We start from the raw sequence: 56,518 nt of genomic DNA, 5'->3' as shown, positions 1-56,518 counted from the left end.
CGACGGGGTGCCCGCCCTGGCCGGGGTGCTGGCCAGCACCCGCCGGGCGCCCATCGAGATCATCGTCGAGTGGGAGGCGCGCATGTGCGCCCCGCTCTCCCCGTCCTCCCCGGTGGCCGTCCTGTCCGGCGGCGACGTCTGGGAGGTCCCCCCGCGCCTGGTCGGCGCCGTGGACGACCCCGTCCCCGCCACCGCCCACAGCGCCCGTGTGGGCCTCGCGGCGGTCGCCGGCGCTCCGGGGCGGGTCGACGCCCGCACGCCCGCCTGCCTGTGGCTGGACGCCGCGGGGGAGCCCGTCCTGCTCGGCCTGGGCCCGGTCCTGGTCACCTCCGACGAGCCGATCGCGGACTGGGAGGCGGCCGTGGAGGTCGAGGGCACCGAGCGCGGGCGCGCCGTGCTGGACCCCGGGGACCCCTGGCTGTCCCGGGAGGCGGGCCGGGTGAACGCCCTGCTGCCGGTGGACGCCGGTCCGCTGGCCGAGGGCGACGAGGTGTTCGTGGACCTGGGCGAGCTGGGCTCCTACGAGGTCAGGGTCGGCTCCCGGGTCTGAACCGGCACGCACCGTCGGGGGCCCGCCCTAGGGCGTGTACTCCCAGTGCCAGGGCTCGAAGCCGCCGCGCGCCCAGGGCGGGTTGTCCCAGCCGAACCCCGGGGCCCGGTCGAGCATCCATTCGTGCTCGGGGCTGCCCGGGACGTTCACGCCCCCGCACAGGTCGACGGCCAGCCCCATCCCGTGCGTGCTGGTCCCCGGCCGGGCCGCCATGCCGGGCAGCATCTGCTCGAACAGCGACACCTGCTCGTGGTAGGGGCGGTAGGAGTCGGTCACGCACATCGCGCGCCCGAACCTCTCGCGGTAGGCGGCGTCCAGGTCGATGAAGGCCGCGGCGGCGTCGGCGCGCAGCCGCTCCCCGGGCTGGGGGAGCGGGCACAGCAGCGAGTCGGGGATGCGCCCGTTGGAGTGCGCCGACACGTCGCCCCCGGCGCAGGCGGGGGCGTCCTCCACAGGACCGGTCCCGGCGCCCGGCTCGGGTCCGGGCAGGGCACCGGACGCCGGGGCGTCCCTCGCCTCGCGCGGCGCGCCGCCCCCGGCCTCCCGGCGGGCCTCCAGCCGGGTCTGCTCGGCGATCAGCCCGGCGAGGGCCTCCTCCTGGACCCGGATCGCCTCCTCGGCCTCCTCGCGCGCCTCGTCGGCCCGCTCGGTCGCCTCCTCCTGTTCGCGCTCGGCCTCCCGCGCCGTCTCGGAGTGCGTGTCCGCTGCGACCCCGGCCGCGCGGGCCCGGCCCAGCTCCGCGGAGCGGTGGTCGCCGATCAGCGACAGGTCGGCGGCCAGGTCCAGCATCCCCGCCGGCCCCTGGGCCCCGAACAGGGCGCGGGCGGGCGACAGGTCGGCGCCCTTGTAGACGGCGGCGGCCTGGCGGGCGACGGCCAGCCGGGAGGCCTCCCCGCGCGCCCGGGTCTCGGCGACGCGCTCCCGGGCGGACTCCCCCTCCTCGGCGAGCTCCTCCAGGAGCTCGCGTTCGGCGATGTACTCCTCGATCCGCTCCCCGGCCTCGGCGCGCAATCCCTCCAGTTCGGCGCGCAGTGTCGCCAGCTCGACCACGGGGTCTTCGGCGGCGGCGGGGGAGGGGCAGGAGAACGCCGCGAGCACGGCGAGGCCCACGGGAAATGCGAACCTGACCGAAAATGCGGGCCCGGCGGAGCGGACCCGCGTTGGGCTGCCCGAACGTTCCGCTTTTCGGTCATTACCCAGTGTGTTCGACGATGGACGCAATACCGCGCACATGCCCGCTTCCTCCCCCGGACCTGCGTGTACGTATTGTCACGATGTCATGTCGAGGTGGTCTTGATGGGGAAGCCGATGGTGTGTCCAAAAAGTTACCCGAACGCCCGGTCGGGTTTCGGTCCCCATGGCTGACCAGGGAGATTGGTAATAATGCCGACAATGACGGCATTATGGGGCCCGGTGAGCGAAGTGATCTTGCTCTGTGGGCCCCGAACGCCCGCAGCGATCCCTTCGCCCCCATTGGTACGCTATCCACCGCACGCGCACCCGCTGGAACTCTTTGGTCGGGTGGGCGGCTCCTCTCCTCCCAGGCGAGTCCGGCGGACAGTCTTCACATCTCCCCACATTCCCCACCGCTTACCGGTTCGGTGGCCACCAGTGGTCCATGCCGATGTGCCCGAGTGCTGCTCGGGTCGGAGCGGTCGGCCCTGGGTACCGACAGCCGTTCACGGCGGTGACACGAAAGGTTGCGAGGGTCCGTGTCGACACGAGCGACGAAAAACGGGGCCGGCGCGCAGAGCGAGGCAGCGCAGGCCGAACAAGCCGATGCCGCGCCCCAGCGCAGTCCCGATTGGTGGAGGCCACGTAACTGGCGGGTGCGTTCCCGTCTGGTGGCCCTCATCGTCATCCCCACCGCCGTGGCTCTCGCCCTCGGTGGTCTGCGGGTCTACGAGGCCGCGGTCTCCACGGTCACCCACGCGCACATCGAGGACCGCGCCGAGGTCGGCGTCCTGATCGTGCAGCTGGCCAACCAGCTCGGCCGCGAACGCAGCGCCAGCGCGGTCTACATCTCCGACGACCCGGACCCGGCGCGCCGCTCCGAAGACAAGCGCCAGGCCCTGGAGGAGGAGCGCGCCGCCACCCTCGACCTCCAGCAGACGCTCAACGCGCGGCTGGAGGACATCGGCGAGGTCGACGGCAGCCTCGCCAACACGCGCCTCAACAACATGCGCACCCAGCTCACCACGCTGGACTCGCTGCGCGACGAGGTCGACGACACCCGCATCACGGTGCTGCCGGTCGTCACCAAGTACCGCACCATCACGCGCTCGCTCACCGAGTTCAACCAGACGATCGCCGACGAGACCGGCGACACCGAACTGCGTGAGAGCGTCCGCACGCTGACGGCCCTGTCGAACGCCCGCGACCAGCTGTCGTACGAGACCGCCCTGATGGGCCACTCGCTCTACCGCAACTCGATGACCGGCGGTATCGCCGAGGCGATCGACTCCAGCCGCGCGCGCTACGACAACGAGATCTCCAACTTCGTCCAGGCGGCCTCGCCCACCCAGCGCGACATCTTCGACGAGAACTTCACCGGCCTCCAGGTCAGCCAGGTCTCGACGATGCGCATGCGCGTCATGTACCGCGCCGAGCGCAACGCGCCGCTGAGCGGCGTCACCTCCAACGACGGCCCCGACGACTACATCGAGATCGCCGGCGTCGCCCTGGGCAAGCTCCAGGACGTCGAGGAGCAGGTCGCCGAGGGCATCCAGAACGACGCCGCCCAGCTGCGCGCCACCGCGCTCACCCGCGCCCTGATCGACCTCGTCGTCGTCGCGGGCGTGCTCCTGGCCGTGTTCATCCTCACCTCCCTGGTGGTCCGCTCCCTGGTGCGCCCGCTGCGCACCCTGGAGGACGGCGCCCGCCGGGTCGCCGAGCGCGACCTGCCGGACGCGATCAACCGGATGCAGGAGGCCGGGGCGGTCCCCGAGAACGTCAAGGTCACCCCGATCGAGGTCGACACGCACGACGAGATCGGCGAGGTGGCCCGGGCCTTCGACGACGTCCACCGCGTGGCCCTGACACTGGCCTCCGACGAGGCCGCCCTGCGCAGCAACGTCAACGCGATGTTCGTCAACCTGTCCCGCCGCAGCCAGACCCTGGTGGAACGGCAGCTGCGACTGATCGACGGCCTGGAGCAGTCCGAGCAGGACTCCGACCGCCTGTCCGACCTGTTCCAGCTCGACCACCTCGCGACGCGCATGCGCCGTAACAACGAGAACCTCCTGGTCCTCTCCGGGCAGGACAACACGCGCAAGTGGGCCCAGCCGGTCCCGCTGGTCGACGTGCTGCGCGGCGCGGTCTCCGAGGTCGAGCAGTACGAGCGCGTCAACGTCCGCGCCCCCTCCCACATCTCGGTGCTGGGCCGCCCGGTCAACGACGTCATCCACCTCGTCGCCGAGCTGGTGGAGAACGCGACCTCGTTCTCCCCGCACGACACCGAGGTCCTGGTCAGCGCCAAGACCCTCGACAACGGCGGCGTCCAGGTCGACGTCACCGACAGCGGTATCGGCATGGCCGCCGAGGACCTGGCGGCGATCAACGCCCGCCTGGCCTCCCCGCCGGTCATCGACGTCGCGGTCTCGCGCCGCATGGGCCTCTTCGTGGTCTCGCGCCTGGCCCACCGCCACGGCATCCGCATGAACCTCAAGGAGGCGCACGGCGGCGGCACCACCGCGGTCGTCGTCCTCCCGCCGGACCTGCTCATCACCCCGGTCGAGGGCCAGCACGCCCTGGGCGGCGCCGACAGCCGCCTGGAGCTCTCCGCGGCGGCCCCCGACACCTACGCCGACGCCGAGGCGGCCTTCGCCTCCGGCCCGGCCGCGCCCGAGCCGACCGACACCTGGCAGACCCAGGGCGCCGGCACCGACCTGGGCGCCGGACTGCCCAAGCGCCAGCCCGGCACGTCCTCGCGCGCCGACGAGCACCCGCCCAGCGGCCAGGACCTGTGGAACTCCGGCTCCTCCGCCGGGACCGAGAGCACCGGCTCCGACGTCTGGGGGACCAGCGGCTCCGGCGCGATCTCCGGCGAGACCGGTTCCCAGCGCCGTGTCGTGGACCCCTACGACACCCCGGAGGAGACCGCGCCGGCGCCCGAGAGCACCGGCCACAGCCTCTTCGACCCGGCGCCGCGCGAGGAGACCGGCGGATCGCTCTTCGAGCGCCCCGTGGACCGCTCCACCGACACCGGCTCGTTCAGCCGGCCCGCCGACACCGGGGCCTTCAACCGCCCCTCCGAGACCGGCGCGTTCGACCGCCCCGCGGACACCGGCGCCTTCCGCCGCCCGTCCGACACCGGTGCGTTCCGCCGCCCCGAGCCCGAGAGCTACGACGCCTTCGGCGGCGGACGCTCCGAGCGCCCCTCGTCCGACGCCCTCTCGGGCAACGGCTCCTCGGCCGACGCCGGCCGCCGCCGGGACGAGTCCGACACCGAGACCTTCCCGGCCGTCTCCGCCTCGTCCGCCCCGGCGGCCCCGTCCTCCACGGACTGGACCACCGGCGGGCAGCGGCCCCCGGCCGCGAACGAGACCGGTTCCTGGCGCTCGGGCAACGGCGCGGGGGAGAACCGCGAGGGCTACGGCTCCACGGCCTACCTGTCCCGCCGCTACGGCGCGGCCCAGGGCCCGGCCGGCAACACGGTCGTCCCGCCCACGCCGGGCGGCGAGGAGAACGACTCCCTGCCGATCTTCGACGCCATCGAGTCCAACTGGTTCCGCCGCCGCACCGGCGGCGGCCCCACGGTGGACGCGACGGAGACCGGCCCCATCCGCCAGGTTCCGGCGGCGCCCGCCGCCCCGGCGGCCCCCTCCGCGACCGCGGCGCCGCAGTCCGCCCGGACCGCCGAACCGGAGACCCGCTCCGAGCAGGAGTGGAACTCCGCGGCCGACCGCGGCTGGAAGGCCGCCCGGTCGGCGGCCGAGCCCATCGCGGGCGGCCTGACCACCTCGGGGTTGCCAAAACGGGTTCCCAAGGCAAACCTTGTCCCTGGGACCGCCCCCAAGCCGGAGAACTTCAAGCAGATGCCGACCCGCAGCGCCGATCGCGTCCGCAACCGGTTCTCGGGCTTCCAGAAGGGCGTCCGCGATGGCCGCAGCCGCCTGGGCGACGGGCAGTCGGAGGGGTGACCGGAGTGGACAACGGCGGGGCAGGGTCCCTCTTATTCAGGGAAGCCGGATGCAATAGCATCTACCGAGCTTCTCGGACGCGTCACACCCGTCGCTCGAAGAGAATCGAACACCAGGCTCCCGACCACCCCCACGGGAGGGTCCGGGCAGTTGCAGAGGCAGTGCTGTCACATGCCGTGCCGGCGGTAGCAGTGCCGAAGAGACCAGCCGGCGAACTTGGACAGGAGATCAGATGAGTCGACAGGTGAATGAACTCAACTGGTTGATCACTGACTTTGCCGACCGGGTGCCCGATGTCGCCCACGCGATCGTCGTCTCGTCCGACGGTCTGCCGCTGGCGTCGTCCGCGGGCTTCCCGGCCGACCGCGCGGACCAGCTGGCGGCGATCGCCTCCGGCCTGTCCAGCCTGACCCAGGGCGCGGCCAGGGTGTTCGAGGGTGGTGCGGTCGCCCAGACCGTCGTGGAGATGGAGCGGGGGCTGATGCTCATCATGGCCATCAGCGACGGCTCCTGCCTGGCGGTACTGGCCTCCGCGGAGAGCGACCTCGGTCTGGTCGCGTACGAGATGACCCTGCTCGTCGAGCGGGCGGGGCGGGCGCTGACACCAGCGGCGCGCACCTCGGGAATCCACTGATCCACCACCGACAGGAGGAAGTGGTGGCACCTCACAGTAGAGATGCCGGGAGCGCCTCGTGGTTCGGACAACAGCCGAGCGGTCCCCCCACAGGGGGGATCCCGGCGGTTCCGGGCGGCGGAGATGTTCCTCGACCTATCCAACAACCGTACGATCAACGATCCGCTGCGGGAAGCGCGCCCAGTTCTCTGGTCCGCCCCTACGCGGTGACCAAGGGCCGTACCAAGCCGAAGTCGCAGCTTCCCCTCGAAGCTCTGATCTCGACGACGACGACGGCCCTCAACGAGTCGGGCACGCTGACGCCCGAATGGCAGGCGATCAGCGACCTGTGCCGGGAGTGGCGCTCCGTGGCGGAGATCTCCGCGCTGTTGCGGATGCCGCTCGGCGTGGCGCGGGTGCTTGTGGCGGACATGTCCGAGCAGGGACTGGTCCAGATCAGGTCTTCGCTCAACAACGACGCCCGCCCGAACACCAACCTGCTTGAAAGGGTGCTCAGTGGACTTCGCAAGCTCTAGCCCGGCCGAGGAAGGCGGTGCTGGGGGGAACGCGATGACGTCGGTCAAGATCGTCGTCGCCGGGGGCTTCGGTGTCGGGAAGACGACATTCGTGGGCTCCGTCTCCGAAATCGTGCCGCTGACCACCGAAGCGGTCATGACCAGCGCCAGCGTCGGGGTCGACGACCTCGCCAAGACGCCGGACAAGCAGACCACGACCGTCGCCATGGACTTCGGCCGTGTGTCTCTCGATTCGGACCTGATCCTGTACCTGTTCGGCACGCCCGGACAGCACCGGTTCTGGTTCATGTGGGACGACCTGGTCAAGGGCGCCATCGGCGCCGTGGTCCTGGTGGACACCCGCCGCCTCGCGGACTGCTTCCCCGCGATCGACTACTTCGAAGAGGCGCGCCTGCCCTTCATCGTGGCGATCAACGGGTTCGACGGGTACTACCCCCATGCCGCGGACGAGGTCCGGGACGCGCTCACGCTCAGCCCGGAGATCCCGATCGTCCAGGTGGACGCCCGCGACCGGGCCTCCACCAAGTCGACGCTCATCACCCTCGTCGAGCACGCCATCACGGTGGGGGACCCCGAGGGCGCCGCAGGACAGCCCACCTCCACCGGCGGCCAGAACTCCTGGCGCTAGCGGAGGCCGATTCGGGCCGGGGTCCCGCACAGTGCACGGCCCGGTTCCCGCCAGACGGGAACCGGGCGTCCGTGCTGCCTGGCATCATGTCCGGATGAGCTCTTCCTCCCATCCCGAGCCGGGGATGACCGGCCGCTTCCGCGAGGTCGCCGAGCGCGTGCTCGACGCCCTCCTCGACGAGGACCCGGAGTGGGCCCTGGACCTGGGCGACCCGCGCGGCGCGGACCGCCTCACCGACCGCTCCGAGGAGGCCGACACACGGCGGGCGCGCCTTTTCACCGACGCCCTGGGCTCCCTCGACGACATCGACGACGACCTGCTCTCCCCGGGCGACCGGGTCGACCTGGAGGTCCTGCGCGCCCGGATCGGCTCCGAACTGTGGCACACCGCCGAGCTGCGCCCGCTCTCCCACGACCCCCTGGAGCACTCCCCGGGCGACGCCGTGTACGCGCTGGTGGAGCGCGAGCGGCTCCCCGTGGCCGACCGGCTGGCGGCCCTGGCCGCGCGCTGCTCCGCCCTGCCCGGCCACCTGGCCGTGGCCCGCGAGCGCCTGGGGTCCGGCCCCGGCATGTCCCGGGTACATGTGGAGACCGCCCTGGCACAGCTGGAGGGCACCCGCACGCTCCTCTCCGACGGCGTGGCCGCCCTGGCGGCCCGGGAGCCCGACGCCGCCCCCGCCGACCTGGAGAACGCCCTGGAGGCCGCCCTCGGGGCGGTGGAGGAGTACGGGGAGTGGCTGAGCGGACGGCTGGAGTCCGCCACCGCCGACCCGCGCCTGGGCGAGCGGGTCTACGCCGCCCGGCTCTGGTACACCCTCGACTCCGAACTGTCCCCCGAGGCGCTGCTGGTCCGCGCCCAGAGCGATCTCATCGCCACCGAGGAGGCCCTGGCCGAGGCCTCGTCCGCCTACCTCGGACGCCCGCCCGCCCCCGGGCTGGCCGCCGAGGCGCTGGCCCGGGTGGCCGCGGAGAACGCCACCGGCCCGGACACCGTGCGGCCCCTGTGCGAGGACGCCCTGGCGCACCTGGACCGCCGGGTGCGCGAACTGGACCTGGTCACCGTGTACGACGACCCCGTCCGCGTCATCCCCATGCCGGAGTCGCGGCGCGGGATCGCCGTCGCCTACTGCGACCCGCCCGGCCCGCTGGACCCCCGGGCCGCGCAGAGCCCCACGCTCGTCGCGGTCTCCCCGCCCCCGAGGGACTGGCCCGCCGCCCGCCGGGAGTCGTTCTTCCGCGAGTACAACGCCGGGCTGCTGCGCAACCTCATGGTCCACGAGGCGGTGCCCGGCCACGCCCTCCAGCTCGCCCACGCCTCCCGCCACCGCGGCGGCACGCGGGTGGGCCGGGTGCTGTGGAGCGGCCCCTTCGTCGAGGGCTGGGCGGTCTACGCCGAGGAGCTGCTGGCCCGCCACGGCTGGTCCGACGACCCCGCGGACAACGCGGTGCTGCGGCTGGTGCAGCTCAAGATGCGGCTGCGGATGATCCTCAACGCCATCCTGGACGTGCGCCTGCACACCGGCGACCTCACCGAGGCCGAGGCGATGTCGCTGCTCGTCGGGCGGGGGCACCAGGAGGAGGGCGAGGCCGCCGGGAAGTGGCGCCGGGCCCTGCTCACCAGCGCCCAGCTGTCCACCTACTACGTGGGCCAGGCCGAGGTCGCGGACATCGCCCGCGACCTGGCCGCCGTCCACCCCGGCCGGTCCGACCGCGAGCGGCACGACATGATGCTGGCGCACGGCTCCCCGCCGCCCCGGCACCTGCGCACCCTGCTCGGCCTCTGAACGCCCCGCCCGGGGCCTGGCCGGAACCGGACCGTCCGGAGCCGGTCAGGCCCCGGGGGAGGCCGCCGCGTGCGTGGCAGGGTGACGGCATGAGCATCCCGCGGCGACCCACCGCACGCCTGCGCCTCCCGTCCCCCTTCCCCGCGGCCGCCGAACGCGCCCTGAAGGCCCTGCGGGCGGCCGACCCCTCCTGGGCCCGCTCCCTCGGTGACCCGGCGGCCCCCGGGTGGTTCTTCGACGACCGGAGCCCGGAAGGGGACGGGCGGCGCACCGCCCTGTACCGGCGCGCCCTGCACGAGGCGGAAGGGGCCGCCCCGGCCCGCGCGACGCCCGACGAGGCGGTCGACCGGGACGTCTTGCGCGCCCGCGCCGCCGCCCTGCTGTGGCGCACCGCGGACCTGCGCCCCCAGACCTGGAACCCGGTCGCCCACGACCCCGCCGCGGCCCTGGCCGGACTCCTGGACGACGTCCGGCTGCCGGAGGCGGAGTACCGCGACGCCGTCCTCGCCGCGGCCCTGGAGATCCCCGGGCACACCGGCGCACTCCTGGCCCGGCTGGAGAAGGGCCCCGGCGTCCCGCCCGCGCACCTCACCGCCGCGATGCGCGTCGGAGAGCACCTGGAGACCGAGCTCGAATCCCGGGTCCGCGTGGTGCTCTCACCCGCCTCGGCGGCCCCCGGCGAGCGGACCACGGCCCTGATGGCCTGCCACCGGGTCGCCTCCGCCGCACGCGGCCACATCCTGTTCGCCGCCCACGGCCTGGCGCAGCGCCGGGCCGCGGGCCCCCGCGTCCCCGAACACCGCCTGGGCGGCTCCTACACCGACCTGCTGCGGCACACCCTGGACACCGGCCCCGACGCGGTGGAGGCGCCGACGGACGCGGAGAAGGCCCTGGAACAGGCCGAGGAGGAGGTCGCGGACGCCGCCGCCCGCCTGTGCGACCGCGCCCCGCACGCCGGCCAGGTGGAGGAGGCCCTGGCCGGCCTGGCCGCCGACCCCGTGGAATGGGGGAGCGCCCACGGGGAGACCCGGCGCGCCCTCGACCACGCGCACGCCCGGCTCGCCGAGCTGGGCCTCGTCCCCGCCGGCCCGCCCCCGGACCTGGTCCCCCCGCGCGGCGAGCACCCGTCGCCGCTCCGGCTGGACCCGCCCCGCCCCCTCGCGGAGGACGCCGGCGCCCGGCGCCCCCTCCTCGTGTCCGGCACCCCGCCCGCCCCCGACGCCGACCCGGTGGCCCGCCTGGACCACCGCGCCCGCCACCACCGCCACGACCTGCGGCTGCGCGTCACCCGGCTGGTGGCGCGGGCCCAGGCGCTGACCTGCGCTCCCTCCCCCGCCGACGGGGCGCCGCCGGTGCGCGCCCTGCTGCCCGCGCCGCTGTTCGTCCTGGGCTGGGAGGCGCACGCGGCCGACGAGCTGGCCCGCCGGGGCTGGTCCGGCGGCGGCCCGGGCGACGCCGAGGGGGTCCGCGCCGACCGGGCCCTGCGCCTGCTGGCAGCCCTGGACCGGCTGCGCGACGCCCTGGCCGCCGTCGTCGAGGTCCGCCTGCACACCGGCGACCTCACCGAGCCCGAGGCGATCGGCATGCTCACCGTGCGCGGTCACCACGACGTCGAGGAGGCCGACCGGATCTGGCAGGGGGTGCGCACAGCCGTGTTCCCCGCGGCCGCCCGGTACATCGCCCGCCGGGAGACCGCCGCGCTGCTCGCGGACCTGTCCCGGGCCCGACCCGGGGCGGGGCCCCGGGCCCTGCTCGCCCACGGCCCGCTCGCCCCCCGGCACCTGCGCACCCTGCTCGGCCTCTGAACGCCCCGCCGGGGAGGTCCGCGGCCCGTGGCCGCCGCCACCTCCCCGGCGCTTCTATGCTGGGTCCGCGACAGGGCACGACGGCGCGGAGGGGTCGGCGATGACGGACGGCAGCGGCTACGAGGAGCGGGGCGGCGCCCCCGGCGCGGGCGCGGGGGAGCCCGACGGCTGGGAACGGCTGTGGACCCCGCACCGGATGGCCTACATCAAGGGCGAGAACAAGCCCTCCGGCCCGCGCCCCGAGGACGGCTGCCCCTTCTGCCGGGCCCCCGGCCTGAGCGACCCCGAGGGCCTGGTGGTGCACCGCGGCAAGAGCGCCTACGTCGTCCTCAACCTGTACCCCTACAACAGCGGCCACCTGCTGGTGTGCCCCTACCGCCACGTGTCGGAGTACACCGCCCTCAACGAGCAGGAGACCGCCGAGGTCGCCACCCTCACCCAGGAGGGGATCCGGGCCCTCACCGCCGCCTACCGCCCCCAGGCGTTCAACGTGGGCATGAACCTGGGGTCGGCGGCCGGGGCCGGCATCGCCGCCCACCTGCACCAGCACATCGTCCCCCGGTGGGGCGGCGACACCAACTTCATGCCGGTCATCGGCCACACCAAGGTGCTCCCCGAGCTCCTGGAGCAGACCCGGGAACGGCTCGCCGGACACTGGCCCTCGGACTGATCCCGGCGGACCGGGGTAGGGGCCGTGGAACCCGGCGGACACGAGATTCGTTCGTCCGGTGCGGGGACGCGCCGTTCGCGGCGTATCGCCGCGGCCGACTGTTAGGATCATCGCCGTGCGCGCCCCGTGCGCGCACGCGCGGTACCTCCCAGAACCCCAGACATCCGGGCCGGTGCCGTCCCGGCTGGCGTCGATCGCGCACGGACCGCAGGCCCGTCGGCCGGCGGGGCGTCGCGTGCGCCAGGAAATCCCCGGCACACGCCGGTGGAGGTGCACTAGACGACATGCTGAGAATCCTTCGCCCCTTGGTCTCCAGGGTCACCGCTCCGCTCGGCCGGAGCCTGGCCCGGATCGGCCTGACCCCCAACATCGTCACGATCATCGGTGCCGCCGGCGTCGTGGCCGGTGCCCTCTACTTCTATCCGCGCGGCCAGCTGTACGCGGGCTCGGTGGTCATCACCGTGTTCGTGCTCTTCGACATGCTCGACGGCGCCGTCGCCCGGGCCAAGGACTCCGAGAGCGCCTTCGGCGCGTTCCTCGACTCCAGCCTCGACCGCATCGCGGACGCGGCCATCCTGGCGGGCCTGCTGTGGTGGTTCATCGCCGGCGGGGACGACCCCCTGCTCGCCGGACTCACCCTGTTCTGCCTGATCAGCGGGTTCATGGTGTCCTACATCAAGGCCCGCGCCGAAGGCCTGGGCGTCAACTGCGACGTCGGCGTGGCCGAGCGCACCGAACGCCTCATCGTCATCCTGGTGTCGGTGGCCCTCAGCGAGTTCGGCGTCCCCTACGTCCTGGCGGGCGGCCTGTGGGTGCTGGCCGGCATGAGCCTGCTGACCATCCTCCAGCGCCTGCTGGAGACCCGGGCGCGGCTCAACGAGATCGACGCCCGGGACAGGGAGCGGGAGCAGGAGGACGCCGCCGGCGCGGAGCCCGCGGAGGGGACCGCCCCGGACCTCCTCGACGACACCGACGAGGGCGCCGAACCGGCACCCGGCAACCAGCGCTAGACACCGGAAGGGGCACGACGTGGACGAACGGGTGGCCGCAGCCGCCTACGCGGCGGCATGGGCGGCCGTGGGCCGCGCCCCCGAGGGCGCGGGGCGGGCGGTGTTCCGCCACCTGGCCGACCGCTCCTGGCGGACCCACGACGAGGGCACCCGCGGCCTGGAGCGCAACCTGCGCCGCCTGGTCGGCCCCGGCGCCACCGACGCCCAGCTGCGCGCCCTGTCCCGGGCCGGGATGCGCTCCTACATGCGCTACTTCTACGAGATGTTCCGGCTGTCGGCGATGACGCCCGAGCGCATCCTCGGCGACACGCGCGCCACCGGCGTCGAGACCCTGGAGAAGGCCATCGCCGACGGCCGCGGAGCCGTCGTCGCCCTGCCCCACATGGGCAACTGGGACCACGCCGGGGCGTGGATCACGCTGCGCGGCATCCCCCTCACCACCGTCGCCCAGCGGGTGCGGCCGGAGAGCCTGTACCGGCGCTTCACCGCCCACCGCGAGTCCCTGGGCATGGAGGTGCTGCCGCTTACCGGCGGGGCCGTCGGCACCGTGGGCACCCTCACCCGCCGGCTGCGCGACGGCGGCCTGGTGTGCCTGCTCGCCGACCGCGACATCAGCGGCACCGGCGTGGAGGTCGAGCTGTTCGGGGAGGCCGCCCGCGTCCCCACCGGCCCGGCCGCCCTGGCGATGAACACCGGGGCCGCCCTGCTGCCCGTCTCCCTGTGGTACGACGGTCCCCACTGGTGCATCCGCATCCACGACGAGGTCCCCGTCGCGGAGGGCGCCACCCGCTCCGAGCGGATCCGGCGCACCAGCCAGGACCTGGTCCGGGTGTTCGAGGGCGCCATCGCCGAGCACCCCGAGGACTGGCACATGCTCCAGCCGGTCTTCGTGAGCGACCTGGACGCGGACCGCGCCCTCCGGGCCCGCCGGGAGGCCGGGGCCGCGCCGGAGGCCCCGACGCGCGCGGGCGGGCGGGCCGGGTAGGCCATGGGCATGCGGATCGGCCTGGTCTGCCCCTACTCCTGGGACGTCCCAGGAGGGGTGCAGCAGCACGTCGGCGACCTCGCCGACGCCCTCATCGCCCGCGGCCACGAGGTCTCGATCCTGGCCCCGGTCGGCGACGGCGCCGCCGACCTGCCCGACCACCTCGTCCCGGCCGGGCGCCCCGTGCCCGTGCCCTACAACGGGTCCGTGGCCCGGCTGAGCTTCGGGCCGCGCACGGCGGCCCGGGTCCACCGGTGGATCGCCCGGGGCGGGTTCGACGTCCTGCACATCCACGAGCCCGCCGCCCCCAGCGTCTCCCTGCTGGCCTGCTGGGCCGCAGAGGGCCCCCTGGTGGGGACCTTCCACACCGCCAACCCGCGCTCGCGGGCGATGGCCGCCGGCTCCCACGCGCTGCGTTCGGCCCTGGAGAAGGTCCACGCCCGCATCGCGGTCTCCGAGGCCGCCCGCCGCACCCTGGTCGAACACCTCGGCGGCGACGCCGTGCTCATCCCCAACGGGGTGGCCGTCCGCCGGTTCGCCGACGCCCGGCCGCTGCCCGGGTTCCCGGGGGAGGGCGGGTCCATCGGCTTCCTGGGCCGCCTGGACGAACCCCGCAAGGGGCTGGCCGTGCTGCTGGAGGCGTTCACCCGGCTCGCCCCGCACCGGCCCGGGCTGCGCCTGCTGGTCGCCGGCCCCGGGGACCCCGGTCCGGCGCTGGCCGCCGTGCCCGACCGGCTGCGCGAGCGGATCGTCCTCACCGGCCGCCTCGACGACGGGGACAAGGTCCGCGCCTACCACTCCGCCGACCTGTTCTGCGCCCCCAACCTGGGAGGGGAGAGCTTCGGCATCGTCCTGACCGAGGCCATGGCCGCCGGGGCCGCGCTCCTGGCCAGCGACATCCCCGCCTTCTCCGCCGTCCTGGGCGGCGGCAGGGCCGGCGAGCTGTTCGCCGTCGGCGACGCCGCGGACCTGGCCCGCCGGGCCGACGCCCTGCTCGACGACCCCGACCGCCGGGCCGCCCTGTCCCGCGCCGCCCGGGAGGCCGTCCGGGCCTACGACTGGGACACCGTCGCCGCCGACATCGTGTCCGTCTACGAGACCGTTCTGGCGGGGGAGCGTGTCCGCACCCACTGACGCGGCCCCGGTCCGTAACCTGGGAACGAGGGGGTGCGCACCGTGAGCGAGCAGGCCCTGGCGGTTCTCGTGGTCGTCGGCGCCCTCGTCGCCGTGATCGCCTGCGCCCTCTACCTGTCCTGGCGCGCCACCCGGCTGCACCGGCTCCACCAGCGCGTGGACCTGTCCCGGGCCGGGCTGCGCACCGCCCTGGACCGGCGCAGGGAGACCGCCCTCCGCCTGGCCCGCGTGCTGGGCCCCGTCCACGCCGCCGCCCTGCTCCCGGCCGCCGACGCCGCCGACGGCGGCGAACCCGCCGAGAGCGCCCTGTCCCACTCCCTGCGCCGGACCCTGGCCGACCCCGCCGCGCTGCGCGCCGCCGACGCCGCCGGGCTGCTGCCCGCCACGGCCTCCGCCGCCAGGGGCGTCCACCTGGCCCGGGTGTTCTACAACGCCGCCGTCGCCGACACCCGCCGGGCGCGCCGCTCCCGGGTCGTCCGGCTGTTCCGCCTGGCCGGCGGGGCACCGCTGCCCGACTTCTTCGAGATCGACGACCGGCCGCCGGAGCTCCCGGCCCCGGTGGCCGCACCCGACACCCTGTAAGGCCGGGGCCCCGGAAAACGCCTATCTGGCCAAAGCCCCCCGGAAGGGGAGGAACTACCATGGTGGTCCGGGAGACCCGGGGTGCGCGGCGCCGAGGCGTCCGCGCGCCCCCAACGCGCGAACGCCGGCCGCCGTCCGGGCGCGCCCATTCCCCTGGAAACACCTGATGGGACGGGAGTCCACCACCGTGGCTGACAACGCAGCGACCACCCCCGACGGCGCAGTCGGTACCCAGCGCGTCAAGCGGGGCATGGCCGAGCAGCTCAAGAACGGCGTCATCATGGACGTCGTCACGCCGGACCAGGCCAAGATCGCCGAGGACGCCGGCGCCGTCGCGGTCATGGCCCTGGAGCGCGTCCCCGCCGACATCCGCAAGGACGGCGGGGTGGCCCGCATGTCCGACCCCGACATGATCGACGGGATCATCGAGGCCGTCTCGATCCCGGTCATGGCCAAGGTCCGCATCGGCCACTTCGTCGAGGCGCAGGTCCTCCAGAGCCTGGGCGTCGACTTCATCGACGAGTCCGAGGTCCTGACCCCCGCCGACGAGGCCCACCACATCGACAAGTGGGCGTTCACCGTGCCGTTCGTCTGCGGCGCCACCGAGCTGGGCGAGGCCCTGCGCCGCATCGCCGAGGGCGCGGCCATGATCCGCTCCAAGGGCGAGGCCGGCACCGGCAACGTCGTCGAGGCCACCCGCCACATGCGGTCCATCCGCGCGGCGATCAAGCGCCTGGGCACCCTGGACGAGGCCGAGCTGTTCGGCGCCGCCAAGGAGCTGCGCGCCCCCTACGACATCGTCAAGGAGGTGGCCGAGCTGGGCAGGCTCCCCGTTCCGCTGTTCTCCGCGGGCGGTGTGGCCACCCCCGCCGACGCCGCGCTCATGCGCCAGCTCGGCGCGGAGAGCGTGTTCGTCGGCTCGGGCATCTTCAAGTCCGGCGACCCGGCCAAGCGCGCCGACGCCATCGTGCAGGCCACCCTCCACTACGAGGACCCCGCCGTCATCGCGCGCGTCTCGCGTGGCCTGGGCGAGGCCATGGTCGGCATCAACCTGGACGAGCTGTCCGACTCCCAGCGGTACGCCGGGCGCGGCTGGTAGCGGCCCCGGGCCCGGGCGGACGCCCGGGCCCGTCCCCCCGTTCAGGCAGTACAGAGTGAGGACGTACGTGACCCACAGACCCACCATCGGCGTCCTGGCCCTCCAGGGGGACGTCGCCGAGCACCAGCGCGTTCTCGACACCCTCGACGTGCACACCGTCAAGGTCCTCTCGCCCGAGCACCTCGACACCGTGGACGGACTGGTGATCCCCGGCGGCGAGTCCACCACGATGTCCAAGCTGGCCGTGCGGTACGGGCTGCTCGAACCGCTGCGCAAGCGCGTCCGCGCCGGGATGCCCGCCTACGGGACGTGTGCCGGGATGATCATGCTCGCCGACCGTATCCTGGGGGGCACCGCGGACCAGGAGACGGTCGGCGGCATCGACATGACGGTGCGCCGCAACGCGTTCGGCCGCCAGACCGAGTCCTTCGAGACCGGTGTCCGTATCGACGCGCTGGACGGCGGACCGTTCGACGCGGTGTTCATCCGGGCGCCCTGGGTGGAGGAGGTCGGCCCGGACGTCACCGTGCTCGGCACCGTCCCCGGCCCCGACGAGGCCGGTAGGATCGTCGCCGTACGACAGGGCGGCCTGATGGCCACGTCCTTCCATCCCGAACTGACCGGCGACGCGCGTATCCACCGCCTCTTCGTCGACATCGTGAAAGGACTCGCATGAGCGGCCACTCCAAGTGGGCCACCACCAAGCACAAGAAAGCCGTCATCGATGCCAAGCGGGGCAAGCTCTTCGCCAAGCTGATCAAGAACATCGAGGTGGCCGCGCGCACCGGTGGCGGTGACCCCGACGGGAACCCGACGCTCTACGACGCGATCCAGAAGGCCCGCAAGAACTCGGTCCCCCTCGACAACATCGAGCGCGCCCGCAAGCGCGGCTCCGGTGAAGAGGCCGGCGGCGCCGAGTGGCAGACCATCATGTACGAGGGCTACGCCCCCGGCGGCGTCGCCCTGCTCGTGGAGTGCCTCACCGACAACCGCAACCGCGCCGCCTCCGAGGTGCGCGTGGCGGTCACCCGCAACGGCGGCAACATGGCCGACGCCGGATCGGTGTCGTACCTGTTCAACCGCAAGGGCGTCGTGATCGTGCCCAAGGAGGGCACCACCGAGGACGACGTCACCCTCGCGGTGCTGGACGCCGGCGCGGAGGAGGTCGAGGACATCGGCGAGGCCTTCGAGATCGTCTGCGAGGCCACCGACCTGGTCCAGGTGCGCACGGCGCTCCAGGAGGCGGGCATCGACTACGAGTCGGCGGAGTCCAGCTTCCTGCCGACCATGGAGGTCCCGGTGGACGCCGAGACCGCCAAGAAGGTCCTGCGCGTGGTGGACGTCCTGGAGGACTCCGACGACGTGCAGAACGTCTTCACCAACGCCGACATCCCCGACGAGGTCATGGCCGAGCTCGGCTGACCGACCCGTCACGACGCCGGTGGCCGCACCCCCGCCCGGGAGTGCGGCCACCGGCGTCCGGGGGCGGCTCAGTCCGCCATGTCGAACCCGGCGACGACCCTGGTCGGGCGGATGCGCACGACCAGCTCCCCCGGCACGCCGTTGCGGCGGCCGTACTCCTCCGCCCTGTCCTCGCCCATGTAGCGGGCGGCGATCGCGGTGGCGGTGCGCAGGAGTTCGCCGGGGTCCTGCGAGACGCTCGCCTCGCCCTGGACCTGCACGAACCCGTACGGGGGCTCCTCCAGGTCCACGCACAGCGCCACCCGCGGGTCGCGGCCGACCGCCCGGCCCTTGGCCGTGGACGCGCCGGTGTTGAACACGATCTCCCCGTCCTCGACGATGAACCACACCGGCACCACCAGCGGCCTGCCGTCGGAGGCGGTGTAGGCCAGCTTGCCGGTACGGGTGCCGGCGCTCAGGAATTCGCGGACCCGGGGATCGCCGAGTGAAGTCGTCATACCGCGAGCCTAGGCCGGGGGCCCGGGCCCCGCGGTGAACGGCACGGCCCTGTTCCCGCCCCTCGGACCGGGAAGGGGTGCTATCGGGTGACCCGGGGCAATCGGAACAAAAGGGTCATCGGTACCATCCTCGTGCCGTCCCACCCCCAGGGCGGCCGGACGCGAGGAACGAGGTGCCATGGGCGAGGTCGTGCCCGACGGGACGTGGCGGATCGGCGAGCGCGAGGGCGTCGCCCTCTCGGGCCGCTGGTGGAAGTGGGTGTGGTCGGCCCCCGAGGGGCGCGACCCCGTGCAGGACCCCACCGGCGCCCACGCCGCGGTCAACCAGCCCGACGGCCTGTGGTTCCTGGCCGGCACCTACGGCGGCCGGGTGGTGCGCCGCTGCGAGGTGCCCGCCGGGTGCCCGGTGTTCTTCCCGGTGCTGAACATGTACCACGACTCCACGTACTCCCGCAGGCCCCGGTCGATGCCGGTCGAGCGGGCGGCGGCACACCTCAACGGTGTGCCGCTGCCCCTCCAGGAGTTCGCCGGGACGTTCCGCGCCCCGCTGTGGACCCGGTGGTGCACGTGGGGCCTGTGGGGCGGGATCGCCGGGCTCAGCCCGGGCGGCTACGTCCTGGAGATCAAGGCCGACACCGGCGACGGCTTCTGGGTGGACACCACCTACCACCTCACCGCCGTCTGAGGGCGCCCCGGCGTCAGCGCAGGGGATCGAGCGCGGCCAGCGCCGACGGGGCGCGCCCGGTGGCGATCCGCTCGGCGAGGAGGCGGCCGGTGACCGGGCCGTGGGTGAGCCCCCACATGCCGTGGCCCGTGGCGGTGTACACGCCCGGCACCCGGGTGGCGCCGACCAGCGGCACACCGTCCGGGGTGACCGGGCGCGGGCCGACCCACACGTCGCTCCGCTCCGACCAGCGGACCCCCCTCAGGAAGGGGCGGGCCGAGCGCACGATGGCCTCGACCCGGCGGGGACGCAGGGCGTCGTCCGGCCCCCGGAACTCCATGGTCCCCGCCACCCGCAGCGCCCCGCGGTAGGGCGTGCACGCCACCCGCGCCTCGGGCAGGTAGACCGGGCCCGGGACCGGTTCCTCGACGGGCACTGTGAAGGAGTACCCGCGGCCCGCCCGCACCGGGAGCCGCACCCCCAGGGGCCGCAGCAGGCGGTCGGCCCAGGCCCCGGTGCACACCGCCGCGGCGTCGGCGCGCAGCGGTTCACCGGTCCCGGAGACCACCGTGATCGTCGAACCCGAGCGGTGCACGGCGGCCGCCTCGAAGCCGTCGCGGACGACGCCGCCGCGTTCGCGTACGGACGCGGCCAGGTTGCGGACCAGGGTCCCGGGGTCGACGTGGCGCTGGCCCGCCAGCCGGACGGCGGCGCGGATCGACCCCGCCGCCTGCGGCACGAGGGCGTGCGCGTCGTCCTCCGCCAGCGCGGCGCGCTCCACCTCCAGGCCCAGAGAGTCGAGCTCGTGCAGCAGGACGAGCGCCGCCTTGGGGGAGCGGAACAGCGCCGTGACCGGGGCGGAGACCGCGGTGGTCGCCACCCCCGCCTTCTCCAGTTCGTCGAACGCCTCCAGGCAGGCGGTGTTCAGCGGCAGGTTCGCGCGGACCGCGCGCTCCCAGGACGGCCACCGGCAGTTCGCCGCGAACCGGAGCAGGAACGCCCACAGGGCGGGGGAGGCCGTCGGCGGGATCGACAGCGGCGCGTCGGGGTCGACCAGGGAGCGCGGCCCCTGGAGCAGGACGCCCGGTTCGTTCAGCGGGATCGCCAGGTTCGGGGAGAGCCAGCCGGCGTTGCCCCAGGAGGCGCCCGCGCCGACCCCGTCCCGGTCCACGACCGTGACCCGCACGCCGTGCTCCTGGAGGAACCAGGCGGTGGACAGTCCGACCACTCCCGCACCCACCACCAGCACGTGGTCCGTCATTTCCGTTCGACCTCATTTCCCATGGTTGTCGGCCACCACCATGGGCCCTTCCCGGGTGGGGGGTCTTGTCGGGAACCGACAATCGGGAGGGTCCTTCTTGTCCTGCGGGGACGGTCAGGCCGGGGCGGTGATCCGGGCGTCGTCGCGGGTGGGGCCGGAGAAGACCGCCTCCAGCGGGGTTCCCAGGGCGTCGGCGATCTCCTCCGGCGGCGTGGGGCCGTCGGCCAGGACGGGCCGGGCCGCGGCCAGGGCGTCCGCCAGGGCCGCCTGGCGGCGCAGGTGGGCGTCGGCGCGGGCGTCCAGGGGGCCGGGCGCCGGGTGCAGCGGGTGGCTGGGGGCCGGGGCGTCGCCCGGGGTGGGCACGAGCGGCCGCCCCGCCCGGTCGGTGTAGCCGGTGCAGCGCCGCAGCCGGCCGCCGGCCGCGGCGGCGCTGTCGGCGTGCGTCACCACCAGGGAGTCCACCCCGCCGGTGGCGGCCAGGGCGTACCGGTGGGCCGCCAGGTCCAGGTGGCCCACCCGGAACGCCCCCTGCCAGGGGTGCGTCCCGTTGTGCGGCTCGGGCAGCAGGCCGGCCAGCGACGGGTCCTCGGTGGGGAAGGGCCCCGCCCCGTGCCGCGTGGTGTAGGCGCGCACCACCCCGATCCGGCGGGCGTCGCCGGGGCGGCCCGCCTCGGCCAGCAGCGCCAGCGGGTTCGCGGTGGTGGTCGTGGACCAGGTGGTGTGCGGGTGGAACCCGTGCCATTCGTCCAGCAGCACCCCCTGGGCGCCCTCGAACACGACCGGGGCGCGGGCCAGCAGGCCCGGCAGGTACGCCTCGTCCACGATGCGCACCCCTCGGGCGAACCCCCCGTACGCCGCGACGCAGTCCTCGACGTCCGGGGACGTCCGGGACCCGTCGCCGAGCTCGCGGCGGAGCGCGTCGAGGTGGTCGGCCAGCCGGTGCAGTTTGCGGCGCAGCACCGCGGGCGTGCGGCAGTCGCCGGCCGTGGGGGCGTCCCCGGGCCGGGCCAGGGCGTAGGCCATCGCCTCGCCCACGCCCATCCCGCACGACCCGTGGCGGCCGCCGCCCCGGGCCCGCTCGCGGATCCGGTTGGCCTCCTGGTGCCAGGGGGTGGCGATCAGCGCACGCTCGTCCACCGTGACCAGGCCGAACGGGTCCGGGACGCCGAGGGACGCCAGGTGGGCGCCCTCGGCGGCCAGGGCGAGGGGGTCCACCACCATCAGCCGGGACAGGTGCGTGGGCACCGGCCCGTCCGGGGCGAGGGTCCCCGCCCCGAACTGGGAGAACGTGTGGTGGCGTCCGTCCGGGGCCACCACGTTGTGGGCGGCCTGGGCGCCCCCGTTGGCGCGCACGACGGCGCCGTAGCGCCGCCGTGCGCACAGCAGATCGACCGTCACACCCTTGCCCGCGTCGCCGAATCCCAGGTCGACGACGACGGCCGAGGTGTCGGCCCACGCGGGGGCGCTCACAGCCGGTCCGTCCCCGGGGCCGAGGCGTCGCCGCCGGGCAGGCCGGACGAGCGCACGATCGAGCCGCGCGGACCGGCCAGCGGCGCCAGCGCCCTGCCCACGACGCCGCCGGCGTCGGACCCGGCGTCGGCGAGGTCGGACAGCCCCTCCTCCAGGTCGATGGCCTCCTCGGACAGGCCGATCGTCACCGCGATGGTCTCCGACACCGCGCCCAGGTCCTCCAGGTGGATGACGTTCTGGCCCAGCTGCTCGTCCCAGAAGGACCGGACGGCGTCGTTGGTGAAGTGGCTGCTGCCGCTCGGCATGATGAAGTACACCTCGAACCTGCGCCGCAGCTCGGCGAGGATCTGCGGGAACGGGATGTCCTCGGCCAGGTCGTCGCCGATCACCTCGCGCACCTCGCGGGCCTTGACCTTGCCGTAGGCCTTCTCGTCGCCGATGAGGAACAGGTAGCCCTTGCGGCCGCGCTTGTCCAGGCAGTCCATGGCGGTGTGCCGGGCCATGAAGTACATGGCCAGCTCGTAGGACTCGGTGACCTGTCCGCCGCCGCCCCCCTCCAGCAGGATGTTGTTCAGGTCCTCCTCCAGCTCGTTGCCGGACTCGAACTGCCCGATCTGGAGCGGGGCCCGGTCGCAGGTGGCGTCGCCGATCCCGCCGAACAGGATCTGCGGGTGCTCCACGTAGCCCTTGCGCAGCAGCAGGCCGAACAGCGCGGGCAGCTTGGTCTGGAGCACGCGGGGGACGCGGCCCATCGAGCCGGTGACGTCGAACAGCACCGAGATGGCCAGGGACTCGGGGTGCTCGTCGGAGTCGCGGCTCTCGCGGAAGGCGACGCCCTTGGGGTCGAGCTTCTCGTGGACCTTCCACTTGCTGCGGGGGACGGACGACAGCACGTCGTCGGTGTAGCCGAAGTCGCTGCGTCCGGCGGAGGCGTTGTAGGCCTTGCGGGCGTGGTAGGCGTCGGTGGACCAGTGGCTGCTTCCCATGGTGGTTCTCCTCTTGGGTGAAGGGGTCTCGGGGTCGGTGGGGCCGGGGGCCGCGGGGTTCGGTGGTCCGCGGGGTCAGTCCGGCATGGTGAAGGGGCGGAACCGGCGCGGCCCGTAGAGCCGCTCCAGGACCTCGTCGAGTTCGATCAGCAGGGCGAACCCGTCGGAGGGGCGCTGCCGCGCCGCCGGCAGGGCACAGCCCCTGGCGAACGAGCGCAGCTCCCGCGGCAGGCGCCCGGCGGTGACGTACTCGATGCACCGGGTCGCCATGTAGATGTCGGTCCGCACCGAGGCGGGGCCGCGTTCGGCCACCTCGGACGGGTAGAGGTCCTTGCGGTGGGGGACCATCGCGGGGATGTGCGGGGTGGTGCGCGCGGCGTGCGCGGTGACCGAGTAGCACCAGTCGACCAGGACCAGGCCGTGCTCCCCGGGGTGGATCAGCACGTGTTCGGGCACCACCGCCCCGTGCACCACCCCGGCCCGGGAGGCCGCGTCGACCGCCACCAGCAGGCGGCGCCACATCCACGCGGCGTCGCGCGGGTCGACGCCGTCGGGGTGGGCGCGGCGCACATCGGCCAGGCTGTGGAAGCCGTCCAGCCGGTCCAGCACGTTGGCCCTGCGCTCGACCCCGGTCGCGGCGTCGCGGTGGCGGATCGACTCCAGCAGCCGGGGGAAGAACGCCCGCGCCTCCTCCGGCCCGCGCTCGCGGATCCGCTCCAGGGCGGTGGCCTCGGCCTCCATGAGGTCGTTGTCGCGCGGGGACCGGGGCACCTTGATCACGGCGTCGCGCCAGTCGCCGTCCCGGTAGCGGACGGGGTACAGGTCGGCGACGTCGCCCGAGGCCAGGGGGGAGGACCCCACGTGGTAGCCGCGGGCGGCGGTCACCACCACGTGGTCGTCGAACCCGATCCGGCCCCGGACGGCCTCCTGGTAGCGCGTCCACATCCCGGTCAGCCGGGTGAACAGCGCGGCGTCGCCCCCGGGGGTGTCGGGGTGCAGCAGGCGGGCGAGCCGCCGGTGGGCGGACGAGGCCGCCGCGGGCACGGTGTCGTCGGCGGGCAGCGGCCCGAACAGGTCGGACGGGTCGCGGGCGGTGAGGACGGCGCGGGCGGCCTCCTCGACGGTCATCGGGACCTCCACGGGGGTCATGGGGCGCTCCTGAGCAGCGGCGGGTGCAGGGCGGCGGTGCCGCCCGCCCGGTACAGGCGGGGGCGGCGGCCCCCGCCGGAGCCGCCGCGGTCGGCGAGCTCCCCGGTGTCCCGGACGAAGCCGGGGGCGGCGAGGATCTTGCGGTGGAAGTTGGCGGCGTGCAGGGACCGGTCCCACACCGCCTCGTACACCTCGCGCAGGTCGGTGATGGTGAACACCGGCGGCAGGAACGCGGTGGCCAGGGAGGTGTACTCCAGCTTGGCGCGGGCCCGCTCGACGGCGTCGGCGATGATCCGCGCGTGGTCGAAGGCGGGCTCGTACCGCGCGGTGCCGCCGTGCCCGAGGTCGCGCCAGGGGACCCAGGCGGCCTCGGCGGTGTCGCGGCCCTGCTCGGGGTCGGGCAGGTCGGGGGCGAGCAGCATGTACGCCACCGAGAAGACCCGCATGCGGGGGTCGCGGCCGCGGGCGCCGTAGGTGCCCAGCTGCTCCAGGTGCAGGGTGGTGGGCAGGGCGGTCTTCTCGGCCAGGACGCGCAGCGCGGCGTCGGGCAGGTCGGGGTCGGCGGGCCCCCGGGGGTCGTCCTCGGCCCGGACGAAGCCGCCGGGCAGCGCCCACCGGCCCTTCTGCGGGCTGGCGCCCCGGCGGACCAGCAGCACCAGCGGCTCCCGGGCGCGGATGGTCATCGCCACGACGTCGACGGTCACCGCGACGGGGGCGTAGGCGTGCGGGTCGTAGGCGGCCAGGAACTCCCGTTCGTCCGCGTCCCGCCGCATCCCGTCGTCCACCATGGTCGGTCCAGTTCTTCTCAGAGTGAGTTTTTCTCGCTTCGAGAAGAACTTAGCACGGCCCCCGCCGCGGAGTCCACCCCCTTTTCCCGGCCGGGCCGCCCGGTCCGGTACGGTCGGTCCGGCGGAAGGGGAGAGCGTGGAGAGCCTGACGGACCTGGTGGGACCGGGCGCGACCGTCGCCCTGGGCGACGGGTTCGGCGCCCCGCGGAGCGTCACCGCCGACCTGTGCGCGGCCGCCGCGCGCGCCGGCGGCGTCCGCCTCGTCCTGGGCTGGGTCCCCGAGGCCGACCCCGGGCTCGACCCCGCCGCGTTCGCCGACGCCCGCACCGTCATGCCCGGCTGGGGCCTGCGCGATCACGTCGACCGCGGCCTCATCGCCCACCCGCCGGTGCGCATGTCCGCCGTCCCCGCCCTGCTGCACGGCCTGTGGCGTCCCGACCTGCTCGTCGCCTCGGTGGTCCCGGTGCCCGGCGGGTACGCCTTCGGCAGCGAGGCCGGCTGGCTGCGCACCGCCGTCGAGGCGGGCGCCCTGGTCGCCGGGGTGGTCTCGCCGAACCTGCCCCGCGCCGACGCCGGGCCGCCGCTGCCCGCCGACCGCGTCGTCGTCATCGGGGAGAGCGACCGCACCGCCGGGACCCTGCGCCCCTCGCCCACCGGCCCCGACCAGGCCGCCATCGCCCGCCACCTGGCGCCCCTCATCCCCGCCGGCGCCCGCCTCCAGCTCGGCTTCGGCCCCGTGCCCGCCGCCCTGGCCGCCGAGCTGCGGGTCCCCGTGCGCATCGACTCCGGGCCGCTGCCCGAGGCCGCCGTCGACCTCGACGAGCGCGGCCTGCTGCTGGGCGACCCCGTGGGCATGTACCTCGTCGGCGGCCCGCGCCTGCACGCCTGGGCCGACGGCCGCCCCCTGCTGCACTCCGTGGAACACGTCCTGGACCCCGGCCGCCTGTCCGCCGACCCCTTCGTCGCCGTCAACACCGCGGTGGAGATCGACCACGACGGCCAGGTCAACGTCGAGGGCACCGCCCGGGGCGTGCTCGGCGGCATCGGCGGCCACTCCGACTACGCCGCGGCCGCCACCCGCTCCGTCGGCGGGCTCAGCGTCATCGCCGTCCCCACCCGCCACCGCGGCCGTTCCACCCTGGTCGAACGCCTCTCCCGGCCGGTCACCACCCCCTCCCAGGACGTGGAGGTCGTGGTCACCGAGCGCGGCGTCGCCGACCTGCGCGGCCTCTCCCGGGCCGAGCGCCGCGCCGCCCTGGCCGACCTGTGGGGGACCGGCCGCGCCTGAACGCCCCCGCCCCGTCCCCGGGCCCCGGTACGCTCGACCGGCACGGCCCCCGAGACACGCCGGGCCGGGCGCGGGACTCCTGTCGTCCCGCGGCATTAGCATGGTGCGAACGAACGTTCGAGAAAGGTGTGGGGCGCGTGCGCGTGCTGGGAATCGACCCGGGGCTCACCCGGTGCGGCGTCGGCGCCGTCGAGGGCGCCATCGGCCGCCCCCTGAGCCTCATCGGCGCCGACGCCATCCGCACCTCCCCCGACGAGGACCTGCCCCAGCGCCTGCTGGGCGTCGAGCGCGGCATCGAGCGCTGGCTCGACGAGGTCCGCCCCGACGCCGTCGCCGTCGAGCGGGTCTTCGCCCAGCACAACCTCAGCACCGTCATGGGCACCGCCCAGGCCAGCGGCATCGCCCTGGTCTGCGCCGCCCGCCGCGGCCTGCCCGTCGCCCTGCACACCCCCAGCGAGGCCAAGGCCGCCATCACCGGCAGCGGCCGCGCGGACAAGGCGCAGGTCGGCACCATGGTCGCGCGTATCCTCGGACTCGACGGCCCGCCCCGCCCCGCCGACGCGGCCGACGCGGTCGCCCTGGCCATCTGCCACATCTGGCGCGGCGGCGCCCAGGCCCGGGTGGCCCAGGCACAGCAGGACTTCGCCCGCAAGGTCGAACTGGCCCGCCGCGCCCGCGGCGCCCGCCCCTAGGGAAGGAGAAGGGCACCCGGTGCCCCCATGACATGATCGCGTTCCTCACCGGCCGGGTGGCCGCACGCGGCGCCGGCAGCGCCGTCATCGACGTCGGCGGGGTCGGCATGTCCGTGCAGTGCACCCCGAGCGCCCTGTCCCGCCTGCACGTGGGGGAGACCGGCACCGTCGCCACCAGCCTCGTCGTGCGCGAGGACTCCCTCACCCTCTTCGGATTCGCCGACGACGACGAGAAGCACCTGTTCGAGCAGCTCCAGACCGCCTCCGGGGTCGGCCCCCGGCTGGCCCTGGCCATGCTCTCGGTGCACAGCCCCGACTCCCTGCGCCACGCCGTGGCCACCGAGGACACCAACGCCCTGACCCGGGTCCCGGGCATCGGCAAGAAGGGCGCCCAGCGCATCGTCCTGGAGCTGCGCGGGAAGATCGACCCGCCCGTCTTCACCGACGGCACCCTGCCGCCGGTCCCGGACGGCGCCGGGGCCGGGCCCAACGGCGCCTGGCGCACCCAGGTGGTCTCCGGCCTGGTCAACCTGGGCTGGTCCGCCAAGGACGCCGAGGCCGCGGCCGCCGCCGTCGCGCCCCAGGCCGAGGAGACCGCCGACGTCGCCGTCCTGCTGCGCAGCGCCCTGCGCACCCTCAGCCGCGCCTAGGAGGGCCCACCGTGTACGACGACCACGACCGACCGACGGGACCGGCGGACCGGGACCTCCCCGGGCCGTACGCCCGGGAGGCCGTCTCCTCCGAGGCCGGAGCCGACGAGCGCCGGCTGGAGGGCGCCCTGCGGCCGCGCGCGCTCGACGAGTTCGTCGGCCAGGAACGGGTGCGCGAACAGCTCTCCCTGGTCCTGGACAGCGCCCGCAAGCGCAACCGCGCCCCCGACCACATCCTCATGTCCGGCGGCCCGGGCCTGGGCAAGACCACCCTGGCCATGATCATCGCCGCCGAGCTGGGCTCCCCCCTGCGCATCACCTCCGGCCCCGCCATCGAGCGCTCCGGCGACCTGGCCGCGGTGCTGTCCACCCTCCAGGAGGGCGAGGTGCTGTTCCTGGACGAGATCCACCGGATGGCCCGCCCCGCCGAGGAGATGCTCTACGTCGCCATGGAGGACTTCCGGGTCGACGTGGTCGTGGGCAAGGGACCCGGCGCCACCGCCATCCCCCTGGAGATCGCCCCCTTCACCCTGGTCGGCGCCACCACCCGGGCCGGGATGCTGCCCGCCCCGCTGCGCGACCGGTTCGGGTTCACCGCCCACATGGACTTCTACTCGGCCGAGGAGCTGGAGCGCATCCTGCACCGCTCGGCCGGGCTGCTCGGCGTCCCGCTGGCCGAGGACGCCGCCCGCGAGATCGCCGGGCGCTCGCGCGGCACGCCCCGCATCGCCAACCGGCTGCTGCGCCGGGTCCGCGACTACGCCGAGGTGCGCGGCGACGGGATCATGTCCCTGGACACCGCCCGCGCCACCCTGGAGCTGTACGAGGTGGACGCCCTGGGCCTGGACCGCCTCGACCGCGCCATCCTCGACGTGCTGCTCCGCCGCTTCCGCGGCGGCCCGGTGGGCCTGTCCACCCTGGCCGTGTCGGTGGGGGAGGAGGCCGAGACCGTGGAGGTGGTCGCCGAGCCGTTCCTGGTCCGCTCCGGGTTCCTGGCCCGCACCCCGCGCGGCCGGGTCGCCACTCCGCTCGCCTGGGCCCACCTGGGGCTCACACCCCCGCCGGACGCCGCCTTCGGCGCGGCCGCCGCGGCCCAGGGCGGCGGCACCACGGGTTCCGGCGGTGCCAACGGAACCAACGGCAACGGGTCCTCGGGCACCCCCTGAACCGCCCCGGCGCGGGTCGCGGCCGCCTCCGGAGGCGGGGTGCGACCGTTAACACTCCGATCCGCGCCGGTTGGGGAACGGTGACCGGCGACACGTAAGCTGTGACGGACCGACGGAGATACGGGGTGACACCCCGGTCCGGAGAGTGCGTTCCGGCACCGAAGGAACGCATCGGCCGCCCGGAACGTTGTAGCCACCGGGTGCCGTGCGGGCCGAACACGTCCGACCGGCACGAACAGGGTGGCCGCCGCGTCGACCGCGCCGCCGGCCACAGACGAAGACTTCAGGAAGGACGCCCCGTGCAGGGCCTTTACCAACTCGCCGACGGAGCCGCGCCCGCGGGCGGAGGAATCCTCTCCTCGCTCCCCATGATCGCCCTCATCCTCCTGGTGTTCTGGCTGCTCATCTGGCGGCCCAACCAGAAGCGGCGCCAGCAGGAGGCGCAGATGCAGAGCGCCCTCGTCCCCGGGGTCGAGGTCATGACCAAGGCGGGTATCTACGGCACCGTCGTCGAGGTCCAGGACAACGACGTGATCCTCGAGATCTCGCCGGGCACCCGGATCCGCATGCTCAAGCCGGGCATCGGTGAGATCCTCACCCCGCAGGCCGACGACACGCCGGTCGAGGACCGCCCCGACTTCGGCGACGACGACCCCAAGCCCAACAACTGACGGCCGCCGCACGCGCCCCGTGGCGATACCGCCCCGGGGTCGGCGGCCCGGCGCGCCGACGCGCGGATCCTCCGGTACCGGCCCCCACCGGGGCCGGTACCGCCGTGTGCGGCCGCCCCAGCGGCCGCCCCCGCAGGAGCGCCGGCACCGCACGGCACGGACGTGCCGCAACGACAGCCACCCCGGAACACCAGTAAGGTCCACACCGCACCATGGCCCACGACGACACCCCCGCGGACACCGCCGCCGCCCCGGACCTGCTCCTGGGCCGCATCCGCGACATCCCGGACTTCCCCAAGCCCGGCATCCTGTTCAAGGACATCACGCCGCTGCTCAACGACCCCGCGGCGCTGGCCGCCACCGTCGCCGGCCTCGCCGAGCCCTTCCGGGACGCCGGCGTGGACCACGTGGTCGGTCTGGAGGCCCGCGGATTCATCTTCGGCGCCCCGGTGGCCCTGGCGCTCGGCGCCGGGTTCGTCCCCGCGCGCAAAGCCGGGAAACTGCCCGCGGCCGTGATCGAGCAGCCCTATGATCTGGAGTACGGGACCGCGACCGTGGAGATCCACGCCGACGCGGTCACCGAGGGCTCCCGGGTGCTCATCGTCGACGACGTGCTGGCCACCGGGGGCACCGGGCGGGCCGCGGTGGACCTGGTCCGCAAGGCGGGTGGTACGGTCGTGGGATTCTCCGTCCTGATGGAGCTCACGGCTCTCGGGGGGCGCGAGAGGCTGTCCGACGTGGAGCCGCACGCCCTCCTCTCGGTCTGAGAGACCCGCCCGCACCCGCCGACCCGACGTCCGGCGTACCGGGATCCGGCGTACCGGAGGCCCCCTGAGCCCGCGGCCGCCGACCGCGTCGCCGCGCGTCAGCGCCGGTGGGAGGCGGGCGGGGGACACTAGACTGGACGGGGAGCGGCACCGCGGCCGTGATCGGCGACCGGACCTGAAGATACGCACGTGCACCGGAGAAGCCGGGCGACGCCGACCGCCCGTACGATCCGGGCGGAACCGCGGGAGGTAGGCATGCCAGGCGAAGTGGTCCCGACCGGGGAGGTAACCGGGAACGGGACGCGACAGGACGCCGCCCGCCCCGGGACCGACGGGAACGCCCCCACGACCGACGACCGCCAGGAGGGCGCCGCCACGGCGGCGCCCTCCACCGCATCCACGCCCTCCACCGTGCGGGTCCGCAGGAGACTCGCCCGACTCGGCGCCCAGCGGGGAGTGACGATGAACCCGGTGCTGGAACCACTGATCAAGACCGTGCGCGCCACCCACCCCAAGGTGGACGTGCGGCTCATCGAGCGCGCCTACGAAGTGGCCGCCCACCACCACCGGGACCAGAAACGCAAGAGCGGCGACCCCTACATCACCCACCCGCTCGCCGTCGCCACCATCCTCGCCGAACTCGGCATGCAGGAGGCCACCCTGGCCGCCGCCCTGCTGCACGACACCGTCGAGGACACCGGGTACACGCTCGGCGAGCTGCGCGCGGACTTCGGCGACGAGATCGCCGAGCTGGTCGACGGCGTCACCAAGCTCGACAAGGTCAAGTACGGCGAGGCCACCCAGGCCGAGACCGTCCGCAAGATGGTCGTGGCCATGGCCCGCGACATCCGCGTGCTGGTCATCAAGCTCTGCGACCGGCTGCACAACATGCGCACCCTGCGCTACCTGCCCTCGGTCGCCAAACGAGAGAAGAAGGCCCGCGAGACCCTGGAGATCTTCGCCCCCCTCGCCCACCGCCTGGGCATGAACACCATCAAGTGGGAGCTGGAGGACCTGGCGTTCGCCACCCTCTACCCCAAGCGGTTCGACGAGATCGCCCGCCTGGTGTCCGAGCGCGCCCCCCGCCGCGACGTGTACCTCCAGGAGGTCATCGAGGCGGTCTCCGGCGACCTGCGCGAGTCCAAGATCAAGGCCACCGTCAAGGGGCGGCCCAAGCACTACTACTCGATCTACCAGAAGATGATCGCCCGCAACGTCGGCTTCGACGAGATCTACGACCTCATCGCCGTGCGGGTGCTGGTGGACAGCGTCCGCGACTGCTACGCGGCCCTGGGGACCATCCACGCCAGGTGGAACCCCGTGCCCGGGCGGTTCAAGGACTACATCGCCATGCCCAAGTTCAACATGTACCAGTCGCTGCACACGACGGTCATCGGACCCTCGGGCAACCCGGTGGAGCTGCAGATCCGCACCCGCGCCATGCACCGGCGCGCCGAGTACGGCATCGCCGCCCACTGGAAGTACAAGGAGGACCGCAACAGCGGCGGGACCGCGGCCACGCCCAAGGGCGGCTCCGACATGGCGTGGCTGCGCCAGCTCATCGACTGGCAGCAGGAGACCAAGGACCCCGGCGAGTTCCTGGAGTCGCTGCGCTTCGACCTGTCGGTGCAGGAGGTGTTCGTCTTCACCCCGCAGGGCGACGTCATCTCGCTGCCGCAGGGCGCCACCGCGGTCGACTTCGCCTACGCCGTGCACACCGAGGTCGGCCACCGCACGGTGGGCGCCCGGGTCAACGGCCGCCTGGTGTCGCTGGAGACCGAGCTGCACAACGGCGAGACCGTCGAGATCATCACCTCCAAGGACCCCGACGCCGGGCCGAACCGCGACTGGCTCGACTTCGTCAAGAGCGCCCGCGCCCGCAACAAGATCCGGCACTGGTTCACCAAGGAGCGCCGCGAGGCCGCGATCGAGCAGGGCAAGGAGGAGATCGCGAAGGTCATGCGCAAGCAGGAGCTCCCGGTCAAGCGCCTGTTCAGCGGGGAGTCCATCGTCGCCCTGGCCGACGAGCTGCGCTATCCCGACGTGGACGCCCTGTACGCGGCGGTGGGGGAGCGGCAGGTCAGCGCCCAGAACGTGGTCGCCAAGCTGGTCGACTCCATGGGCCTGGCCGACGACCACCCCGAGGACATCGCCGAGCCGGCGCTGCCCGCCAAGGCGCCCCGCCAGCGCCAGCCCGGCAACCCGGGCGTGGTCGTGGAGGGCGACGCCGATGTGTGGGCGCGCCTGTCCAAGTGCTGCACGCCGGTGCCCGGGGACGACATCGTCGGCTTCGTGACCCGCGGCAACGGGGTGTCGGTGCACCGCGCCGACTGCGTGAACATCGCGACCCTGGACCCCGAGCGCAAGGTGCGGGTGGACTGGTCGCCGACGGAGGACTCGCTGTTCCTGGTGGCCCTCCAGGTGGAGGCGCTGGACCGGGCCCGGCTGCTGTCGGACATCACCCGGGTGCTCTCGGACCAGCACGTCAACATCCTGTCGGCGACGGTGCAGACCAGCCGGGACCGGGTCGCCCAGAGCCGGTTCACGTTCGAGATGGCCGACCCCGCCCACCTGGGCAGCGTGCTGCGCGCGGTGCGCAACGTGGACGGCGTCTACGACGTGTACCGCGTCCGCAACTGACCGCCCGGGCGGGCGCCGCGGGCGTCCGCCCTCACCCGTCGGCGCGCCGCCCGTGGACGGTCATGCCGCTCGTCAGGGTCAGGGCCCAGGGCTCGTCGACCCCGTCCAGGTCCAGGGCGGTGATCAGGTGGCACATCAGGCCCATGGCCATGAAGTACCGGACCTGCTCCCGGGTGCCGCCGGACAGCTCGTGCACCAGGGTGACCGTCGAGGCGTACCCGCGCCGCATGCACTCCCGGACCTCGGGGACGTCGGCCGCGCTCTGGGCGTGCACCTGGAGCATGAGCAGGTCGCGGTCGGCGATCAGCTCCGCGTAGGAGTCGCCCATCGCGGCCAGGACCTGGGCCGCGGGGGCGCCGGGCGCCTTCTCCGCGCCCTCGCGCAGGGCCTGTTCGATGAGCCCGAAGCAGCGGTCCAGCGTGGCCGTGAACAGTCCCAGCTTGCTGCCGAACAGCCGGAAGACGTAGGCCTGCGAGATCCCGGCCGCGTCGGCGATCTCCGTCACCGGGGTGGCGTGGTAGCCGCTCCGGGCGAAGACGGGCACCGCGTGCCGCAGGATCGCCGCCCTGCGCGCCTCGGCCGTGGAACGGCCCGCTTCGGTAACGCTCATGTAAGTGAGTACACACTCATGAACGTCCGGTGTCAATCCGAACGGCGGCCCCGGCCCGCGAGGGGCCGGGGCCGCACCTCAGATGCGGATCGTCGTGGACCGCACGATCTGGAACACCGGGTGCCGGTGCGCCTCCGCCTCGAAGGCCTCGGCCGGCGCGTCCGGCGGGGCCTCGAAGTACGGTGCCACCACCAGTGCGCGGGGGTGGTCCACGTACTCGCGCAGCACCGGGGCCGCCTCCGCGGCGTCCAGTTCGCGCACGCTGACCAGCTCGATCCAGCCGCCCTTGCGCAGCGTCGCGAACCCGTCCGCGCGGATGTTGCGCACCCAGTCGACCTCCCCGTAGGGGGCGACCAGGAACCGGCCCTCGTTGTTGTCCACGAGGTTGATCGGGACGGTGCGCAGGAAGCCCGTCCTGCGCCCCCGCGTCGTGAGCAGGTACGTGTCGGGCGGGCACACCCCGTACTTGACGAAGCCGCCGAGCGCCGCGTTGAGCACCCGTCGGCCGCGCGTCATCTCGAACCGCTTCGCCGGTTCGTCCACCATCTGGCTACTCCCTCGATCGCTTGCCCCCCATTGTGGTGGTTGCCCGGGGGGAACGGCAGGCCGGAGGTCACCGGAAGGCCGAGATGCCGGTCACCGCCTGTCCGATGCTCAGCGCGTGGATCTCCTCGGTGCCCTCGTAGGTGGCCACCGTCTCCAGGTTCACCATGTGCCGCATCACCGGGTACTCCAGCGTGATCCCGTTGGCCCCGTGCACCGACCGGGCCGCCGCGGCCACCCGCTGGGCCGCGGCGACGTTGGCGAACTTGCCGAAGCTGACGTGGTTGTGGTGGGCCAGCCCCCGGTCCTTGAGCCGCCCGATCTGGAGGGCGGTCAGATCGGCGTGGCCGACGTCCACGACCATGTCGGCGAGCTTGCGCTGCGTCAGCTGGAAGCCGGCGATCGGCCTGCCGAACTGCTCGCGGGTGCCCGCGTACTCCAGCGCCGCCTCGTAGCAGGCGCGGGCCGCGCCCGCCGCGCCCCACACGATCCCGTAGCGGGCCTCGTTGAGGCAGGACAGCGGGGAGCCCAGCCCGCGCGAGCCCGGCAGGACCGCGTCGGCGGGCAGCCGGACCCCCTCCAGCACCAGCTCGGAGGTGATGGAGGCGCGCAGCGACAGCTTCCTGTGGACGACGTTGGCGGTGAACCCGGGGGTGTCGGTGGGCACCGCGAACCCGCGGATGCCCTCGTCGGTGGCGGCCCACACCACGGCGACGTCGGCGACGGACCCGTTGGTGATCCACATCTTGGTGCCGTCGAGCACCCAGTCGGAGCCGTCCCGGCGGGCGCGCGTGCGCATCGAGCCCGGGTCGGAGCCGGAGTCGGGCTCGGTCAGGCCGAAGCAGCCGATGGCCTCGCCCGCGGCCATGCGGGGCAGCCAGTGCTCCTTCTGCTCCTCGGAGCCGTACTTGTGGATCGCGGCCATGGCGAGGGAGCCCTGCACGGACACGAAGCTGCGCAGCCCCGAGTCCACCGCCTCCAGCTCGCGGCAGGCCACGCCGTAGGCGACGGCGCTGGAGCCGCCGCAGCCGTACCCCTCCAGGTGCATGCCGAGCACGCCCAGGTCGCCGAACGCCTTGGCCAGGCCGCGCGGGTCGGGCAGGGTGCCGGCCTCGAACCAGTCCGCCACGTGGGGCAGCAGCTCGCGGGCGGCGAACGCCCGGACCGCGTCGCGCACGTCGCGCTCGGTGTCGTCCAGTCCGGCGTCCACGGCCAGGAAGTCGCGGGGGTCCGGGGCGGGTGCCTTGCGGTCGCTCATGGGTTTCCTTTCGGGTGCTGTTGGACGGCGCCGCGTTCGACCATCGCGTCGATCAGGTCCGCGGCCAGGCCCAGTTCGGTGAGGATCTCCCGGGAGTGCTGCCCCAGCAGGGGCGGCGCGGTCAGCGGGGGAGGCGTGTTCTCCAGCCGGAACCCGGCGCGGACCTGCTCCAGGAGGCCGGCGGTGGGGTGGTCGACGGTGCGCAGCACGTCGTCGCCGCGGGCGTCGGCGGTGCGCAGCGCGTCCAGCACCCCGCGGACCCGGCCCACGGGCACGCCCGCCGCCAGCAGGCGCTCGGCCCAGTGGTCGGCGGACCGGGAGCGCAGGGTCGCGCTGATCTCCCCGACCAGCTCCCCGCGGTGCTCCACCCGGCCCGGGTTGGTGGCGTAACGGGGGTCCGCGGCCAGGTCGGGCCGCTCCAGCGCCTCGCACATGCGCAGGTAGAGCGCGTCGTTGCCGGCGGCGATGACGAGGTCGGCGTCGGCGGTGGGGAACGCCTGGTAGGGGACGATCGTGGTGTGCGCGTTGCCGACCCGGGCGGGCTCGGCCCCGGTCACCAGCGCCTGCTGGGTGAGGTTGACCAGGCCGGACAGGGTGGAGTTGATCAGGGACGCGCTGACCTCCTCGCCCCGGCCGGTGGCGCGGGCCCGCATCAGGGCGCCCAGGATGCCCACCGCGGCGTTGAGCCCGGTGAGCACGTCGGTGAGGGCCACCCCGACCTTGCTGGCCGGGCCCTCGGCGGGGCCCGTGGTCCCCATCAGGCCGCTCTCGGCCTGCACCACGATGTCGAACCCGGGGCGGCCCGCGGGCTCGTGCTCGGGCCCGAACCCGCTCACCGAGCAGTACACGACCGCCGGGTTGCGGGCGCTGACGTCGGCGTAGCCCAGGCCCAGGCGGTCGATGACGCCGGGGCGGAAGTTCTGCACCACCACGTCGGCGCCCGCGCACAGCTCCTGGACGGCGGCCCGCCCGTCGGGGTCCTTCAGGTCGACGGCCAGGCTGCGCTTGTTGCGGTTCACCGACAGGAAGTAGGCGGCCTCCCCGCCCGCCCAGGGCGGGCCCCAGGCGCGGGTGTCGTCGCCCCGGCCGGGCTGCTCCACCTTGATCACCTCGGCCCCCATGTCGGCCAGGAGCATGGTGGCGTAGGGGCCGGCCAGGACCCGGGACAGGTCGGCGACGCGCACCCCGGTCAGGGGCAGGGGTTGAGGCACGGACAACGGGTTCACTCCTCGCCGCTCGGCAACTGGTGGTCGTCCCTGAGCTGGTAGTAGCTCTCCAGGCAGCGGCGCAGCGCGGTGGTGAGGGCGGCCCCGGACTGGCCCGCGTAGCGGGTCTGCACCCGGCGCACCAGTTCGGCGATGTCCTCGGTGACCGACTCGCCCTCGACCAGGGCCCGGAAGAAGTCCTTGGCCAGGTCGGTCAGGAGCGTGGTGTCGGCGGCGACGATCCGGCCGTCGGCGGTGTCCACCGCCAGGACGACGCCCAGGCGCTGGTACTGCGAATGGCTGGCCACGGAGTCGGGCAGGCGGGCGTAGCCGGAGATCAGGACGACCCGGGGATTGCGGAAGACCTGCTGCATACGGTCGTGCACGTACGTCACCTCTTCGATCGCGGGCATGCGAAAACTCCGATGCTCTGGAGTCTCGCGCCTGGGAGGCGTCCGGGGGGAACCGGACACCCGCGACGTGAGGGCAGATGCGGACCAGTATGGCGCGCCCGTTCCCCGGCTGTCGAGCGGGGAGGCGCGAAAGGGTGTCCCGGGCCACAGCCGGATCGCCCTGTTGCGTTCCGCGAGCGCTGTGTTAACCTGCGTCGCAGGTCACGAGTACCAGCGCGAAGCCCCGGCTCGCTGGTCGGCAACCCTCCTTCCGCGGTGGGGTGCCCCGGGTGAGGACCAGGTCCCGACACGACCGTGTCGGACAAGCGCGGACCCTTGGCGCTGCCCCACCGGCACCCGTGGGTCCCACGACCCGCAGAAGAGGTGTGCCATGACCGTCGTCACTCCCATCGGCTCCGCCCGCTCCGCCCAGCCCGACCTGGGCCGGTGCACGATCGTCACCGCCGATGAGGGTGTCCCCCTGGTCTCCGGCGAGCGCGTCGAGTACGCCAACCTGGACTACGCGGCCAGCGCCCCCTGTCTGACCCCGGTCGCCGAGGCCCTGGCGGCGGCCCTGCCCTACTACGCCAGCGTGCACCGCGGCGCCGGCCACCACTCCCGGGTCAGCACCGAGGCCTACGAGCGGGCCCGCCGCTCGGTGGCCCGCTTCCTGGGGGTGCGCGCCGAGCCCGCCGACGCGGTGGTCTTCGTGCGCGGCACCACCGACGCCCTCAACCTGCTGGCCCGCGCGGTGCCGCAGGGCTGCACGGTGGTCGTGTTCGAGTCCGAGCACCACGCGAGCCTGCTGCCCTGGGAGCACCCGGCCTCCCGCGCCGGGTCGGTCGTGCGCCTGCCGCTGCCGGAGTCCCCGCGGGCGGCGGTCGACGCCGCCCGCGCCGCACTGGCCGCCGCCCCGCGGGGGCCGCGCCTGCTCTGCGTCACCGCCGCCTCCAACGTCACCGGCGAGATCTGGCCGGTCGAGGAGCTGGTGGCGGCCGCCCACGCCGAGGGCGCCCGTGTGGTGGTGGACGCCGCGCAGTACGCCCCGCACCTGCCGTTCAGCCTCTCGGCCACCGGCGCCGACTACGTGGCCCTGTCCGCCCACAAGCTCTACGCCCCGTTCGGGTCGGGCGTGCTGGCCGGGCGCGCCGACTGGCTGCGCGAGGCCGCGCCCTACCTGTCCGGCGGCGGCGCCACACGGCTGGTCACCGAGGACGACGTGGTGTGGAACGACCTGCCGGCCCGGCACGAGGCGGGCAGCCCCAACGTGCTGGGCGCGGTCGCCCTGGCCGCGGCCTGCGACACCCTCACCCCCCGCGTGCAGGAACTGCTGCACATCCACGAGACCTCGCTGGTGGAGCGGCTGCGCGCGGGACTGGCCGGGATCGACGGCGTGCACGAGCTGTCCCTGTGGGACGAGGACCACCCGCGGGTGGGCATCGTGTCGTTCGTCGTGGACGGGATCCCCGCCGACCTGCTGGCGGCGGCGCTGTCGGCCGAGTACGGCATCGGCGTCCGCGACGGCCTCTTCTGCGCCCACCCGCTGACCCGCCACCTGCTGCCCGCGGGCCACGGCCAGGCGGTCCGGGCCAGCCTGGGCGTCGGCACCACGCGGGAGCACGTGGACCGGCTCGTCGGCGCGGTCGCCGACCTGGTCGAGCACGGCCCGCGCTGGGAGTACGCGGACGCGGACGGACGCCTGGTCCCGGTGCCCGACCCCCGCTGACACCCCGCCCCGCCGGGCCCCCTGCGGCGGGGCGGCCCTCCCGCCGCCCCCGGGACGGGAGGTCTCCGATCGGGGGCGCCGCCCGCGGGCGGCGCCCCCGATGTGCCTTTCAGGACCTACGCCTCGGAATCCCTGGGGGCACAAGGCGCAACAAACGACGAAATAGGGCACATAACACACAGGGGTGTGCCGGGAATCACTTTCCCAAGGGGTAGCATCAGGCCCTGATGGCATGGCGCGGTGCCGCGGACCCGACCGGTCCTGCCGACGGCGCGCCGGCCTCCCACGAGCGGACCGGCTGGGGGAGCGTGATCGTGACGGACGTCCGAGGCAACGAGGCGGGACCGCTCAGGGGCGCCCACCGCGAGCCGGTGCGCCGACCCGCCCGCGGATCCGGCGTCGTCGACCTGCGCGGCCGGCCCCCGCGCCCGAGCCCGGAGCCCGACGAGGCCGCCCGCCGCCACACCGCGTTCCTGGACCGGGTGACCGCCTACCTGTGCGCGGACGCCGGGACCGGCCAGTTCGTCGACTGGGGCTGCCCGGTGCCCGGCCTGGCCGCCATGGTCCGCGCCCACCGGCCCGGCGCCCGCGTCGTCCACGTCGCCCCGCCCGGGGTCGCCGGCACCCTCGCCTCCTCCGACGGGGCCGTGGTCTCCTCCGAGGGCGGCCCCTCCGCCGCCCTGCACCGCCTCGCCACCTCCGGGCTCGTCGACCTCGACGAGCCCGTCGCCGTTCTCATGACCCGGCCCTTCCCCGCCGACGCCCCGCCCGGGGGCATCGCCGACCTGTACGGCCTGCTGCGCGGCGGAGGCCACCTCGCCCTGGCCTCCACCGCGCCCCACCAGGTGCTGCTGCGCGCCCTGGCCCCCTTCCACCCCGTCGAACCCGGGGCCGCCGACCTGGTGTGGTGGCCCTATCCGGACGAGGACGTGGCGGCCCGCGGCAGCGGGATCCTGGGCGCGCTCGGCCGCGCGCCCGCACGGGGCGGGGGCGGGAACCGATGGCGACGCTGAACTGGACGGGCGAGATCCTGGCGCAGCTCCAGTTCTACTGGGACTTCTCGCTGTGGCCCCGGCTGGAGGGGCTCACCGACGCGGAGTTCCACTGGGAGCCCGCCCCCGGCGCCTGGGGCGTGCGCCCCGGCCCCGACGGCCGCTTCCGCCCCGACCGGACGAGTCCCGAGCCCGACCCGCCGCCGGTCACCACCATCGCCTGGCGGCTGGGCCACATCGTCGTCGAGGTCCTGGAACTGCGCGACGACCGCCACTTCGGCCACGGCGCCCTGCACGGCGTCGAATGGCCCGGCACCGCCGACGGCGCCCGCGAGCGCCTGCGCCTGGCGTACCTCTCCTGGTCCGACCACGTCCGCTCCCTGGACGAGGAGGGACTGGCCGCCCCGGTCGGCGGCGCCGAGTCCCCCGAGTGGTCCGACTTCCCCATGGTCGCCCTCGTCCTGCACGTCCAGCGCGAGGTCATCCACCACAGCGCCGAGATCTCCCTGCTCCGCGACCTCTACCGCGCGGGCCCCCGGTGACCCCGTGCCCTAGACGACGTGGAGGGGGTCGACGCGGATCTGGGCAAGGTGCTCCTCGCGGCGGGCGCTGCGGGCGGCCGCGGCGGCCTTGAGGGAGCGGGCCAGGGGGCCCACCCCCGCCCGGGACACCCGGAGCAGGGCGCGCTCGGTGGTGTCGGTCCCGCCCGGCCCGGCGGGGCCCTCGCGGTCGGGCCCGACGGGCACCGGGCCCAGCAGCTCCACGCCCTCGGGCAGCTCCACCTGGTCCAGGAGCTCGCGCACGTGTTCGGGGCCGCCGGTCACCGAGGCCATCGACACCGCCGGGGGGAACCCCAGCTCGCGGCGGTCGGCCAGCTCGCGTTCGGCGAACCCCGCCGGGTCCCAGCGCACCAGCGACTGCACCACCGGCGACGACGCCTCGGCGCACACCACCACCGTGCCGCCCGGGCGCACCAGCGCCGCGGCGCTCAGCCACCGCCGCAGCGTCTCCTCGGCCGCCCGCAGGTCCAACCGGTTGAGCAGCGCCCAGCCGTCCAGCAGCACCGCCGCCGCGTACCCGCCCTCGGCCACCGGTTCGGCCCCCGGGGTGGCCACCACCAGCGACGGCGTCCCCGGCACCGCGGGCAGCACCTCGTCGCGGCCGGAGGTGCGCACCGCCACCGACGGGAACGCCCGCCCCAGCTCCTCGGCGGTGCGCCGGTCGCCCACCACCACCGCGCGCATCCGGTTCACCCCGCACTCGGGGCACGCCCACGCGCCCGCCACCCGGCCGCACCACCCGCAGGAGGGCAGGGCGTGCGAGCCGCGCACCGCCAGCGGCCCGTGGCAGGCGTCGCAGCGCGCGGGCTCCCGGCAGCCCGCGCAGGCCAGCGTCGCCAGGTAGCCGCGCCGCGGCACCTGGAACAGCACCGCGCCCTCCCGGGACGCCTGCCGCGCCACCCGCAGCGCCAGCCCCGGCAGCCGCGCCGAGCGCGCCGCCCCGTCCCGTTCCAGCTCGCGGTCGTCCCCCGCGGCCCGCACCACCGGGGCGCGCCTGCGCAGCACCGCCCGGTCGGCGACCAGCTGCCCGGCCCAGCCCGAGTCCACCAGCATCTGGGCGTCGGTGGTCCGGGTGTGCCCGCCGATCAGCGCCCCCGCCCCCGCCCGGTGGGCGCGCATCGACAGCACCGTGCGCGCGTGCGGGTAGGGGGCGTGCGGGTCGGCGTGCACGTCGTCGCCGTCGTCCCACAGCACCACCAGGCCCACGTCGCGCACGGGGGCGAACGCCGCCGCCCGGGTGCCCACCACCACCCGCACCCGGTCGCGCAGCACCGCCAGCCACCGCCGGTACCGCTCGGCGGGACCCAGCCCGGCGGTCAGCGCCACGTGCCGGTCCGGACCCAGCACCGCGGTCAGCGCCGCGTCCACCCGCTCCACGTCGCGCCCGTCGGGCACCACGACCACGGTGCCCCGCCCGGCGGCCAGCGCGGTGCCCGCCGCCACGGCGATCGCCTCGGGCCAGTCCGGCCCCGGCAGCGCGTTCCACACGGCCCGGGGCGCCCTCCCCGCGGCCAGCTCCGCCAGGAACGCCGGGCCGTCGGGGTAGTCCTCCCACGGCCCCGCCCCCGGTGCGGCGAACCCCCCCTCGGCGCCCCCGGCGGGCTCCTCCTTCTCGGCCCGGGCGTGCCGGGGCGGCACCGCCAGCCGCAGCACGTCGCTCAGGGTGCCCGCGTACCGGTCCGCGACCGCGCGGGACAGCCCCAGGACCTCGGGGGTGAGCACCGGCTCGGGGGAGACCACCGAGTCCAGGTAGGCCAGCCGGCCGGTGAACTCCGACGCCTCCACCCGCTCGGCCAGGAACCCGGCCAGCTTCCGGTTGTTGAACCTCACCCGCACCCGGCAGCCCGGCACCGCGGCCTCGTCCATGTCGGCGGGCACCCGGTAGTCGAAGTACCGGTCCAGGTGCGGCAGCGGGGTGTCCACCACCACGCGCGCGACCGGCAGCCGCTCGGCGGGCGTGCGCGGGGCCGGGCGGCCGGACCGCTTCTTCTCCTGCTTCTTCTCCGCCGGGGGCGCGGCGGGAAGCTCGAAGAGGACCCCCTCGGGTCCGGTGGGCTGGGATGTCATCACCCTCTGGTGTACCAGAACCCGGCGACACCGGCCGTGGGACGCCCGGTACGGCTGGTAGAACTGGGAACCGCGGCGGTGGGCCGCGGACCGCACAGCCAGGGGGGACCCGCATGAAACTCGTCTTCGCCGGAACACCGCAGGTCGCGGTTCCGTCCCTACAGGCGCTGATCGACTCCGACCACGAGGTCGCCGCCGTCGTCACCCGCCCCGACGCCCGCTCCGGGCGCGGGCGCAAGGTGGCCCCCAGCCCGGTCGCCGAGCTCGCCGAGAAGGCGGGCATCGAGGTCCTCAAGCCCGCCAAGGCGGGCGACCCCGACTTCCTGGCCCGCCTGGCCGAGATCGCCCCCGACTGCTGCCCGGTGGTCGCCTACGGGGCGCTGCTGCCCCAGGCCGCCCTGGACATCCCCCGCCACGGCTGGGTCAACCTGCACTTCTCCCTGCTGCCGGCCTGGCGCGGCGCCGCCCCGGTCCAGCACGCCGTCCTGCACGGCGACGACGTCACCGGGGCCTCCACGTTCCGGATCGTCAAGGAGCTGGACGCCGGCCCCGTCTACGGCACCCTCACCGAGGCCGTGCGCCCCACCGACACCAGCGGCGAGCTCCTGGAGCGGCTGGCCGACGCGGGCGCGGGGCTGCTGGTCCGCACCGTCGACGGCATCGCCTCGGGCGAGCTGTCCCCGGTCCCGCAGCCCGACGCCGAGGTCTCCTACGCCTCCAAGCTGGAGCCCTCCGACGCGGAGGTCGACTTCACCGCCCCGGCCCAGCGCGTCGACCGGCTGGTGCGAGCCTGCACGCCCGCCCCCGGCGCCTGGACGACCTTCCGCGGCGCACGGCTCAAGCTCGGCCCCCTCGTCCCCGTCACCGACGCCGACACCCCGGCCCTGGACCCGGGCCGCCTGCACGCCGACAAGAAGCGGGTCCTGGTCGGCACCGCCACCCACCCGGTGCGGCTGGGCGAGGTGCAGCCCCAGGGCAAGCGCGCGATGAACGCCGTGGACTGGGCCCGTGGCGTGCGTCCCACCGCGGATGACCGCCTGGGCGACTGAGCTGCCGTAGGCTCGACCGGGTGGGGCCGCGCCCCACCCGGTCACGTCCTTCAGGCCCAGGAGCAGCACACCTTGAGCGAGCAGTCCCGATCCCCGTACCGCCGTCCGCGCCGCGGGCCCCGCCCAGGCGGGGCACGGTCCGGCGGGGCCCAGGGCGCTGCCGCGAAGCCCGGCGCGCCCCGCGACCCGGCCCGCCGGGTCGCCTACGACGTCCTGCGCGCGGTCCAGGACCGCGACGCCTACGCCAACCTGCTGCTGCCCTCCCTGCTCAACGAACGCGGCATCGCCGGCCGCGACGCGGCCCTGGCCACCGAGCTGACCTACGGCACGCTGCGCCTCCAGGGGACCTACGACGCGATCATGGAGACGTGCGTGGACCGCACCCTGGCCTCCGTGGACGCCGAGGTGCTGCCGCTGCTGCGGCTGGGCGCCCACCAGCTGCTGTCCACCAAGATCCCGCCGCACGCCGCCGTCAGCGCCACCGTGGACCTGGCCCGCCGGGTGGTCGGCCGGCACCGGGCCAGGTTCGCCAACGCCGTCCTGCGCAAGGTGTCCGCCCGCGACCTGGACGAGTGGACCGGGGTCGTGGCCCCGGACCGCGCCGTCGACCCCAGCGGGTACCTGTCGGTGGTGCACAGCCACCCGCGCTGGATCGTCAAGGAGCTGGCCCGCGCCCTGGGGGAGCGGTCCAAGACGGGCCTGGTGGAGACCGAGCGCCTGCTCGCCGCCCACAACGAGCGCCCCAGGGTGACCCTGGTGGCCAAGCCGGGCCGCGCCACCGTCGAGGACCTGGTCGCGGCCGGGGCCGAGCCCACCCCGTACTCGCCGTTCGGCGCGCGGCTGACCGAGGGCGACCCGGCGGCGATCCGCGAGGTCCGCCAGGGCCGCGCCGCGGTCCAGGACGAGGCCAGCCAGCTGGTGGCGCTCGCCCTGACCCGGGTCGACGTCCAGGGCCGCGACGAGCTGTGGCTGGACATGTGCGCGGGCCCCGGCGGCAAGGCCGGGCTGCTCGCCTCGCTGGCCGGGCGGCGCGAGGCCCGCCTGGTGGCCTCGGAGGTCCAGCCGGCCCGCGCCGGGCTGGTCGCGGGCGCGGTGCGCCGCGCCCCGCGCGACGCCGGCCGGGCGATCGCCGCCGACGGCACCCGGCCGGCCTGGCGCCCCGGGACGTTCGACCGGGTCCTGGCCGACGTGCCCTGCACGGGTCTGGGCGCGCTGCGCCGCCGCCCCGAGGCGCGCTGGCGGCGCACCGGGGACTCCGCGGCCGAGCTCGCCCCGCTCCAGCACGATCTGCTGGTCAGCGCCGTGGAGTCGGTGCGGCCGGGCGGGGTGGTGGCGTACGTGACGTGTTCCCCGCATCTGGACGAGACCGACGCGATCGTGCGCCGCGTCCTGGCCGAGCGCGACGACCTCACCCTGCTGCGCGCCCCCGACCTGCTGGACGAGGTGCCCGGCCTGGCGGCGGGGGAGGACGGGAACTACGCGCAGTTCTGGCCGCACCGGCACGGCACCGACGCCATGTTCCTGGCCCTGCTGCGCCGGAACTGACGCGGCGCCCGGCGGCGCTCCCGCCCGGAGCGCCGCCGGGCTTTCCCGGCAGAACCGGACAAGCGTGATCTACATCGTCAAGTTGGTGCTTTTCGCGAAAGCACCCAGGTCCGACCGGACGCCCCGGCACCGCGGCCGCCACCGCCCTGGCTACACTGCCAGGCGTGGCAATCCAGATCTCACCCAGCATCCTCAGCGCCGACTTCGCGCGCCTGGCCGACGAGGCCGCCGCCGTCCCCAACGCCGACTGGCTGCACGTCGACGTGATGGACGGGCACTTCGTCCCCAACCTCACGCTCGGCCTGCCCATCGTCGAGTCCCTGCTCAAGGCGACCGACACCCCCCTGGACTGCCACCTCATGATCGAGGACCCCGACCGCTGGGCGCCCGCCTACGCCGAGGCCGGGGCGGGCAGCGTCACCATCCACGCCAAGGCCGCGAGCGCCCCCGTGCGCACCCTGCGCGAGATCCGCCGCCTGGGCGCCCGCGCCGGGCTGGCCCTCAACCCCGCCGAGCCGGTCGAGCCCTACGCCGACCTCGTGGGCGAGATGGACATGCTCCTGCTCATGACCGTCGAGCCCGGCTTCGGCGGCCAGAAGTTCCTCGACCTGGTCCTGCCCAAGATCCGCCGGGCCCGCGAGATCCTCGACGGCCGCGAGGCCTCCGTCTGGCTCCAGGTCGACGGCGGTGTCGGTGACGAGACCATCGAACGCGCCGCCGAGGCCGGGGCCGACGTCTTCGTCGCCGGGTCCGCCGTCTACGGCGCCCAGGACCCCGCCAAGGCGATCGACTCCCTGCGCGCCCAGGCCGTCGAGGCCGCCGCCCGGGGATAACGATCCCGGTGCGGCCGGGAACCCGACTGGCCACCGCCCCGCCGCACCCCCTAGGCTGGCGCACCGTAGTCGTCGATTCAGCTTGGTCGCGGCTCCGTCTTCCCCCCGCGCCGGCGGTCTGGGGGAGCGGCGCGGCGTGAGCACGTAGCCAAGCGCGGACACCTGGGGTGCGCGCTGTGATCATGGACGTGCTGTGGGACGCGGAGACCGCGCCCATCGAGTGGCTCCAGGGCCTGGCCGACTGGCCGGTCCTGCCGTTGACCGCCGTCACCGGCCTCGGTGCCCAGGCGGCCGTCATCCCCCTGCTGGCGCTGGTCTTCTGGTGCGTCAGCCCCGGCCTGGGCGGCCGGCTGCTGGTCCTGGCCATCTCCTCGTCGGTGGTCAACCACCTGCTCAAGCTCTTCGTCCACGGGTCGCGCCCCTCCTGGTACAGCGCGCAGATCGCCCAGCACACGAGCGAGTCGAGCTTCGGCATGCCCTCGGGGCACGCCCAGGGCGCCACGGTGGTCCTGGGGTACGCGGGGATCAGGTCCGGCCGCCGCGGGCTGCTGTGGGCCGCGCTCGCGCTGGCCGCCCTCATCTGCTTCTCCCGCGTCTACCTGGGCGCGCACTTCATCAGCGACGTCGTCGTCGGCGTCCTGCTGGGGGCGCTGATCCTGTGGGCGTTCCTGCGCTGTGAGGACCGCGTCCTGGCCTGGTGGCGCGGGCTGCCGACGGCGCGCTGGGCGTCCCTCGCGGTCGCGGCGGCGCTGGTGCCCTGCGTCCTGGCCGCCCTGTGGCGCTACACCGCCCGCGGCGACTGGACCGTCCCCGCCGAGTGGATCGGGGCCGTCCCGCCCGACCCGGCCGGGTACACCCTCTCCGGCGTCTACTCCACGTCGGGCGCGCTGCTGGCCGTCCTCGTCGGGCTCACGCTGCTGGACCGCCGCGGCTGGTACTCGGCCCGGGGGCGGATCGGCGCGCGCGCCGCCCGGTTCGTCCTGGGCCTGTCCGTGGTCCTGTGCATCGAGGTCCTCTCCCGGCTGCTGTCCGGGCCGCTCACCGGGATGGCCGACGCCGTCGCCTCCTTCGCCGCCTCCGGCGCGATCCTGTTCTGGATCACCTTCGGCGCGCCGGAGCTGTTCGTGCGCAGCGGGCTGGCGGAGCGCCCCGGCACGCCCCCCGGCCAGGGCGGACACGCGCGGGACCGGCTGGACGACCTGCCCGGGGCATGATCCCCATCACACGAACTATGCGCTGTTGCTACTGCGGCGTTAAGATCGTTGGCGTCTCAGACATCAGTTGAGAATGCGTGCTCCGGGGTCGGTGAAAGTCCGAACCGGCGGTGACAGTCCGCGACCCGGCCGAGTCCATCGGCCGGTTGAACCGGTGGAATTCCGGTACCGACGGTGAAAGTCCGGATGGGAGGCAGCACGCGTCGGGACGGTCTGTGCGCCGTGGTGCCCCCGTGCCCGCGGCCCTTCGCCGACCCGCCGTGGACGCATGTTCCGCACACGCCCCGGAGCCGTACCAGGCTATTGGGAAGGCAAGGGCGTGTTCACAGGAATCGTGGAAGAGCTCGGCGAGGTCGTCTCCCTCACCCCCGCGGGCACCGCGGGCGAGGCCGTGCGGCTCACCGTGCGCGGCCCCCTGGTCTCCTCCGACGCCGGCCACGGCGACTCCATCTCCGTCAACGGCGTGTGCCTGACCGTCGTCGACCGCGGCGAGGGCACCTTCACCGCCGACGTCATGAAGGAGTCCCTGGACCGCTCCTCCCTGGGCTCCCTGGCCGCCGGCTCCCCGGTCAACCTCGAGCGCGCCGCGCGCGTCGACTCGCGCCTGGGCGGGCACATCGTGCAGGGCCACGTGGACGGCACCGCCCGCCTGATCTCCCGGAATCCGGGCGACAACTGGGATGTTCTACGGTTCGAGCTGCCCGCCGGGCTGTCCCGGTACGTGGTCGAGAAGGGGTCGATCACGGTCGACGGCACCAGCCTGACCGTGTCGGCCGTCAGCGACCCGGGCGCGGCCCGGGGGTTCTTCGAGGTCAGCCTCATCCCGGAGACCCTGCGCGCCACCACTCTGGGCTCCCTGGCCGTCGGCGCCGCCGTGAACATCGAGGTCGACGTGGTCGCCAAGTACGTGGAGCGCATCACCGCCGTGGCCGCCGCCGAGGGCCGCGCGCACACCTGACCCCCGCCGGAGCGGACCCCGACGGGCCGCCACCGATCCCACACCACACCCACCGACACCTGGAGCGGGAATGACCGTCACCGACACCACCCCGGCCGCGGCCGACGCCGAGCGGCCCGTGGTCCTCGACCCGATCGAGGACGCCATCGCCGATTTCGCCGCCGGACGCGCCATCGTGGTGGTGGACGACGAGGACCGCGAGAACGAGGGCGACATCATCTTCGCGGCCGAGCTCGCCACCCCCGAGCTGCTGGCGTTCATGATCCGCTACACCTCCGGCGTGGTCTGCGTGCCCATGGAGGGCCCGGACCTGGACCGGCTCGACCTGCCGCTGATGACGGCGCGCAACGAGGAGAGCCTGCGCACCGCCTACACCGTGACGGTGGACGCCCGCGAGGGCGTCAGCACCGGCATCTCCGCCGCCGACCGGGCGCACACGATCCGCCTGCTGGCCTCCGCCGGGAGCCGCCCCACCGACTTCGTGCGCCCCGGGCACATCCTGCCGCTGCGCGCCCGTCCGGGCGGCGTGCTGGCCCGGCGCGGCCACACCGAGGCGTCGGTGGACTTCGCCAGGCTGGCCGGCCTGCGCCCCGCCGGCGTGCTGGCCGAGGTGGTCGAGGACGACGGCACCATGGCGCGGCTGCCGCGCCTGCGCGAGTTCGCGGACGAGCACGGCCTGAAGCTGGTGTCGGTGGAGCAGCTGGCCGCGTACCGCCTGGCGCTGGGCGAGTCGCTCACCGAGGAGGAGGCCCACCCGCCGCTGGTGACCCGCCTGGTGGAGACCCGCATGCCCAACCGGTACGGGCAGTGGCGCGCCGTCGGGTTCAAGGGCACGGCCGACGGCGCCGAGCACGTCGCCCTGGTCATGGGCGACCTGGGGGACGGCACCGACGTCCTGGTGCGGCTGCACTCGGAGTGCCTGACCGGCGACGCGTTCGGGTCGCACCGCTGCGACTGCGGCCCGCAGCTGGACGCGGCCATGGCCGACATCGCCCGCGAGGGCCGCGGCGTGCTCGTCTACCTGGGCGGCCACGAGGGGCGCGGCATCGGGCTGCTGCACAAGCTGCGCGCCTACGCCCTCCAGGACGAGGGGATGGACACCGTCGACGCGAACCTGCGGCTGGGGCTGCCGGCGGACGCCCGGGAGTTCGGCGCCGGGGCGCAGATCCTCGCCGACCTGGGCGTCTCCTCCGTGCGGCTGCTGTCCAACAACCCGGAGAAGGCCCAGGGCCTGGAGCGGCACGGGGTGCGGGTCAAGGAGCGGGTGCTGATGCCCGCGTTCCTCACCGCCGACAACGCCGCCTACCTGCGGACCAAGCGCGACCGGATGGGGCACGACCTGTCCGGCGTCACCGACTGACCCACGAGAACGAGACGACTGGAGCGAAGAAGCGATGAGCGGTGAAGGACGCCCGCAGGGGCAGGACGTCGACGCCTCCGGCATGTCGGTGGGCATCGTGGTGACCCGGTGGAACGCGCCGATCGTGGAGCCGATGCTGGCCAACGCGCTGGCGGTGGTCAAGGGGTCGGGCGCCGCCGAGCCGGTGGTGGTCCGGGTGGCCGGGGCGGTCGAGATCCCGGTGGTGGCCCAGGAGCTGGCCCGCCGCCACGACGCGGTGATCGCGCTGGGCGCGGTCATCCGCGGCGGGACCCCGCACTTCGAGTACGTGTGCCAGTCGGTGACGCAGGGGCTCACCGAGGTGGCGCTGCGCCAGTCCACCCCCGTGGGCAACGGCGTGCTGACCTGTGACACCCTGGAGCAGGCGCGGGACCGCGCCGGCCTGCCGGGCAGCGCGGAGGACAAGGGCGCCGAGGCGGCCCTGGCCGCGCTGGAGGCGGCCGTGGTCCTGCGCGGACTGCGGAGCTAGGCCGTTCGGGGAGTGGGGGTCACGAGTGCGGACGAGGGAACAGACCGTGGACGAGGCGGCGCGGCGGCCTGAGGGGCCCAGGGTCTGGCGTCCCCGGGCGGTGCGGATGGTCGCCTACGGGCTGGGGCTGCTGATCGTGGCCACGATGGCCGTTCTGGCGTCGGTGCTGCCGGGCGACTGGCGGTTCATGGACCGGCTGCTGCTCGTGGGCGTGGGCCTGGCGATCGCCGCGACCCTGCACCTGCTGGCCCGGCCCAGGCTGGAGGCGTCGCGGGACGGGGTGACGGTGGTCAACAGCATCCGCACGCACGTGCTGTCGTGGGCGGAGATCGTGGACGTGCGGATGCCCGAGGGCGAGCCGTGGCCGTCGGTGGACCTGTCCGACGGGACCACGCTGGCGGTGATGGGCATCCAGAGCGCCGACGGCGACCGGGCCCGGGCCGCCCTGGAGGAGTTCCGGGAGCTGCTGCGCGAGCGCGGCGAGGCCGCGGAGCCGGACCGGGACTGACCCCGGGACCCGCGGTCCCGCCCGCCTTGTGCGAACGTCCAACGGGAGCCTTCGTTTCTTGACGGAACGGAGGCTCCCGTCATGCCGGGCGGAGCACATAGTTTGGTGGTGAAGGCCACAGAACGTGGAAGCCGACGGGGAGCGGGGGGCCGCGTGCGCGATATCCGAGAGGCCGTGGCGGAGATGTACGCCTCGGGGGAGAGGTTCGCCGTCGCGACGGTGATCGACACCTTCAAGAGCGCGCCGCGCCCGGCCGGGGCGGCGATGGCGGTGAGCGCCTCGGGGGAGGTCGTCGGGAGCCTGTCGGGGGGCTGCGTGGAGGGCGCGGTCTACGAGGAGGCGATGGAGGCGATCCGCACCGGGGTACCGGTGCGCCGGACCTACGGCGTCGCCGACGAGGACGCCTTCAGTGTGGGGCTGACCTGCGGCGGGACCCTGCACGTGTTCGTGGAGCCGGTGGACCGCGGGCTCCACCCCTCGCTGGGCTCGGTGCTGGGCGCCCTCGACGAGCACCAGCCGGTGGCGGTGGCCACCGTCGTGTCGGACCCCTCCGGCGGGGACCGGGTGGGTCGGCGCCGGGTCGTGTGGCCCGGGCACGCCGAGGGCGACGTGGGCGGCGACCGGCTGAACGACGCCCTGGACGACGACGTGCGCGGCATGCTGGCCCAGGGCACCACGGGCCTGCTGCGCTACGGCGCGGACGGGCAGCGGCGCGGTGACGAGCTGGAGGTGTTCGTGCAGGCGTTCGCGCCGCCGCCGCTGATGCTGGTGTTCGGCGCGATCGACTTCGCGGCGGCCGTGGCCAGGATGGGCGCCTTCCTCGGCTACCGGGTGACGGTGTGCGACGCCCGCCCGGTGTTCGCCACCGCCAAGCGGTTCCCCGCCGCGGAGGAGGTGGTGGTCAAGTGGCCGCACGTGTACCTGGACGAGGTGGCCGACCGCGTCGACGAGCGCACGGCGATCTGCGTGCTCACCCACGACCCCAAGTTCGACGTGCCGGTGCTGACGGCGGCGCTGCGCACCCGCGCGGGGTACATCGGGGCGATGGGGTCGCGGCGCACCCACGAGGACCGGATGGCGCGGCTGCGCGAGGCGGGGCTGTCCGAGGGGGAGCTGGCGCGGCTGCACTCGCCGATCGGCCTGGACCTGGGGGCGCGGACCCCGGAGGAGACGGCGGTGTCGATCGCCGCCGAGCTGGTGCGCTCCCGCTGGGGCGGCAGCGGCCGGGCGCTGAGCGAGACCACGGGCCGGATCCACCGGGACGTCACCGTGGCGCCCTTCCTTCCGGCCGGATTCGGTCACGTCGAGAGGTGAACCGGAACACGGGGGCGGGCGGAACCGCAGGTCGTCCCCGGCGCCCGGACCGGGGCGGGGAAGACTTTCGGACGGGGTCGCCCGGGCGGCCGGTGCGCGGTGCCCGCGCGTGGCATCATCGCGTCATGGGAAGCGGCGTGGGGGAACACGGCCGGGTGGCGGGGCTGCTGCTGGCCGCCGGCTCCGGGAGCAGGCTGGGCAGGCCCAAGGCGCTGGTCGAGGTCGGCGGTGAGCGCCTGGTCGACCGGGGGGTGCGCACCCTGCGCGCCGGCGGCTGCGCGCCCGTCGTGGTGGTGCTGGGCGCCGCGGACACGGCGGTCCCCGACGCCTGGACGGTGCTCAACCCGGAGTGGGCCTCCGGGATGGGCTCGTCGCTGCGGGCCGGGATCGACGCCCTGCCCGACGGGGTCGACGCGGTCCTGATCTCGCTGGCCGACCAGCCGCTGGTCACGCCCGAGGCGGTGGCCCGGCTGGTGGCGGCGCACGCCGAGGGCGCCCGCGCCGCGGTGGCCACCTACCGGGGCAACCAGCGCAACCCGGTGCTCATCGGGCGCGAGCACTGGTCCACGGTGCACGCCATGGCCGTCGCCGACGTGGGGGCGCGCCCGTTCCTGCGCGCCTACTCCCACGTGGTCACCCCGGTGGCCTGCGACGGCGTCGCCAGCCCCGAGGACATCGACACCCAGGAGGACCTGCTGCGCCTGCGCGACCTGATCGGCCGCTAGAGCGGCGTTCTTTCGAACCTCCGCCGCGCTTCGGCCCGCCCGCCGCCGGCCACCGCCCCGGACGTCTCCTCCGGGCCTTCAGGACCCCGCCGGGCGCTTCACACAGCGGAGGCGGTGATGCCGAAGGCGTGCCGGGTGGTCGCGCCGGGTTCCAGGACGATGAGCCCGGTGCCGGTGTTGAACGCGTCCGGCGGGCAGGTCATGGGCTCCACGGCCAGGTGGGCGCGGCGGTCGGCGCCGGCGAGGGTGTCGGAGCTGAACAGCTGCAGGTACCCGAAGCTCGCGTCGCACCACACCGAGACCCGGTGGCGGGGCCCGTCCACGTGGGTCCAGGCCCGGCCGTCGGCGTCGCGCTCCCCGATGACGAAGGCGGTGTCCAGGACGGTGTCGCCGAGCCCGCGGCCGGGCGGGCGGAAGTCCATGCCGGTGCCCTGTACCGGGACCGGGTCCCCGACCGGCAGCAGCCGGTCGTCGACGGGCTGGCGGGCGGCCACGGGAGCGCTCAGCGTGAGCTCCCCGCGGTCGGCCAGGTCCCGCACGGGCTCGCCCAGGTCCAGGTAGGGGTGGAAGCCCAGCCCGAACGGCGCGGGTGAGTCCCCGGTGGCGCGCGCGGTGGTGGTGACGGTCAGGCCGTCCCCGTCGAGCCGGTAGGCCAGGTCCAGTGCCAGCGGGAAGGGGTAGCCGGCGGTGGCGGGCAGGTCCAGGTGCAGCACGGCCTCCGCGTCGGAGGTCCGCACCGGGGTCCACACCCGGTCGTGGACCAGGCCGTGGATGGCGGACCCGGTGGCGGGGTCGTTGACCTCCAGCGTGTACTCGCTCCCGCCGAACCGGTAGCGGCCCCGGCCGATCCGGTTGGGCCAGGGGGCGAGCACCTGTCCCTGGAACGCGGTGGGTGTTCCGGTGTAGGGCCACACCAGGTCCCGCCCCCGCCAGGTCAGCGCCTGGAGCGCGGCGCCTTCGACGGCGACGCGCGCGCCGAAGTCCCCCGAGCGCAGTTCGATGGTCTCTCCCACGTGCGGCCTCTTCCTCGTGCCCGGTTCCCCACCGCGGTCCGGCCCCTTGCCGAACCGGGAGATCTTAACCGAGCAGGCCGTCGAGCGGGATGAGCACACCCGAGCCCAGCGCCAGCAGTCCGGTGGACAGCAGCACCACGAGCATGAACACCGACCCGGCCACGGCCATCCGGTACGCGGCCAGGCGGCGGCGCGCCCGCGAGGAGTCCTTCTTGCTCGCCGCGGTGCGGCCCATCGCGATGAGCGCGACGGACAGCAGCACCGGGAGCGGCCAGGAGGCGCCCAGCTCGCCGGGCAGCAGCCCGGTGACCGCGCCGGCGGCGTCGGCCAGCGTTCCCAGGAGCGGCCCGTGGGCGGCGTCGAGCAGCCCGGTGTAGGCGTCGGTGACGAACGGGCTCTGCGGGTAGAAGCCGTCCTCCGGGCGCAGCGCCCGGCCCAGCCCGTCGACCAGGCCCAGCAGGGCGGCCGGGTAGGCGAAGCGGCGGCACCTGCCGGCGGACATGGCCTTCTGGATCTGGGTCATGGTGCGCTGGACCCGTTTGGCGGCGCGCTCCTGCTGCCTGCGGGCGGCGCCGGGGTCCTGCGGTCCCGTGTTCCGGTCGTCGGGCCGCTGCGCGGCGCCCCACCGGTTCCAGCGGGGGCGGGCGGCGTCCTGCGGCGCGGTGCCGCCGACCACGGGGGTGTCGCCGGTGGCGGCCTCGGCCCGGCGGCGGCGCGCGTCGGAGACCCGGCCGCGGGTCTCGTCCCAGCGGGCCCGGGCCGAGCCGGTCAGCGCGGCCCACCGGTCCTGGCGGCGGGCCCGGCCGTCGGCGCGTTCGCGGTCGGCGATGGATCCGCCGATGCGGACGGCCTCGGGGAGGAGCAGCACGGCGGTGAGCAGGGCGGCGCGCGGGGCGATCGGGTCGCCGCCGCCGTCGCGCAGGCCGGTGCGGCGCTGCTCGTTCCACCAGGGGGCGTGCGGGGCGGGGCTGCGCTGGGCCGGGTGCCAGGACTGGCGGCGCAGCAGGGCGCGGTGCCGGGAGGCGGTGTCGGGTTCCAGGACCAGTTCGACGGCGCGCGCCCAGGTGGTGTCGATCTCGTGGGCGGCGGGCCGGTCCGGCCGGTCGGCCCCGGGGCCGGTGACGCGGTCCAGGGTCTCGGTGACCCGGCGCATCAGCAGGGGGACCTCGTGCTGGGCGCGTTCGAGCAGGACGCAGCGGCCCGAGCCGTCGCTGCGGCAGCCCGGGTGGGGGCACCAGTGCTGGGAGGCCAGGCCCACCGCGCCCGACTCCAGGGCCTCGCGCACCACGGCGTGCCGGCTGGCCTCGCCGGTGGCCAGCTCCAGCAGGCCGTCGGCGCTGATCTCGTGGCCGCGGTAGCGCGGCGGCATGCCCGGCACGTAGCGGGCGGCCAGGGCGCTGATGGCGATGTGCGCGCGCTCGGGGTGGCCGTCCAGGCCGGTGAGGTAGGCGCGGTCGAAGGTGTGGTCCTTGACCTCGCGGTCCAGCCAGGTGCGCAGCTCCGACCAGTGGGTGCGCAGCCACAGGGCGCCGGTCTCGGAGCGGTCCAGCAGGTCGAAGGCCAGGCTCGGCGGGTCCTCGTGGGAGGCCCCGGCGAACACGATGGGGCGCAGCCGGCGCGCGGTGCGCAGGGCGGGCCGCTCCCCGGCCAGCCACTGGGCGACCTCGGCGTACCCCCAGCGGGCGGCGGGGGAGGGGGCGAGCAGTCCGCGCACCAGCAGCCGCCAGTGCTCGTCGGTGACGGCGGAGATGTCCACCTCGGAGTTGCGGGCGGTGAGCCAGTTGCCGCCGCGGTCGGGGCGGCGGCCGGTGACCAGCTCGTGCGCCATCACGCCCAGGGACCACCAGGCGGCCGGGGCCTCGCGGCGGCCCTCGACGACCTCGGGGGCGGCGTAGTCCTCGGTGATGGCCAGGCCGCCGTAGACGCGGCTCATGGTGGCGCGGACGGCGCCGCCGAAGTCGGTGAGCGCCAGTACCGGCGGGTCCAGGGAGCGGACCAGCAGGTTCTCGGGCTTGACGTCGGTGTGGTTGTGCTGGAGGTCGTCCTGCCAGTGGCGCAGGCACTCGGCGACGGCGGAGACGACGGCGCGGGCGCGGGCGTCGTCCAGCGGGGCCCGGTCGATGACGGCGCGCAGGGAGCCGTGCTCGAAGTACTCCTGGGCCTCCCAGGCCAGGTCCTCCTCCCAGGAGCTCTTGGCGTGGCCGTAGCCCTGGACGGCCGGGGTGTGCGGGGAGGCGGTGCCTCGGGCGCGCAGCCGGTCCAGCAGCTCGCGGTTGATGTCGTGGCCGGGCCGGTACACCTTCAGCGCCAGGCGGCGGCCGGGGGAGTCGGTGGGTTCGACCAGGTAGACGACGGCCTCGCCGCCCGCGCCGATGCGGTCCAGGACCTGGTAGCGGCGGCGCAGCTCGGCGGGGACGGCGTAGTCCAGGTCGCTGGCCGGGCCGACGACGACCCGGGAGACGAGGCGGGCCAGCCAGTCCAGGAAGGGGCCGAACAGGGTGCGCCACCAGGGGGCGCGGGCGTCGCCGCCGGGGCGCGGGGCGCCGGGGCCGGCGGTGGCCGCGGCGGGCCGGTCCACCCGGGTGGGCGGGGCCGCCGGGCCGGGGCCCTGGACGCGGGTGGGAGGGGTCGCGTCGCGGCCGGAGCCCGGCCGCAGGACACGGGTGACCCACCGCGTGGCCCGCGGGGCGGGATCCGCCTTGGCGGTGGGCGCGGTGGGTTCGATCCGTTGCGTCGGCGCGTTGTCGTCACCGGTGTGGGGCGTGACCATGGAGGTCGGTGCCGTCCTTCGGTTGCGTGGGTGTCGTGGCCGGGATCGGCGGGCCGTTTCCAGGTTAGATGCCCGGCGACGGTCGGTGTCGACCGTGCGCCCGCGGACCCCTGTCGACGATGCGCGCCTCTCCCCGTCTTTCACCCTCTAGGACTCCGGTCACGCCCTCCGGGTTCCCGCTGTACGGGTCCGTTCGCTCACAGGCCGTCAGTGGCCGCGCGGGGTGACGCCGAGCTTCTCGCAGGCCTCCCGGTACATCCGCACGACCTCCTGCCGGATCTGGGCGCGCTCGGTGAGCGGGTGGGCCCAGGGGATCCGCACGGTGTGCTCGGTGCCGCCGACGGTGACGGCGTACTCCCCGGCCTCCCCGTCCAGGCCGGTCATGCGGGCCCCGGTGGCGTCGGGGTGCCCGCCCAGGGCGCGGCAGATCAGCAGGGTGTCCTCGGGGTGGTCGCCGTTCATGTGGGCGGTGACGGCGGTGACGACCTCGGGGGAGAAGGGGCCGGACATGGCGGTCCTTCCTGTCGGGCGCGGGTGCGCGGGGCGAGGGGCGGGGACCGTCCCGCCCCGGTCGACGATAGCCGAGCCCTCCCGAAGATGGCGACACAGTGTCGTCAAAGTCCGGTGTCGTCCGAACCCGGGGCCGCCCCCGGCGGCCGGGGACGGCCCCGGGGAAAGGCGAAGGCGCCCGCGGGACGGACGTCCGCGGGCGCCATCGGAG

At 74.9% G+C, this 56,518-nt stretch carries 52 protein-coding genes and 2 riboswitches (1 of these 54 cut by a window edge); of the genes, 36 read left to right on the top strand and 16 right to left on the bottom strand.

All coding sequences use genetic code 11. The features are described 5' to 3' along the window. Positions 1-550, top strand: the 3' portion of a protein-coding gene (locus ACFVNO_RS17610; protein ID WP_355259994.1) for a hypothetical protein. 113 nt of this gene lie to the left of the window's left edge; 550 of the gene's 663 nt are visible here — the last part of the coding sequence; its start codon lies beyond the left edge, outside the window; the stop codon is at positions 548-550. Positions 551-577: 27 nt separating this feature from the next. Here the strand turns inward: ACFVNO_RS17610 and ACFVNO_RS17605 are convergent, their stop codons facing one another. Further along, positions 578-1,660: a M15 family metallopeptidase gene (locus ACFVNO_RS17605; protein ID WP_355259997.1), complete on the bottom strand. Its 1,083-nt coding sequence runs from the start codon at positions 1,658-1,660 to the stop codon at positions 578-580. Between the two features lie 719 nt (positions 1,661-2,379). Here ACFVNO_RS17605 and ACFVNO_RS17600 point away from each other — a divergent pair. From ACFVNO_RS17600 to ACFVNO_RS17535, 14 genes are all read left to right on the top strand, one after another. After that, entirely contained in the window at positions 2,380-5,691 is a 3,312-nt protein-coding gene (locus tag ACFVNO_RS17600; protein ID WP_355260000.1) for a nitrate- and nitrite sensing domain-containing protein, read from the top strand. Positions 5,692-5,923: 232 nt separating this feature from the next. Further along, positions 5,924-6,325: a roadblock/LC7 domain-containing protein gene (locus ACFVNO_RS17595; protein ID WP_073376201.1), complete on the top strand. Its 402-nt coding sequence runs from the start codon at positions 5,924-5,926 to the stop codon at positions 6,323-6,325. Positions 6,326-6,423: 98 nt separating this feature from the next. Continuing rightward, complete coding sequence (locus ACFVNO_RS17590; protein WP_370634665.1) at positions 6,424-6,840, top strand: DUF742 domain-containing protein; 417 nt, start codon at positions 6,424-6,426, stop codon at positions 6,838-6,840. Positions 6,841-6,874: 34 nt separating this feature from the next. Further along, positions 6,875-7,468: an ATP/GTP-binding protein gene (locus ACFVNO_RS17585; RefSeq protein WP_017572034.1), complete on the top strand. Its 594-nt coding sequence runs from the start codon at positions 6,875-6,877 to the stop codon at positions 7,466-7,468. Between the two features lie 94 nt (positions 7,469-7,562). Continuing rightward, a complete protein-coding gene (locus ACFVNO_RS17580; protein WP_355260006.1) occupies positions 7,563-9,251 on the top strand; it encodes a DUF885 domain-containing protein in 1,689 nt (562 codons plus the stop codon). Positions 9,252-9,340: 89 nt separating this feature from the next. After that, the gene (locus ACFVNO_RS17575) at positions 9,341-11,056 is read left to right on the top strand and encodes a DUF885 family protein (RefSeq protein WP_378893765.1); all 1,716 of its coding nucleotides are present in this window, start codon (positions 9,341-9,343) and stop codon (positions 11,054-11,056) included. A gap of 100 nt (positions 11,057-11,156) precedes the next feature. Continuing rightward, positions 11,157-11,726 (top strand): HIT domain-containing protein, encoded by a 570-nt coding sequence (locus ACFVNO_RS17570; RefSeq protein ID WP_355260012.1) that lies wholly within the window; start codon positions 11,157-11,159, stop codon positions 11,724-11,726. Between the two features lie 305 nt (positions 11,727-12,031). After that, positions 12,032-12,736: a phosphatidylinositol phosphate synthase gene (gene pgsA / locus ACFVNO_RS17565; RefSeq protein WP_355260266.1), complete on the top strand. Its 705-nt coding sequence runs from the start codon at positions 12,032-12,034 to the stop codon at positions 12,734-12,736. Positions 12,737-12,755: 19 nt separating this feature from the next. Then, positions 12,756-13,721 carry a phosphatidylinositol mannoside acyltransferase gene (locus ACFVNO_RS17560; RefSeq protein WP_355260015.1) on the top strand — a complete coding sequence of 322 codons (966 nt, stop codon included), beginning with the start codon at positions 12,756-12,758 and terminating at the stop codon, positions 13,719-13,721. Between the two features lie 3 nt (positions 13,722-13,724). After that, positions 13,725-14,855 (top strand): glycosyltransferase family 4 protein, encoded by a 1,131-nt coding sequence (locus tag ACFVNO_RS17555; protein ID WP_355260018.1) that lies wholly within the window; start codon positions 13,725-13,727, stop codon positions 14,853-14,855. A 42-nt stretch (positions 14,856-14,897) separates the two neighbouring features. After that, a complete protein-coding gene (locus tag ACFVNO_RS17550) occupies positions 14,898-15,437 on the top strand; it encodes a hypothetical protein (protein ID WP_370634565.1) in 540 nt (179 codons plus the stop codon). Between the two features lie 187 nt (positions 15,438-15,624). Then, positions 15,625-16,536, top strand: coding sequence for a pyridoxal 5'-phosphate synthase lyase subunit PdxS (pdxS, locus tag ACFVNO_RS17545; RefSeq protein WP_355260021.1), 912 nt, complete (start codon positions 15,625-15,627; stop codon positions 16,534-16,536). 67 nt (positions 16,537-16,603) lie between these two features. Further along, the gene (gene pdxT, locus ACFVNO_RS17540) at positions 16,604-17,212 is read left to right on the top strand and encodes a pyridoxal 5'-phosphate synthase glutaminase subunit PdxT (protein WP_355260024.1); all 609 of its coding nucleotides are present in this window, start codon (positions 16,604-16,606) and stop codon (positions 17,210-17,212) included. Further along, positions 17,209-17,958 carry a YebC/PmpR family DNA-binding transcriptional regulator gene (locus ACFVNO_RS17535; protein ID WP_220562556.1) on the top strand — a complete coding sequence of 250 codons (750 nt, stop codon included), beginning with the start codon at positions 17,209-17,211 and terminating at the stop codon, positions 17,956-17,958. The genes pdxT and ACFVNO_RS17535 overlap by 4 nt, the downstream gene beginning before the upstream one ends. Before the next feature lie 68 nt (positions 17,959-18,026). On the opposite strand, the gene ACFVNO_RS17530 is transcribed toward ACFVNO_RS17535, so the two are convergent. Further along, positions 18,027-18,455 (bottom strand): PPOX class F420-dependent oxidoreductase, encoded by a 429-nt coding sequence (locus ACFVNO_RS17530; protein WP_355260027.1) that lies wholly within the window; start codon positions 18,453-18,455, stop codon positions 18,027-18,029. 178 nt (positions 18,456-18,633) lie between these two features. On the opposite strand from ACFVNO_RS17530, the gene ACFVNO_RS17525 reads away from it, so the two are divergent. After that, entirely contained in the window at positions 18,634-19,140 is a 507-nt protein-coding gene (locus ACFVNO_RS17525; protein WP_355260030.1) for a hypothetical protein, read from the top strand. Between the two features lie 13 nt (positions 19,141-19,153). Here the strand turns inward: ACFVNO_RS17525 and ACFVNO_RS17520 are convergent, their stop codons facing one another. The 5 genes from ACFVNO_RS17520 to ACFVNO_RS17500 form a co-directional block, all read right to left on the bottom strand. After that, positions 19,154-20,380, bottom strand: a complete 1,227-nt coding sequence (locus ACFVNO_RS17520; RefSeq protein WP_378893757.1) for an NAD(P)/FAD-dependent oxidoreductase — start codon at positions 20,378-20,380, stop codon at positions 19,154-19,156. Between the two features lie 114 nt (positions 20,381-20,494). Further along, positions 20,495-21,850: an adenylosuccinate synthetase gene (locus tag ACFVNO_RS17515; RefSeq protein WP_378893754.1), complete on the bottom strand. Its 1,356-nt coding sequence runs from the start codon at positions 21,848-21,850 to the stop codon at positions 20,495-20,497. Beyond that, entirely contained in the window at positions 21,847-22,836 is a 990-nt protein-coding gene (locus tag ACFVNO_RS17510) for a hypothetical protein (RefSeq protein WP_355260036.1), read from the bottom strand. Before ACFVNO_RS17510 ends, ACFVNO_RS17515 begins: the two co-directional genes overlap by 4 nt. 75 nt (positions 22,837-22,911) lie before the next feature. Continuing rightward, complete coding sequence (locus ACFVNO_RS17505) at positions 22,912-23,985, bottom strand: molecular chaperone DnaJ (RefSeq protein WP_378893751.1); 1,074 nt, start codon at positions 23,983-23,985, stop codon at positions 22,912-22,914. Next, positions 23,982-24,773 carry an NUDIX domain-containing protein gene (locus ACFVNO_RS17500; RefSeq protein WP_355260041.1) on the bottom strand — a complete coding sequence of 264 codons (792 nt, stop codon included), beginning with the start codon at positions 24,771-24,773 and terminating at the stop codon, positions 23,982-23,984. The genes ACFVNO_RS17505 and ACFVNO_RS17500 overlap by 4 nt, the downstream gene beginning before the upstream one ends. Before the next feature lie 136 nt (positions 24,774-24,909). Here ACFVNO_RS17500 and ACFVNO_RS17495 point away from each other — a divergent pair, with 136 nt between their 5' ends. From ACFVNO_RS17495 to ACFVNO_RS17465, 7 genes are all read left to right on the top strand, one after another. Then, complete coding sequence (locus tag ACFVNO_RS17495) at positions 24,910-26,061, top strand: acetyl-CoA hydrolase/transferase C-terminal domain-containing protein (protein WP_378893748.1); 1,152 nt, start codon at positions 24,910-24,912, stop codon at positions 26,059-26,061. Positions 26,062-26,198: 137 nt separating this feature from the next. Beyond that, a complete protein-coding gene (ruvC, locus tag ACFVNO_RS17490) occupies positions 26,199-26,753 on the top strand; it encodes a crossover junction endodeoxyribonuclease RuvC (protein WP_220562549.1) in 555 nt (184 codons plus the stop codon). Positions 26,754-26,785: 32 nt separating this feature from the next. Continuing rightward, positions 26,786-27,403 (top strand): Holliday junction branch migration protein RuvA, encoded by a 618-nt coding sequence (ruvA, locus tag ACFVNO_RS17485; protein WP_355260047.1) that lies wholly within the window; start codon positions 26,786-26,788, stop codon positions 27,401-27,403. Between the two features lie 11 nt (positions 27,404-27,414). After that, a complete protein-coding gene (gene ruvB / locus ACFVNO_RS17480) occupies positions 27,415-28,569 on the top strand; it encodes a Holliday junction branch migration DNA helicase RuvB (RefSeq protein ID WP_355260050.1) in 1,155 nt (384 codons plus the stop codon). Positions 28,570-28,868: 299 nt separating this feature from the next. Further along, positions 28,869-29,240 (top strand): preprotein translocase subunit YajC, encoded by a 372-nt coding sequence (gene yajC, locus ACFVNO_RS17475; protein ID WP_220562546.1) that lies wholly within the window; start codon positions 28,869-28,871, stop codon positions 29,238-29,240. A 212-nt stretch (positions 29,241-29,452) separates the two neighbouring features. Then, positions 29,453-30,007, top strand: a complete 555-nt coding sequence (locus tag ACFVNO_RS17470) for an adenine phosphoribosyltransferase (protein ID WP_355260053.1) — start codon at positions 29,453-29,455, stop codon at positions 30,005-30,007. A gap of 462 nt (positions 30,008-30,469) precedes the next feature. Further along, positions 30,470-32,647 (top strand): bifunctional (p)ppGpp synthetase/guanosine-3',5'-bis(diphosphate) 3'-pyrophosphohydrolase, encoded by a 2,178-nt coding sequence (locus tag ACFVNO_RS17465; RefSeq protein ID WP_355260269.1) that lies wholly within the window; start codon positions 30,470-30,472, stop codon positions 32,645-32,647. A 31-nt stretch (positions 32,648-32,678) separates the two neighbouring features. Here the strand turns inward: ACFVNO_RS17465 and ACFVNO_RS17460 are convergent, their stop codons facing one another. From ACFVNO_RS17460 to ACFVNO_RS17440, 5 genes are all read right to left on the bottom strand, one after another. Beyond that, positions 32,679-33,257 (bottom strand): TetR/AcrR family transcriptional regulator, encoded by a 579-nt coding sequence (locus tag ACFVNO_RS17460; protein ID WP_355260056.1) that lies wholly within the window; start codon positions 33,255-33,257, stop codon positions 32,679-32,681. Positions 33,258-33,335: 78 nt separating this feature from the next. After that, positions 33,336-33,803, bottom strand: a complete 468-nt coding sequence (locus ACFVNO_RS17455) for a nitroreductase family deazaflavin-dependent oxidoreductase (protein WP_220562543.1) — start codon at positions 33,801-33,803, stop codon at positions 33,336-33,338. Between the two features lie 67 nt (positions 33,804-33,870). After that, positions 33,871-35,058: an acyl-CoA dehydrogenase family protein gene (locus ACFVNO_RS17450; protein ID WP_355260059.1), complete on the bottom strand. Its 1,188-nt coding sequence runs from the start codon at positions 35,056-35,058 to the stop codon at positions 33,871-33,873. Further along, complete coding sequence (locus tag ACFVNO_RS17445; RefSeq protein ID WP_355260062.1) at positions 35,055-36,269, bottom strand: CoA transferase; 1,215 nt, start codon at positions 36,267-36,269, stop codon at positions 35,055-35,057. The genes ACFVNO_RS17450 and ACFVNO_RS17445 overlap by 4 nt, the downstream gene beginning before the upstream one ends. A gap of 11 nt (positions 36,270-36,280) precedes the next feature. Next, positions 36,281-36,637 (bottom strand): DUF3870 domain-containing protein, encoded by a 357-nt coding sequence (locus tag ACFVNO_RS17440; protein ID WP_220565262.1) that lies wholly within the window; start codon positions 36,635-36,637, stop codon positions 36,281-36,283. Between the two features lie 238 nt (positions 36,638-36,875). After that, positions 36,876-36,990, top strand: a riboswitch (SAM riboswitch). A gap of 56 nt (positions 36,991-37,046) precedes the next feature. Here ACFVNO_RS17440 and ACFVNO_RS17435 point away from each other — a divergent pair. The 3 genes from ACFVNO_RS17435 to ACFVNO_RS17425 all read left to right on the top strand — a co-directional run bounded on the left by ACFVNO_RS17435 (position 37,047) and on the right by ACFVNO_RS17425 (position 39,915). After that, positions 37,047-38,381, top strand: coding sequence for an aminotransferase class V-fold PLP-dependent enzyme (locus ACFVNO_RS17435; protein WP_355260065.1), 1,335 nt, complete (start codon positions 37,047-37,049; stop codon positions 38,379-38,381). 314 nt (positions 38,382-38,695) lie between these two features. Next, a complete protein-coding gene (locus ACFVNO_RS17430) occupies positions 38,696-39,394 on the top strand; it encodes an SAM-dependent methyltransferase (RefSeq protein WP_255646760.1) in 699 nt (232 codons plus the stop codon). Next, positions 39,382-39,915, top strand: coding sequence for a DinB family protein (locus tag ACFVNO_RS17425; protein WP_355260068.1), 534 nt, complete (start codon positions 39,382-39,384; stop codon positions 39,913-39,915). The genes ACFVNO_RS17430 and ACFVNO_RS17425 overlap by 13 nt, the downstream gene beginning before the upstream one ends. A 9-nt stretch (positions 39,916-39,924) precedes the next feature. Here the strand turns inward: ACFVNO_RS17425 and ACFVNO_RS17420 are convergent, their stop codons facing one another. Continuing rightward, positions 39,925-42,000 carry a primosomal protein N' gene (locus ACFVNO_RS17420; RefSeq protein WP_378893737.1) on the bottom strand — a complete coding sequence of 692 codons (2,076 nt, stop codon included), beginning with the start codon at positions 41,998-42,000 and terminating at the stop codon, positions 39,925-39,927. Between the two features lie 113 nt (positions 42,001-42,113). On the opposite strand from ACFVNO_RS17420, the gene fmt reads away from it, so the two are divergent. From fmt to ACFVNO_RS17370, 10 genes are all read left to right on the top strand, one after another. Next, positions 42,114-43,049: a methionyl-tRNA formyltransferase gene (gene fmt / locus ACFVNO_RS17415; RefSeq protein WP_355260074.1), complete on the top strand. Its 936-nt coding sequence runs from the start codon at positions 42,114-42,116 to the stop codon at positions 43,047-43,049. A 72-nt stretch (positions 43,050-43,121) separates the two neighbouring features. After that, the gene (locus tag ACFVNO_RS17410) at positions 43,122-44,594 is read left to right on the top strand and encodes a transcription antitermination factor NusB (RefSeq protein ID WP_355260077.1); all 1,473 of its coding nucleotides are present in this window, start codon (positions 43,122-43,124) and stop codon (positions 44,592-44,594) included. A 164-nt stretch (positions 44,595-44,758) separates the two neighbouring features. After that, positions 44,759-45,427 (top strand): ribulose-phosphate 3-epimerase, encoded by a 669-nt coding sequence (gene rpe, locus ACFVNO_RS17405; RefSeq protein WP_355260080.1) that lies wholly within the window; start codon positions 44,759-44,761, stop codon positions 45,425-45,427. A gap of 167 nt (positions 45,428-45,594) precedes the next feature. Further along, complete coding sequence (locus ACFVNO_RS17400) at positions 45,595-46,641, top strand: phosphatase PAP2 family protein (protein ID WP_378893732.1); 1,047 nt, start codon at positions 45,595-45,597, stop codon at positions 46,639-46,641. A gap of 73 nt (positions 46,642-46,714) precedes the next feature. After that, positions 46,715-46,845, top strand: a riboswitch (FMN riboswitch). Positions 46,846-46,960: 115 nt separating this feature from the next. Then, positions 46,961-47,599, top strand: a complete 639-nt coding sequence (locus ACFVNO_RS17395) for a riboflavin synthase (RefSeq protein WP_355260086.1) — start codon at positions 46,961-46,963, stop codon at positions 47,597-47,599. Between the two features lie 70 nt (positions 47,600-47,669). Further along, positions 47,670-48,959 (top strand): bifunctional 3,4-dihydroxy-2-butanone-4-phosphate synthase/GTP cyclohydrolase II, encoded by a 1,290-nt coding sequence (locus ACFVNO_RS17390; RefSeq protein WP_220562531.1) that lies wholly within the window; start codon positions 47,670-47,672, stop codon positions 48,957-48,959. Between the two features lie 34 nt (positions 48,960-48,993). Continuing rightward, positions 48,994-49,467, top strand: coding sequence for a 6,7-dimethyl-8-ribityllumazine synthase (gene ribH, locus ACFVNO_RS17385; protein WP_220562530.1), 474 nt, complete (start codon positions 48,994-48,996; stop codon positions 49,465-49,467). A 46-nt stretch (positions 49,468-49,513) separates the two neighbouring features. Continuing rightward, the gene (locus tag ACFVNO_RS17380) at positions 49,514-49,975 is read left to right on the top strand and encodes a PH domain-containing protein (RefSeq protein ID WP_255647281.1); all 462 of its coding nucleotides are present in this window, start codon (positions 49,514-49,516) and stop codon (positions 49,973-49,975) included. Between the two features lie 153 nt (positions 49,976-50,128). Beyond that, positions 50,129-51,289: an XdhC/CoxI family protein gene (locus tag ACFVNO_RS17375; protein ID WP_355260090.1), complete on the top strand. Its 1,161-nt coding sequence runs from the start codon at positions 50,129-50,131 to the stop codon at positions 51,287-51,289. 155 nt (positions 51,290-51,444) lie between these two features. After that, on the top strand, positions 51,445-52,014 hold the full coding sequence (locus tag ACFVNO_RS17370; protein ID WP_378893941.1) for an NTP transferase domain-containing protein: 570 nt from the start codon (positions 51,445-51,447) through the stop codon (positions 52,012-52,014). A gap of 98 nt (positions 52,015-52,112) precedes the next feature. Here the strand turns inward: ACFVNO_RS17370 and ACFVNO_RS17365 are convergent, their stop codons facing one another. The 3 genes from ACFVNO_RS17365 to ACFVNO_RS17355 form a co-directional block, all read right to left on the bottom strand. Next, on the bottom strand, positions 52,113-53,027 hold the full coding sequence (locus ACFVNO_RS17365; protein WP_378893726.1) for an aldose 1-epimerase family protein: 915 nt from the start codon (positions 53,025-53,027) through the stop codon (positions 52,113-52,115). Between the two features lie 64 nt (positions 53,028-53,091). Next, positions 53,092-55,797 (bottom strand): serine/threonine protein kinase, encoded by a 2,706-nt coding sequence (locus ACFVNO_RS17360; protein WP_378893723.1) that lies wholly within the window; start codon positions 55,795-55,797, stop codon positions 53,092-53,094. A gap of 207 nt (positions 55,798-56,004) precedes the next feature. Next, positions 56,005-56,307 carry a DUF2470 domain-containing protein gene (locus ACFVNO_RS17355; RefSeq protein WP_378893720.1) on the bottom strand — a complete coding sequence of 101 codons (303 nt, stop codon included), beginning with the start codon at positions 56,305-56,307 and terminating at the stop codon, positions 56,005-56,007. Positions 56,308-56,518 lie beyond the last annotated feature (211 nt).

It is taken from the genome of Nocardiopsis sp. NPDC057823, assembly GCF_042797335.1.
Lineage (GTDB): Bacteria > Actinomycetota > Actinomycetes > Streptosporangiales > Streptosporangiaceae > Nocardiopsis > Nocardiopsis changdeensis.
This window is presented reverse-complemented; position numbering and strand designations above follow the sequence as displayed.

What these genes read in the sequence shown, in the direction of transcription:
- ACFVNO_RS17510 (WP_355260036.1), bottom strand. Translation starts at nt 22,836, where the DNA reads ATGGGAAGCAGCCACTGGTCCACCGACGCCTACCACGCCCGCAAGGCC.
- ACFVNO_RS17555 (WP_355260018.1), top strand. Translation starts at nt 13,725, where the DNA reads ATGGGCATGCGGATCGGCCTGGTCTGCCCCTACTCCTGGGACGTCCCA.
- ACFVNO_RS17450 (WP_355260059.1), bottom strand. Translation starts at nt 35,058, where the DNA reads ATGAGCGACCGCAAGGCACCCGCCCCGGACCCCCGCGACTTCCTGGCC.
- ACFVNO_RS17570 (WP_355260012.1), top strand. Translation starts at nt 11,157, where the DNA reads ATGACGGACGGCAGCGGCTACGAGGAGCGGGGCGGCGCCCCCGGCGCG.
- ACFVNO_RS17580 (WP_355260006.1), top strand. Translation starts at nt 7,563, where the DNA reads ATGAGCTCTTCCTCCCATCCCGAGCCGGGGATGACCGGCCGCTTCCGC.
- ACFVNO_RS17505 (WP_378893751.1), bottom strand. Translation starts at nt 23,985, where the DNA reads ATGACCCCCGTGGAGGTCCCGATGACCGTCGAGGAGGCCGCCCGCGCC.
- fmt (WP_355260074.1), top strand. Translation starts at nt 42,114, where the DNA reads ATGAAACTCGTCTTCGCCGGAACACCGCAGGTCGCGGTTCCGTCCCTA.
- ACFVNO_RS17500 (WP_355260041.1), bottom strand. Translation starts at nt 24,773, where the DNA reads ATGGTGGACGACGGGATGCGGCGGGACGCGGACGAACGGGAGTTCCTG.
- ACFVNO_RS17360 (WP_378893723.1), bottom strand. Translation starts at nt 55,797, where the DNA reads ATGGTCACGCCCCACACCGGTGACGACAACGCGCCGACGCAACGGATC.
- ACFVNO_RS17520 (WP_378893757.1), bottom strand. Translation starts at nt 20,380, where the DNA reads ATGACGGACCACGTGCTGGTGGTGGGTGCGGGAGTGGTCGGACTGTCC.
- ACFVNO_RS17420 (WP_378893737.1), bottom strand. Translation starts at nt 42,000, where the DNA reads ATGACATCCCAGCCCACCGGACCCGAGGGGGTCCTCTTCGAGCTTCCC.
- ACFVNO_RS17535 (WP_220562556.1), top strand. Translation starts at nt 17,209, where the DNA reads ATGAGCGGCCACTCCAAGTGGGCCACCACCAAGCACAAGAAAGCCGTC.
- ACFVNO_RS17390 (WP_220562531.1), top strand. Translation starts at nt 47,670, where the DNA reads ATGACCGTCACCGACACCACCCCGGCCGCGGCCGACGCCGAGCGGCCC.
- ACFVNO_RS17460 (WP_355260056.1), bottom strand. Translation starts at nt 33,257, where the DNA reads ATGAGCGTTACCGAAGCGGGCCGTTCCACGGCCGAGGCGCGCAGGGCG.
- ACFVNO_RS17595 (WP_073376201.1), top strand. Translation starts at nt 5,924, where the DNA reads ATGAGTCGACAGGTGAATGAACTCAACTGGTTGATCACTGACTTTGCC.
- ACFVNO_RS17470 (WP_355260053.1), top strand. Translation starts at nt 29,453, where the DNA reads ATGGCCCACGACGACACCCCCGCGGACACCGCCGCCGCCCCGGACCTG.
- ACFVNO_RS17465 (WP_355260269.1), top strand. Translation starts at nt 30,470, where the DNA reads ATGAACCCGGTGCTGGAACCACTGATCAAGACCGTGCGCGCCACCCAC.
- ACFVNO_RS17425 (WP_355260068.1), top strand. Translation starts at nt 39,382, where the DNA reads ATGGCGACGCTGAACTGGACGGGCGAGATCCTGGCGCAGCTCCAGTTC.
- ACFVNO_RS17585 (WP_017572034.1), top strand. Translation starts at nt 6,875, where the DNA reads ATGACGTCGGTCAAGATCGTCGTCGCCGGGGGCTTCGGTGTCGGGAAG.
- ribH (WP_220562530.1), top strand. Translation starts at nt 48,994, where the DNA reads ATGAGCGGTGAAGGACGCCCGCAGGGGCAGGACGTCGACGCCTCCGGC.
- ACFVNO_RS17355 (WP_378893720.1), bottom strand. Translation starts at nt 56,307, where the DNA reads ATGTCCGGCCCCTTCTCCCCCGAGGTCGTCACCGCCGTCACCGCCCAC.
- ACFVNO_RS17455 (WP_220562543.1), bottom strand. Translation starts at nt 33,803, where the DNA reads ATGGTGGACGAACCGGCGAAGCGGTTCGAGATGACGCGCGGCCGACGG.
- ACFVNO_RS17575 (WP_378893765.1), top strand. Translation starts at nt 9,341, where the DNA reads ATGAGCATCCCGCGGCGACCCACCGCACGCCTGCGCCTCCCGTCCCCC.
- ACFVNO_RS17435 (WP_355260065.1), top strand. Translation starts at nt 37,047, where the DNA reads ATGACCGTCGTCACTCCCATCGGCTCCGCCCGCTCCGCCCAGCCCGAC.
- ACFVNO_RS17530 (WP_355260027.1), bottom strand. Translation starts at nt 18,455, where the DNA reads ATGACGACTTCACTCGGCGATCCCCGGGTCCGCGAATTCCTGAGCGCC.
- ACFVNO_RS17440 (WP_220565262.1), bottom strand. Translation starts at nt 36,637, where the DNA reads ATGCAGCAGGTCTTCCGCAATCCCCGGGTCGTCCTGATCTCCGGCTAC.
- ruvA (WP_355260047.1), top strand. Translation starts at nt 26,786, where the DNA reads ATGATCGCGTTCCTCACCGGCCGGGTGGCCGCACGCGGCGCCGGCAGC.
- ACFVNO_RS17525 (WP_355260030.1), top strand. Translation starts at nt 18,634, where the DNA reads ATGGGCGAGGTCGTGCCCGACGGGACGTGGCGGATCGGCGAGCGCGAG.